At 64.5% G+C, this 57,671-nt stretch carries 46 protein-coding genes (1 of these 46 running past the window's edge); 21 read left to right on the top strand and 25 right to left on the bottom strand.

Annotated elements, in window-relative coordinates; all coding sequences use genetic code 11:
• Window positions 1-153: the 3' portion of a CidA/LrgA family protein gene (locus tag B2246_RS05805; protein ID WP_008649634.1), read on the top strand. 258 nt of this gene lie to the left of the window's left edge; the window shows 153 of its 411 coding nt (coding positions 259-411); the start codon falls outside the window, past its left edge; its stop codon occupies window positions 151-153.
• A gap of 1 nt (window position 154) precedes the next feature.
• Complete coding sequence (locus B2246_RS05800; RefSeq protein ID WP_051705339.1) at window positions 155-880, top strand: LrgB family protein; 726 nt, start codon at window positions 155-157, stop codon at window positions 878-880.
• Window positions 881-927: 47 nt separating this feature from the next.
• Here B2246_RS05800 and B2246_RS05795 read toward each other — a convergent pair whose 3' ends face one another.
• Window positions 928-2,334 carry an FAD-binding oxidoreductase gene (locus B2246_RS05795; RefSeq protein ID WP_286880759.1) on the bottom strand — a complete coding sequence of 469 codons (1,407 nt, stop codon included), beginning with the start codon at window positions 2,332-2,334 and terminating at the stop codon, window positions 928-930.
• A 111-nt stretch (window positions 2,335-2,445) separates the two neighbouring features.
• Window positions 2,446-4,041 carry a PLP-dependent aminotransferase family protein gene (locus tag B2246_RS05790; RefSeq protein ID WP_008649629.1) on the bottom strand — a complete coding sequence of 532 codons (1,596 nt, stop codon included), beginning with the start codon at window positions 4,039-4,041 and terminating at the stop codon, window positions 2,446-2,448.
• Between the two features lie 112 nt (window positions 4,042-4,153).
• On the opposite strand from B2246_RS05790, the gene B2246_RS05785 reads away from it, so the two are divergent.
• From B2246_RS05785 to B2246_RS05735, 11 genes are all read left to right on the top strand, one after another.
• Complete coding sequence (locus B2246_RS05785) at window positions 4,154-5,497, top strand: ArgE/DapE family deacylase (protein WP_286880758.1); 1,344 nt, start codon at window positions 4,154-4,156, stop codon at window positions 5,495-5,497.
• Window positions 5,498-5,599: 102 nt separating this feature from the next.
• A complete protein-coding gene (locus B2246_RS05780; RefSeq protein WP_286880757.1) occupies window positions 5,600-7,204 on the top strand; it encodes an ABC transporter substrate-binding protein in 1,605 nt (534 codons plus the stop codon).
• Window positions 7,205-7,271: 67 nt separating this feature from the next.
• A complete protein-coding gene (locus tag B2246_RS05775; RefSeq protein ID WP_286880756.1) occupies window positions 7,272-8,276 on the top strand; it encodes an ABC transporter permease in 1,005 nt (334 codons plus the stop codon).
• Complete coding sequence (locus B2246_RS05770) at window positions 8,273-9,112, top strand: ABC transporter permease (protein WP_008649614.1); 840 nt, start codon at window positions 8,273-8,275, stop codon at window positions 9,110-9,112. Before B2246_RS05775 ends, B2246_RS05770 begins: the two co-directional genes overlap by 4 nt.
• Window positions 9,113-9,123: 11 nt before the next feature.
• Window positions 9,124-10,767, top strand: coding sequence for an ABC transporter ATP-binding protein (locus B2246_RS05765; protein WP_008649612.1), 1,644 nt, complete (start codon window positions 9,124-9,126; stop codon window positions 10,765-10,767).
• A gap of 42 nt (window positions 10,768-10,809) precedes the next feature.
• Entirely contained in the window at window positions 10,810-12,072 is a 1,263-nt protein-coding gene (gabT, locus tag B2246_RS05760; protein WP_017513026.1) for a 4-aminobutyrate--2-oxoglutarate transaminase, read from the top strand.
• Window positions 12,073-12,094: 22 nt separating this feature from the next.
• A complete protein-coding gene (locus tag B2246_RS05755; protein WP_008649608.1) occupies window positions 12,095-12,394 on the top strand; it encodes a cupin domain-containing protein in 300 nt (99 codons plus the stop codon).
• A complete protein-coding gene (locus tag B2246_RS05750) occupies window positions 12,391-14,094 on the top strand; it encodes a thiamine pyrophosphate-binding protein (protein WP_008649607.1) in 1,704 nt (567 codons plus the stop codon). Before B2246_RS05755 ends, B2246_RS05750 begins: the two co-directional genes overlap by 4 nt.
• Window positions 14,095-14,141: 47 nt before the next feature.
• Window positions 14,142-15,215 carry a histone deacetylase family protein gene (locus B2246_RS05745; protein ID WP_035882111.1) on the top strand — a complete coding sequence of 358 codons (1,074 nt, stop codon included), beginning with the start codon at window positions 14,142-14,144 and terminating at the stop codon, window positions 15,213-15,215.
• Between the two features lie 13 nt (window positions 15,216-15,228).
• Window positions 15,229-16,485, top strand: a complete 1,257-nt coding sequence (locus B2246_RS05740) for a Zn-dependent hydrolase (RefSeq protein ID WP_286880755.1) — start codon at window positions 15,229-15,231, stop codon at window positions 16,483-16,485.
• Window positions 16,482-17,981: an aldehyde dehydrogenase gene (locus B2246_RS05735; protein ID WP_286880754.1), complete on the top strand. Its 1,500-nt coding sequence runs from the start codon at window positions 16,482-16,484 to the stop codon at window positions 17,979-17,981. The genes B2246_RS05740 and B2246_RS05735 overlap by 4 nt, the downstream gene beginning before the upstream one ends.
• Before the next feature lie 33 nt (window positions 17,982-18,014).
• Here the strand turns inward: B2246_RS05735 and B2246_RS05730 are convergent, their stop codons facing one another.
• The gene (locus tag B2246_RS05730) at window positions 18,015-19,559 is read right to left on the bottom strand and encodes a DHA2 family efflux MFS transporter permease subunit (RefSeq protein WP_008649602.1); all 1,545 of its coding nucleotides are present in this window, start codon (window positions 19,557-19,559) and stop codon (window positions 18,015-18,017) included.
• A gap of 137 nt (window positions 19,560-19,696) precedes the next feature.
• Here B2246_RS05730 and B2246_RS05725 point away from each other — a divergent pair, with 137 nt between their 5' ends.
• Window positions 19,697-20,167 (top strand): MarR family winged helix-turn-helix transcriptional regulator, encoded by a 471-nt coding sequence (locus B2246_RS05725; RefSeq protein WP_008649600.1) that lies wholly within the window; start codon window positions 19,697-19,699, stop codon window positions 20,165-20,167.
• On the opposite strand, the gene B2246_RS05720 is transcribed toward B2246_RS05725, so the two are convergent.
• Window positions 20,085-21,521 carry a sensor histidine kinase gene (locus tag B2246_RS05720; protein ID WP_286880752.1) on the bottom strand — a complete coding sequence of 479 codons (1,437 nt, stop codon included), beginning with the start codon at window positions 21,519-21,521 and terminating at the stop codon, window positions 20,085-20,087. The two genes, B2246_RS05725 and B2246_RS05720, sit on opposite strands and share 83 nt — an antisense overlap.
• Entirely contained in the window at window positions 21,518-22,210 is a 693-nt protein-coding gene (locus tag B2246_RS05715) for a response regulator (RefSeq protein ID WP_008649597.1), read from the bottom strand. The genes B2246_RS05720 and B2246_RS05715 overlap by 4 nt, the downstream gene beginning before the upstream one ends.
• Before the next feature lie 218 nt (window positions 22,211-22,428).
• Between B2246_RS05715 and B2246_RS05710 the strand changes: the two genes are divergently transcribed.
• Window positions 22,429-23,493 (top strand): porin, encoded by a 1,065-nt coding sequence (locus tag B2246_RS05710; protein WP_008649596.1) that lies wholly within the window; start codon window positions 22,429-22,431, stop codon window positions 23,491-23,493.
• Window positions 23,494-23,621: 128 nt separating this feature from the next.
• On the opposite strand, the gene B2246_RS05705 is transcribed toward B2246_RS05710, so the two are convergent.
• Window positions 23,622-24,107: a GFA family protein gene (locus B2246_RS05705; protein ID WP_035882119.1), complete on the bottom strand. Its 486-nt coding sequence runs from the start codon at window positions 24,105-24,107 to the stop codon at window positions 23,622-23,624.
• Between the two features lie 272 nt (window positions 24,108-24,379).
• Here B2246_RS05705 and B2246_RS05700 point away from each other — a divergent pair, with 272 nt between their 5' ends.
• Entirely contained in the window at window positions 24,380-25,594 is a 1,215-nt protein-coding gene (locus tag B2246_RS05700; protein WP_286880751.1) for a monovalent cation:proton antiporter-2 (CPA2) family protein, read from the top strand.
• A gap of 57 nt (window positions 25,595-25,651) precedes the next feature.
• Here the strand turns inward: B2246_RS05700 and B2246_RS05695 are convergent, their stop codons facing one another.
• From B2246_RS05695 to B2246_RS05675, 5 genes are read right to left on the bottom strand one after another with little or no spacing between them, the layout of a single operon-like run.
• Window positions 25,652-26,587 (bottom strand): LysR family transcriptional regulator, encoded by a 936-nt coding sequence (locus B2246_RS05695; protein ID WP_011516359.1) that lies wholly within the window; start codon window positions 26,585-26,587, stop codon window positions 25,652-25,654.
• The gene (locus tag B2246_RS05690; RefSeq protein ID WP_227874092.1) at window positions 26,587-27,525 is read right to left on the bottom strand and encodes a 2-hydroxy-3-oxopropionate reductase; all 939 of its coding nucleotides are present in this window, start codon (window positions 27,523-27,525) and stop codon (window positions 26,587-26,589) included. Before B2246_RS05690 ends, B2246_RS05695 begins: the two co-directional genes overlap by 1 nt.
• Window positions 27,522-28,307, bottom strand: a complete 786-nt coding sequence (gene garL, locus B2246_RS05685; protein WP_008650739.1) for a 2-dehydro-3-deoxyglucarate aldolase — start codon at window positions 28,305-28,307, stop codon at window positions 27,522-27,524. Before garL ends, B2246_RS05690 begins: the two co-directional genes overlap by 4 nt.
• Before the next feature lie 15 nt (window positions 28,308-28,322).
• Window positions 28,323-29,417 carry a malate/lactate/ureidoglycolate dehydrogenase gene (locus B2246_RS05680; RefSeq protein WP_286880749.1) on the bottom strand — a complete coding sequence of 365 codons (1,095 nt, stop codon included), beginning with the start codon at window positions 29,415-29,417 and terminating at the stop codon, window positions 28,323-28,325.
• 2 nt (window positions 29,418-29,419) lie between these two features.
• Complete coding sequence (locus B2246_RS05675) at window positions 29,420-30,421, bottom strand: Bug family tripartite tricarboxylate transporter substrate binding protein (protein ID WP_286880748.1); 1,002 nt, start codon at window positions 30,419-30,421, stop codon at window positions 29,420-29,422.
• A gap of 249 nt (window positions 30,422-30,670) precedes the next feature.
• Between B2246_RS05675 and B2246_RS05670 the strand changes: the two genes are divergently transcribed.
• Entirely contained in the window at window positions 30,671-32,350 is a 1,680-nt protein-coding gene (locus B2246_RS05670; RefSeq protein ID WP_035882125.1) for a thiamine pyrophosphate-binding protein, read from the top strand.
• 58 nt (window positions 32,351-32,408) lie between these two features.
• Here B2246_RS05670 and B2246_RS05665 read toward each other — a convergent pair whose 3' ends face one another.
• On the bottom strand, window positions 32,409-32,726 hold the full coding sequence (locus tag B2246_RS05665; protein ID WP_008650745.1) for a hypothetical protein: 318 nt from the start codon (window positions 32,724-32,726) through the stop codon (window positions 32,409-32,411).
• 542 nt (window positions 32,727-33,268) lie between these two features.
• Here B2246_RS05665 and B2246_RS05660 point away from each other — a divergent pair.
• Window positions 33,269-36,772 (top strand): pyruvate carboxylase, encoded by a 3,504-nt coding sequence (locus B2246_RS05660; protein ID WP_286880747.1) that lies wholly within the window; start codon window positions 33,269-33,271, stop codon window positions 36,770-36,772.
• A gap of 123 nt (window positions 36,773-36,895) precedes the next feature.
• On the opposite strand, the gene B2246_RS05655 is transcribed toward B2246_RS05660, so the two are convergent.
• From B2246_RS05655 to B2246_RS05625, 7 genes are all read right to left on the bottom strand, one after another.
• Window positions 36,896-37,999, bottom strand: coding sequence for a porin (locus B2246_RS05655; RefSeq protein ID WP_035882127.1), 1,104 nt, complete (start codon window positions 37,997-37,999; stop codon window positions 36,896-36,898).
• Window positions 38,000-38,400: 401 nt separating this feature from the next.
• Window positions 38,401-39,639 (bottom strand): ABC transporter substrate-binding protein, encoded by a 1,239-nt coding sequence (locus tag B2246_RS05650; RefSeq protein ID WP_286880745.1) that lies wholly within the window; start codon window positions 39,637-39,639, stop codon window positions 38,401-38,403.
• A gap of 80 nt (window positions 39,640-39,719) precedes the next feature.
• Window positions 39,720-40,778 (bottom strand): cyclase family protein, encoded by a 1,059-nt coding sequence (locus B2246_RS05645; protein WP_008650752.1) that lies wholly within the window; start codon window positions 40,776-40,778, stop codon window positions 39,720-39,722.
• Window positions 40,779-41,008: 230 nt separating this feature from the next.
• Entirely contained in the window at window positions 41,009-41,164 is a 156-nt protein-coding gene (locus B2246_RS05640; protein WP_223277318.1) for a hypothetical protein, read from the bottom strand.
• A 245-nt stretch (window positions 41,165-41,409) separates the two neighbouring features.
• Window positions 41,410-41,859: a hypothetical protein gene (locus B2246_RS05635; protein WP_286880743.1), complete on the bottom strand. Its 450-nt coding sequence runs from the start codon at window positions 41,857-41,859 to the stop codon at window positions 41,410-41,412.
• 136 nt (window positions 41,860-41,995) lie between these two features.
• On the bottom strand, window positions 41,996-43,696 hold the full coding sequence (locus tag B2246_RS05630) for an MBL fold metallo-hydrolase (protein ID WP_060784233.1): 1,701 nt from the start codon (window positions 43,694-43,696) through the stop codon (window positions 41,996-41,998).
• 91 nt (window positions 43,697-43,787) lie between these two features.
• Window positions 43,788-46,157: a DNA polymerase II gene (locus B2246_RS05625; protein WP_286880742.1), complete on the bottom strand. Its 2,370-nt coding sequence runs from the start codon at window positions 46,155-46,157 to the stop codon at window positions 43,788-43,790.
• 204 nt (window positions 46,158-46,361) lie between these two features.
• On the opposite strand from B2246_RS05625, the gene B2246_RS05620 reads away from it, so the two are divergent.
• Window positions 46,362-47,969 carry a mechanosensitive ion channel family protein gene (locus tag B2246_RS05620; protein WP_286880741.1) on the top strand — a complete coding sequence of 536 codons (1,608 nt, stop codon included), beginning with the start codon at window positions 46,362-46,364 and terminating at the stop codon, window positions 47,967-47,969.
• Window positions 47,970-47,987: 18 nt separating this feature from the next.
• Here B2246_RS05620 and B2246_RS05615 read toward each other — a convergent pair whose 3' ends face one another.
• Together B2246_RS05615 and B2246_RS05610 are read right to left on the bottom strand one after the other, a co-directional pair.
• The gene (locus B2246_RS05615) at window positions 47,988-48,716 is read right to left on the bottom strand and encodes an anti-sigma factor (protein ID WP_286880740.1); all 729 of its coding nucleotides are present in this window, start codon (window positions 48,714-48,716) and stop codon (window positions 47,988-47,990) included.
• Window positions 48,713-49,312: an RNA polymerase sigma factor gene (locus B2246_RS05610; RefSeq protein WP_286880739.1), complete on the bottom strand. Its 600-nt coding sequence runs from the start codon at window positions 49,310-49,312 to the stop codon at window positions 48,713-48,715. The genes B2246_RS05615 and B2246_RS05610 overlap by 4 nt, the downstream gene beginning before the upstream one ends.
• A gap of 151 nt (window positions 49,313-49,463) precedes the next feature.
• On the opposite strand from B2246_RS05610, the gene B2246_RS05605 reads away from it, so the two are divergent.
• The gene (locus B2246_RS05605) at window positions 49,464-50,093 is read left to right on the top strand and encodes a ferritin-like domain-containing protein (protein ID WP_035882136.1); all 630 of its coding nucleotides are present in this window, start codon (window positions 49,464-49,466) and stop codon (window positions 50,091-50,093) included.
• Window positions 50,094-50,249: 156 nt separating this feature from the next.
• On the opposite strand, the gene creD is transcribed toward B2246_RS05605, so the two are convergent.
• The 4 genes from creD to B2246_RS05585 form a co-directional block, all read right to left on the bottom strand.
• Window positions 50,250-51,665 carry a cell envelope integrity protein CreD gene (gene creD, locus B2246_RS05600; protein WP_035882137.1) on the bottom strand — a complete coding sequence of 472 codons (1,416 nt, stop codon included), beginning with the start codon at window positions 51,663-51,665 and terminating at the stop codon, window positions 50,250-50,252.
• Between the two features lie 121 nt (window positions 51,666-51,786).
• The gene (gene creC / locus B2246_RS05595; protein ID WP_286880738.1) at window positions 51,787-53,232 is read right to left on the bottom strand and encodes a two-component system sensor histidine kinase CreC; all 1,446 of its coding nucleotides are present in this window, start codon (window positions 53,230-53,232) and stop codon (window positions 51,787-51,789) included.
• Between the two features lie 18 nt (window positions 53,233-53,250).
• Complete coding sequence (gene creB, locus B2246_RS05590; protein ID WP_286880737.1) at window positions 53,251-53,949, bottom strand: two-component system response regulator CreB; 699 nt, start codon at window positions 53,947-53,949, stop codon at window positions 53,251-53,253.
• A 22-nt stretch (window positions 53,950-53,971) separates the two neighbouring features.
• A complete protein-coding gene (locus B2246_RS05585; RefSeq protein WP_186425368.1) occupies window positions 53,972-55,084 on the bottom strand; it encodes an NAD(P)/FAD-dependent oxidoreductase in 1,113 nt (370 codons plus the stop codon).
• Window positions 55,085-55,416: 332 nt separating this feature from the next.
• On the opposite strand from B2246_RS05585, the gene B2246_RS05580 reads away from it, so the two are divergent.
• The gene (locus B2246_RS05580) at window positions 55,417-56,403 is read left to right on the top strand and encodes a glutathione S-transferase family protein (protein ID WP_286880736.1); all 987 of its coding nucleotides are present in this window, start codon (window positions 55,417-55,419) and stop codon (window positions 56,401-56,403) included.
• Window positions 56,404-57,671 lie beyond the last annotated feature (1,268 nt).

Below are 57,671 nucleotides of genomic sequence, written 5' to 3'. Positions count from 1 at the left end.
TATATGCCGCTGTTCCGGCGCGAGGGCGTCCAGCTGGTCATCGCCGTGACGGCAGGCACGGTGCTCGTTATGGCCGCCACGGCGCTGGCGGTCCATGCCGGCTGCCGGCTGGAGGCGCGGCTGGTGCGGGCGCGCTCGAACGGAGAACAGTGAGATGCCTGCGCTCTCCGGCTTGCATCTGGCCCCGCCCGTGGCGTCGTTTCTCTGCCTGGCATGGACCGTCGCGCTGTACTTCGCTGTCAAGCCGTTGTACCAGCGCCTGCCACGGATCTGGCTGTCGCCGGCAATCGTCGTGCCGGCGCTGACCATTGCGCTGCTGCTGATCACCGGCATTCCCTACGCCGAGTACGTTGCCGATACCCGGTGGATGGTCTGGCTGCTCGGACCGGCCACGATCGCGTTCGCCGTGCCGATCTATGAGCACCGCGAGATCGTGCGCCGTCACTGGATCGCGCTGGCGCTTGGCGTGATCGCCGGGATGCTGGTGGCGATACTCAGCGCGCGGCTGCTGGCCGATGCATTTCATTTCAGCAGCGAGGTGTCGAGCAGCCTGATGGCGCGCTCCGTATCCACGCCATTCGCTGTGGCCGTCGTCGCCCATACGGGCGGGTCCGCCGAACTGGTGTCGCTATTCACCGTAATGACCGGGCTCGCCGGCATGATCGTCGGGGACACGGTGCTTGGCCTGCTGCGCCTGCGCTCGCCCGTGGCGCAGGGTGCATCGCTTGGCACGGCCGCGCATGGTTTCGGCACCGCGCGCGCCCGGCAGCGTCACGCCGAAGAGGGTGTGGTCGCCAGCCTGACGATGGTGCTGGCCGGGGTGCTAATGGTCATCGCCGGCCCAACCTTGACGGGCTGGGTCACGGCGTTGGTGGGCTGAGGCTCCCTGGTTTCAGGTTGACGGCGACAGTCGACCCGTAGTCCATCTCAGGCCGGATCGAATACCCGCCCGGGGTTCAGGGTGCCCTTCGGGTCGAGAGCTGCCTTGATCGTGCGCATCAGCGCGAGCTCCTCAGGTGTGCGCGAGTTGCCGAGGTAGGGCTTCTTGTGGATGCCGATGCCGTGCTCCGCCGACACGCTCCCGGCGAACTCGCGAACGATGGCATAGGCTACCGCGTCGATCTCGGTTTCCGGGAACGCCGCCGCGTCGACCCCAGGCAGGTGCACGCTGAAGTGCAGATTGCTGTCGCCGACGTGTCCGAAGTTCACCAGTTCGGCGGTCGGCCATCGTTCCAGGATGGCGCTACGCAGTGCGTCGGCGAACCGCCCGATGCTGCCAATCGGCAGGCTGACGTCGAAGGCCGCGTTGGGTGCCCACATTTGTGGAAACTCGGCCACCGCATCGCGCAACTTCCAAAAACTCTCTGCTTCCTTACCACTCGCGGCCACCGCAGCATCGACAATCAGGCCGTCTTCCATCGCACCTTCCAGCATCCGTTCGAACGCGGCGGCATCGGCATCGGCGTCGCTGCCTTGCAGGTCGAGCAGCACATAGAACGGATGCCCTGCCGCAAGCGGTGCGCGTACGCCCGGAACGCGCGTGGTGACTAGCGTGTAGTAGTCGGCCCACATCGCTTCGAAGGCGGAGACACGGCCGGAAAGCGCGCGCTGCGCATGGCGCAGCAGACGCACCACATCGTCGAAACTGTTCAGCGCGCAGAGCGCCGTTTGCGTGGCTGACGGCAGCGGTGCGAGCCGCAGGACCGCGCGCGTGATCACGCCGAGCGTGCCTTCGCTGCCCACGAAAACCTGGCGCAGGTCGTAGCCAGCGTTGTTCTTGAGCATCTTGTTCAGTGATGTCAGCACGGTGCCATCGGCCAGCACGACTTCAAGCCCGAGTACCTGGTCGCGCATCATGCCGTAGCGGATCACGCGATTGCCGCCCGCATTGGTGGCGATATTGCCGCCGATCTGGCAGCTGCCGCGTGCGCCGAGATCCACCGCCAGCAACCATCCGGCCGCGCGAGCGGCTTCCTGTGCTGCCTGCAGCGTGGTGCCCGCCCAGACCGTCATCGTGCCAGCCTGCTCGTCGATCTCTTCGACGCCACGAATCCGTTCGAGGGATAGCACGATCTCGCCTTGCCCGGGCGTCGCGGCAGACGCCAGGCCAGTCAGGCCTCCCTGGGGAACGACTGGCTGGCCATGCCTGTGGCATGCGGCAAGGATGGCCGCGACGTCCGCCGTCGTACGCGGCCGCACGACGGCCAGAGGCGGGTTACCCAGCGGCGCGTACCAGTCCTTGCGGAAGCGTGTGTCGATGGCGTCGCCGGTTTGCAGGCCGGCAGGGTCGAGGATCGCGGCGAGTTCGGAGAGGAGGGCGGGTGTATTGGACATCGAGTAGCAGAATGGAAAGGGTCAGCGTATGCCGCGCGACAAAACCTGATCGTAGGAATCCATCACGTCAACGTAAAGTGCCATTCGTCGCCGTCGTGATGGCACCAGAAATCAAGCGCCGCTCCACGCCTCTGCGTTGATCCTTGCGGCAATCGGCTTTGGCGGCTCCTGGGTGCGCGCCAGATGCTCCAGGGCGGGCTCGATGACTTCGGCCAGTTTGCGAAAGGCAGGACCGATCTCGGCTTCGGGCACGCACGCGTAGCCGAGCAGCAGCCCCTGTTGCGTCGCCGCCCCCTCGCTGTAGTAGCGCGATAGCGGCCGGGCCGACAGCCCCTGCGTGCGCGCGGCCATGCTGATGCCGAGATCATCGGCGCCACGCGGCAGATGCATCACCATGTGCAGGCCGGCCTCATGCGTGGATGTGGGCCAGTCGGCGCCGAAGCGGTCGGCGATGGCTTCGCGTAACAGCGCCTGCCGCTGCGCGTACCGCTGACGCATCCGGCGGATATGCGTGGCGTAGTGGCCTTCCTCGATGAAGTCCGCCAGCACCGCCTGCTGCACGAGCTGGCCTTCGCGATAGAGCTCGGAAAGCCCAGTGGCGAAGTGGGGCGCCAGCGGCTTGGGCAACACCATGAAGCCCATGCGTATGCCCGGGAAGAGCGTCTTCGAGAACGTGCCCATGTAGATCACGCGATCGTTGTCGTCGAGCCCCTGCAACGACGCCACCGGCCTGCCTTCGAAGCGGAACTCGCTGTCGTAGTCGTCCTCGATGATCCACGCACCGCGCTGCCGCGCGTATTCGAGCAACATGCGTCGGCGCGAGAGGCTCATCATCATGCCAAGCGGATACTGGTGCGAAGGCGTGACGAAGATGAAGCGTGGCGGATTCTGTAGCGTCGCGGGGCTTGGCGCGATCCCTTCGTCGTCGACCGGTACCGGGATTGGCTCCACGCCCGCGCTTGCCAGCAGGCTGCGTGTGCCCCAGTAGCCGGGATCCTCCATCCATGCCTTGTCGCCGGGGTCGGCCAGCAGCCGGGTGGTCAGGTCCACGGCCTGGTGAATGCCGGTGGTCAGGATGATCTGGTCTGGCTCGCAGCGCACGGAACGCACTAGACGCAGGTGTTCGGCCAGCAGCTTCTTCAGCGGCAGGTAGCCGCCGTGATGCGCGTACGTCAGCAACTGCGGGCTTGGATTGCGCCAGTGCTTGTTCAGCAGGCGCGCCCAGACCGCGTGCGGAAACAGCGAGACATCAGGCACGCCCGCGACGAACGCGCCCCATTGGCGATCCGACGCGCTGGCGTGGGACACCAGATGCTGCCCCCGTCGCGACAGCGCGAATCGGTTTGGGTGTTGCTGCACTGCGGGCACAGTGATGGTGCCATTCGTCGCACTCCCGTTGTGCAATGCACGATGGTCGGGAACCGTATGCGACACGAAGGTGCCACTTCCGGTGGATGCGGTTACATAGCCTTCGGCCAATAACTGCTCGTACGCATACAGGACGGTGTTGCGCGAGACGCCGATTTCCTTGGCCAGCAGGCGCGACGCCGGCAGCTTGCTGCCCGCTGGCACAGCACCTGCAAGGATCTCCTGACGGATGATGGCGTAGAGCTGTCGGTTCATATGCTCGCCCGATTTGCCGGTGACTGCACCAGCGGGGCGCTCAAGTCGCTGAAGCAGCAGGTCGGAAAGAATGGTCTCTTTCAAAGTGGCTCCGGGCAAAAAACAGGATATGGACCTACCGATGGTACCAACCATCGGATAATTTTCCATCCGTGCTGATGCTGTTTTTTTTCGATGTCCCCATCGCGGAGCCCCCATGCCGAATGCAGCCACCGTTGCGTCTCCTGAATCGACAACGCTCACCACGCAGGCGATTGCCGATGCCGTGCGCGCACTCACGCCGTACATGGTGAAAACCCTGAGTGACTTCGTGGCGGCTGAGAGCCCGTCGGGTGCGGAGCAGCCCGCGGTGGACTTCATGGACGGTGCGCTGCGCGAGCTTGGACTGGAGTCGGAACGCATCGTCCTGAACACGGCGCAGCTGAAGGACATGCCGTTGTTCTCCACGCCGTGCTGTCCCGATGGTGGACGCTACAACCTGCTGGCCACCCATCGTCCGCGCGAACGCGGTGGCCGCTCGGTACTGTTCAATGGTCACCTCGACGTGGTGCCAACCGGCCCCGATTCGATGTGGCGCGAGTCACCGTTCAAGTCGTATGTCGAGGATGGCTGGCTCTATGGCCGCGGCGCAGGTGACATGAAGGCGGGCATCGTCTGCGCGCTGGCCGCGTTCAAGGCACTGAAGGAACTGGGTGTGCAGCCTGCCGGCAACGTCGGATTCAACGGCGTGCTGGAAGAAGAGAGCACCGGCAACGGCGCGCTGGCCACAGTGGCTTCGCTGCGTAGCGCGGTGGGCGCTGGCAAGCTCGCTTCGTTCGACACCGTGTTGATCCCCGAGCCGCTGGGCGAAGCCCTGATGAGCGCGCAGATGGGTGTGTTCTGGATGTATGTGGAATTGACGGGCCGCCCCGCCCACGCCGCGTACATGACCACCGGCATCAATCCCGTGGAGGCTGGCATCGCGGTGATGGAGGACCTGCGTTGTCTCGAAACCGAATGGAACCTGCCGGAGAACCGGCCCGCCGCCTATCGCGACCACGCGCATCCGATCAACTTCAACCTGGGCCAGATCCACGGTGGCGAATGGAACTCATCCGTGCCGTGTACCTGCACGCTTGGTATCCGCATCGGCTTCTATCCGCAGATGGATGTCAACGATGCCAAGGCCATCGTTGCCCAGCGCGTTCGTGATTCGCTGGCGCGTCTGGGTAGCACGCTTGACCTGAATATCCGCTACGAAGGCTTTCACGCGCCGGGCTGCGAGTTCGATCTCGATAACGCGCCGATGCTGGCGCTGGCCGAGGCGCACCGCAAGGCCCACGGCAATGTGCTGAAGCGTCAGGCCACCACGGCTACCACCGACGCCCGTCACTTCCGCATCACGCTCGATACACCCGTCACCTGCTACGGCCCCGAAGCTCGCAACATCCACGGCATCGACGAATCGGTGTCGATCGAAAGCATGGTGCGCGTGGCGACCACGTTCGCACAGTTCATGCACGACTGGTGCGGTGTAGAGCCAGCCGCCGACCAGACCTAGAAACCGGTTTTCCCTCGTTGCTGTACCGCCTGGGCAAATGCGCCACCACGTGGTGGGGCGTTGCCCGTTGCCCTCGCTTGTCCCAAGAAAAGGAAACGACCGATGAAACGCATCACTGCCAGCGTCCAGTCGCGCATCAGGGGGAGCCTGATGTCGATGGCCTTTGTTGCCGCCGCCAGCCTCATGGCTGGCACCGCGCTTGCCCAGACCACGGGCGGCACGCTGTCCGGCATCGTGCAACCCGAGCCGCCGATCCTGGTCAGCGCGCTGAACTCGCAGGCACCCACGCAGTACATCGCCGGCAAGATCTATCAAGGTCTGCTGACCTATGGTCCCGACCTGAAACCGCGCCCCGAACTGGCGAAGTCGTGGCAGATCTCGCCTGATGGCCTGACCTACACGTTTGAACTCCAGCAGGGCGTGAAGTGGCACGACGGCAAACCTTTCACCTCTGCCGACGTGGTGTTCTCGATCGACAAGATGCTGCGCGAGGTACACGTGCGCACACGCGCCGTGATCAACAAGTACATGGCGTCGATCCGCGCGGTCAACGACAGTACCGTCGAGATCAAGCTCAAGCTCAAGGAGCCGTTCCCGCCGTTTATCTCGATGTTCGAAACCGGCACCATGCCGATGATGCCGAAGCACATCTACGACGGCACCGACTACCGCAACAACCCGGCCAACCAGAAGCCGGTGGGCACCGGCCCGTTCATGCTCAAGGAGTGGAAGAAGGGCGCCTATATCAAGCTGGCCAAGAACCCGAACTACTGGAAGAAGGGCAAGCCGTACCTGGACGAGCTGGTGTTCTACGTGATCCCGGACTCGGCGTCGCGCGCGGTGGCGTTCGAGAAGGGTGACGTGCAAGTGCTGCGCGGTGGCGACGTTGACAACGTCGACGTCAAGCGCCTGCGCGCGCTGCCCAACGTCGAGTACACGACCAAGGGCTGGGAAATGTTCGCGCCGATGACGAGCCTGCTGCTCAACGAGCGCAAGCCGCCGTTCAACAATGTGAACGTGCGCCGCGCCGTGATGCACGCGCTGAACCGCAAGCTGATTGTCGACAACATTTTCTTCGGCATGGGCAAGCCGGCCGTGAGCCCGTTCTCGTCGAGCACGCTGTTCTTCGACAAGAACATGCCCACCTTCGACTTCAGCATCAAGAAGGCGCGCGAGGAACTCAAGGCATCTGGCGTGGACGTCAGCAAGTATCCGGTGAAGATCCTCTCCACGTCCTACGGCGCCAACTGGGACCGTCTGGACGAGTACATCAAGCAGATGCTGGAGCAGATCGGCTTCAAGGTCAGCATCGAGTCTGCCGACGCCGGTACGTGGTCGTCGCGGGTCAGCAACTGGGACTACGACATGACGGTGACCTACACGTACCAGTACGGGGATCCGGCACTGGGCGTGGAACGTCTGTACGTGACGCGCAACATGGTCAAGGGCACGCCGTTCGCGAACGTTCAGGGCTACAGCAACCCGAAGGCGGACGATCTGTGGGCCAAGGGCGGCAACACCATGGACCCGGTGGAACGCCAGAAGCTCTACAGCGAGCTGCAGCAGATCCTTGTGAGCGAGGTGGCCAATGCCAACCTGTTCGAGATCGAGTTCCCGACGTTGTATCGCAAGAACATCAAGAACCTCGTGACCACGGCCATTGGCCTGAACGAGTCGTTCGACAACGTCTCGATCGAGAAGAACTGATCGCGCCGCCAGGCTCCCCGGTGACAAGTCGCCGGGGAGCGGCGGGGATGTGCACGCGGAGGTTATCGTGAATTTTCTGTCTTTCTTTCTATCCCGGCTGATCAAGGCACTGGTGGTGGTGATCGGCGTGGTCGTCATCAACTTCTTCCTGATCCGCATGGCGCCCGGCGATCCGGCCACGGTGATGGCTGGCGAAGCTGGCGCTGGCGATGCCACCTATGTGACGCAGTTGCGCGAGCAGTTCGGGCTGGACCAGCCTGTGCTGACGCAACTGGGCATTTATCTCAAGGGGGTGGCGAAGCTCGACCTTGGCTACTCGTATCGCAACCACCTGCCGGTGCTGGACCTGATCCTCGATCGTCTGCCAGCCACCTTCTTGCTGATGAGCGGGGCATTCCTGTTCTCGATTGTGGTGGGGGTGCTGCTGGGCGTGATTGCGGCGCGGACGCGCTACGAAAACCGCCGGCGCTGGATCGACAGCGCAGTGATGTCCGGCGCGTTGCTGCTGTACGCCACGCCGCTGTTCTGGCTCTCGCTGATGGCCATCATCCTGTTCTCCGTAGTGCTCGGCTGGTTGCCTGCTTTCGGCATGGAGAGCGTCGGGGCCGGATACACGGGACTGGCCCGCGTGCAGGATATCGCGCTCCATCTGGTGCTGCCGACGATTTCGCTGGGCTGCTTCTTCATGGCTGTCTATGTGCGACTGACGCGGGCTTCGATGCTCGAGGTCATGGGCATGGACTTCGTCAAGACGGCGCGCGCCAAGGGTGTGCCGGCCCGCCGTGTGATCCGCGTGCATGTGCTGCGTAACGCGCTGCTGCCCGTGATCACGTTCGCTGGCATCCAACTCGGTCAGATGGCCGGTGGCGCGGTGCTGACCGAAACCGTGTTCTCGTGGCCTGGTATTGGCCGGCTGATGTTCGATGCGCTGCTGCAACGCGACTACCAGTTGCTGCTCGGCATCTTCTTCGTGACCTCGGCGCTGGTGGTGTTCTTCAACCTGGTGACCGATGTGATCTACCGCTTCATCGACCCCCGCATCGCCATCGGCGGCAAGGAGGCCACGGCATGAAATCGTTCTTCAAGCGCTATTGCCGCAACTACGGCGCCATGATCGGCCTGATCGTGCTGCTGGCGGTGGTTGTGGTGTCCTTCGTCGCGCCGATGCTTTACGAAGAGTCGCCCTGGATGATGGTGGCGGAACCGCTGATGAAGCCGTTCGCGGACATGGCCTATCCATTCGGCACGGATATGCTGGGCCGGGACATCACCGCTGGGCTGCTGTACGGCGCGCGCGTATCGCTGCTGGTCGGCGTGATCTCCACGGCGGTGGCGCTGGTCGTCGGCGTGCTCGTGGGGTCCGTCGCGGGGTACTGCGGCGGCCGGATCGACGACGCGTTGATGCGGGTGACCGAGTTCTTCCAGACCATTCCTCAGTTGGCCATGGCAGTGGTGATCGTGGCCATCTTCAATCCGTCGATCTATTCGATCGTCGGCGCGATCTCGGTCGTATCGTGGCCGCCAGTGGCACGCCTGGTGCGCGGCGAATTCCTGTCGCTGAAGCAGCGCGAGTTCGTGCAGGCCGCAATCGTGATCGGCCAGCGTCCACTGCGCATCATCCTGACGCAGATCCTGCCCAATGCGATGTCGCCGATCATCGTTTCGGCGTCGTTCATGGTGGCCACCGCCATCCTGACCGAGTCGGCGCTGTCGTTCCTGGGGCTTGGTGACCGCAACATGATGAGCTGGGGCTTCATGATCGGCGCCGCGCGCACCATGATCCGCGAAGCCTGGTGGATGAGCGTCTGGCCCGGCGTGGCAATCCTGCTGACGGTGCTGGCGATCAACCTGATCGGGGAGGGGCTCAACGATGCCCTGAACCCGCAACTGCGCCGCCGCGGCGAGTAAGGAGCGCTACGATGACGCAGACCAATTCCTCCCGACAACCGTTGTTGTCGATCCGCGATCTTTCCATCGCGCTACCGGCGGGTGGCGACCGGGCGCACGCGGTCAAGGACATCTCGTATGACCTGCACGCGGGCGAAATCCTCTGCATCGTAGGGGAGTCCGGCTCGGGAAAATCGATGAGCGCCAACGCGATCATGGGCCTGCTGCCGAGCTACCTGAAGCCTGAACGTGGCGAGATCCTGTTCCAGGGGCGCGATCTGCTGAAGCTGGACGAAACCACGCTGCTCGGCATGCGTGGCAAGGACATGGCAATGGTGTTCCAGGAGCCGTTGTCCGCGCTGAATCCCGTGATGACCGTTGGTGACCAGATCGCCGAAGTCATGCGCGTGCACCGCGCTTATCCGGGCGAAGCCTGCCAGCGGCGCGTGATGGAACTGCTCGAGTTCGTCGGGTTGCCCGATCCGGCCACGCTGGTGCATAGCTATCCGTTCCGGCTGTCCGGCGGGCAGCGTCAGCGGGTGGTGATCGCGATGGCGCTGGCACTGGAGCCGACGTTGCTGATCGCGGACGAGCCCACCACGGCGCTGGACGTGACCACGCAGGCGCAGATTCTGGCCCTGATCCGGCGCATCCAGGCAGAGAAAGGCATGGGCGTGATGTTCGTTACCCACGACTTCGGGGTCGTGGCCGAGATCGCCGACCGCGTGGCTGTGATGGAGAAGGGCGTGCTGGTCGAGATCGGCACGGCGCAGCAGGTGCTCAATCACCCGCAGCATCCCTATACCCGGCGGCTGATCAGCGCCGTGCCACATGGCCGCGCGCGCGATGGCGGCCATGCGGACGACCGCACCGTGCTCGACGTGCGAAACCTGCGCAAGACCTACGTTTCCGGTGGCGGGCTGTTCTCGAAGAAGCGCGTGACGCACGCCGTGGATGACGTGTCGTTCAGCGTCAAGCGCGGCGAGACGCTCGGTATCGTGGGCGAGTCGGGCTCGGGCAAGTCGACCATCGGCAAGTGCCTGCTGCGCCTGACCGGCGTCGACGGTGGCCAGATGCTGTTCGACGGCCAGGACATTGCGCGCCTCTCCGAGCGCCAGTTCCGTCCGATGCGGCGCGACGTGCAGATGATCTTTCAGGACCCGTTTGCGTCGCTCAATCCGCGCCATACGGTTGGCCGCATCATCACCGATGGCCCTGTCGCCACAGGCGTGCCACTGGCCGATGCCCAGGCGCGGGCGCGCGAACTGCTGCAACTGGTTGGACTGGAAGCCTCCGCGTTCGACCGCTATCCGAACCAGTTTTCGGGCGGCCAGCGTCAGCGCATCGGTATCGCCCGGGCCCTGGCGCTGGAGCCGAAGCTGCTGGTAGCCGACGAATCGGTTTCGGCGCTCGATGTCTCCGTGCAGGCGCAGGTGCTGCAACTGCTGGCAGACCTGCAGAAGCGGCTCGATATCGCGCTGATCTTCATCACGCACGACCTGCGCGTGGCTGCGCAGATCTGCCATCAGGTCATCGTTATGCACCGGGGCCGGGTCGTCGAAGCAGGCCCGCCCTCGCAGATTTTTGATGATCCGCAGCATGACTACACCCGTCGCCTGATCGACGCCATTCCGGGCAAGACCTGGGACCCGACGCTGATTCGCGTCGCGGCCTGAGGTCTGCCGCACACAGCACCACGAATTCACTGGAGCCAATCAATGAAGAACGCCGAACTGGTCCGTCGCAAGGATGCCGCTACCCCGCGTGGGGTAGGTGTGATGTGCAATTTCTACGCCGACCGCGCCGAGAACAGCGAAATCTGGGATGTCGAGGGCAAGCGCTATATCGACTTCGCTGCCGGCATCGCCGTGCTCAATACGGGCCATCGCCACCCGCGGCTGGTGGCCGCGCTGCAGGCGCAACTGAATCGCTTCACCCATACGGCGTACCAGATCGTGCCGTACGCCAGCTATGTGGAGCTGGCCGAGAAGATCAACCAGCGCGCGCCGGGGCGCTCGGCTCGCAAGACCGCCTTCTTCACGACCGGCGCGGAAGCCGTAGAGAACGCCGTCAAGATCGCGCGCGCCGCCACCGGCCGGCCCGGTGTTATCGCGTTCTCTGGTGGGTTCCATGGCCGCACGATGATGGGCATGGCGCTGACTGGCAAGGTGGCCCCGTACAAGACCGGCTTCGGGCCGTTCCCCGGCGAGGTCTTCCACGCGCCTTACCCGTCTGCGTTGCATGGCGTGACGGTGGAGGATTCGCGCCGCGCGCTCGAACACCTGTTCAAGGCCGATATCGACCCGCGCCGCGTGGCAGCCATCATCTTCGAACCGGTGCAGGGCGAGGGCGGTTTCAACGTGGCGCCGCCGGAGTTCGTGCGGATGCTGCGCGCCGTGTGCGACGAACACGGCATCCTGTTGGTGGCCGATGAGGTTCAGACCGGTTTCGGCCGCACGGGCAAGCTGTTCGCGATGGAGCACTACGACGTCGCGCCGGACCTGACCACGATGGCCAAGAGCCTGGCCGGCGGGATGCCGCTTTCCGCCGTGTGTGGCCGTGCCGAGATCATGGATGCGCCCGCGCCGGGCGGCCTCGGCGGGACCTACGCCGGCAATCCGTTGGCCGTGGCGTCCGCGCTGGCCGTGCTCGACGTGCTCGAGTCCGAGAACCTGATCGCGCGAGGCGCGGCGCTTGGCGAACGACTGACGGCCCGCCTGAACAGCCTCAAGCCGCGCGTGCCGCAAATCGCCGAAGTCCGTGGCATCGGCGCAATGGTGGCCGTGGAGTTCCGTCGCGCCGATGGCAGCCCGGATGCGGAGTTCACCCGCGAAGTGCAGAACCGCGCGCTGGAGAAGGGCCTGTTGCTGCTGTCGTGCGGCGTGTACGGCAACGTGATTCGCTTCCTGTTCCCGCTGACCATCCAGGACGCCGTGATGAACGAGGGCCTCGACATCCTGGCAGACGTACTGACCCGCTGACCCGCCGAACGGAGCCACTGACATGACCCGACCCCAGGCAGTACCGACCGTCCAGGTCGACAACGAACGTGTGGCCGTGACCGAATGGCGCTTCGCCAAGGGCGCCGAAACCGGGCATCACCGCCATGGCTATGACTATGTGGTGGTGCCGATGACCACCGGGCCGCTGCTGCTGCAGACGCCGGAGGGCGAGGTCACGAGCCAGCTCGTGGCCGGGCGCGCCTATTACCGGGCAGCCGGCGTCGAGCACAACGTGATCAACGCCCATGACGGTGAATGCGTGTTCGTCGAAATCGAAATCAAGCGTGGAGACCAGGCATGAGTGCGCCACGCGAACGGAATGGCGGCCAGATTCTGGTCGAACAACTGCGCATCCAGGGCACGAAGCGCGTGTTCCTGGTGCCGGGCGAGAGCTATCTGCCGTGCATCGACGCGCTCTACGACCATCAGGACGCAATCACACCGATCGTCTGCCGGCAGGAAAGCGGCGCCGGATACATGGCGGAGGCCTACGGCAAGCTGACCGGCGAGCCCGGCGTTTGCTTTGTCACGCGCGGCCCGGGCGCGACCAATGCGAGCATCGCGGTGCATACGGCGTTTCAGGACTCCACACCGATGATCCTGTTCGTCGGTCAGGTTGGTAATGACTTCTACGAGCGCGAGGCATTCCAGGAGATCGACTACCGCCGCATGTTCGGCCAGATGGCCAAGTGGGTGGCCCAGATCGACCGCACCGACCGGATCCCCGAGTTCGTGGCGCGAGCCTACGCGGTGGCCACCAGCGGGCGTCCCGGTCCGGTGGTGCTGGCGCTGCCCGAGGACACGCTCTGGGGCCGCGCCACGGTCGCCGACATGCCACGTTATGAGCGCGTCCACGGCGCCCCGACGCCGGCGGCGCTCGACAAGCTTTCCACCTTGCTGGCGGGCGCGAAGCGGCCGTTCCTGCTGGTCGGGGGCTCGGGCTGGACGCCCACGGCCATGCGGCAGATCGAAGGCTTCGCCGAACGCTTCGGCCTGCCCGTGGGCGTGGCATGGCGGCGTCTGGAATGCTTCGACAACGGACATCCGAACTTCGCCGGCCACGTTGGCTGGGGGATGGGCGATGCGCTGCGCCAGCGGATTCACGAAGCGGATCTGGTGATCGCCGTGGGCACGCGCATGGGCGAGGCCACCACGGAAGGCTACACGCTGGTGGAAAGCCCGCAGCCACGGCAGAAGCTGGTGCACGTGTATCCCGATCCGGACGAACTCGGCCGGGTATTCCGCCCGACGTTGCCGATTGCCGCCGATGTGGTGTCGTTCGCGGCGGCCGTGGCGCAGCTATCTCCGGCGCAGACGGTGTCCCGAGAGGCGATGACGGCGGTGACGGCGGCCAATGCCAACTTCCTTGCGGAGCAGGCGCCCAAGGACGCGCCCGGCACGTTGAACCTGAACCGGGTGGCCTGCCATGTGCGTGACCACGTGCCGGACGATGCCTGCATCACTGTCGGCGCGGGCAACTATGCGTTGTTCGCGCACGCCTATCACCGCTTCCATGGCGTGGGCACGAGCCTGGCGCCGACGGTAGGGTCGATGGGTTACGGCTTGCCGGCCGCAATCTCGGCCAAGCTCGAGGATCCGTCGCGTACCGTGGTCTGCTACGCGGGCGATGGCTGCTTCCAGATGAACCTGCAGGAACTCGGCGTGGCCATGCAGTATCGGCTGGGCATCGTGATCCTGGTTTTCAACAACGGCATGTGGGGCACCATCCGCGCGCATCAGGAACGCGAGTTCCCGGGCCGGACGATTGCGCTCGGCTTCGACAATCCCGAGTTCAGCCAGTTGGTCAGGGCGTATCACGGCCACGGCGAAGTGGTGGATCGTGATGAGGACTTCGCGCCCGCTTTTGCCCGGGCGCTGGAGTTCGCCAATCGCGAGCAACTCCCCGCGCTGATCGAGCTGCGCTACGAACCCGATGGCATCGCGCCCGGCGTCACGCTCTCCGGCATTCGTGCCGCAGCGCTGGCGCGGCAATCCGCCTGAGCGACGCAACACCACGACAACCGACGGAACCACCCGTAATTCCCACCATGCGCGCCTTTTTTTCGGATGACCAGTTGCTGCACCAGCCTCGGCAGTTCATGCGCGCAGGCCGGCTGTGCGAGCCGACCGACGTACCGGCCCGCGCCGCCGTGCTCCAGCGGGCGCTCGACGCCCGTGGCATCGAACTCGTCGCGCCGCCTGACTACGGCCGCGCGCCGCTGGAAACGGTGCATAGCCCGGCTTACCTCGATTTCCTCGCCAGCGCGTTCGAGCGCTGGATGGCGCTGGCAACGCCAACGCTCGAACCGGGCATCGAGGTGCTGCCGAACCTTTCGCCGTATCACAGCGGCAAGATCGACAAGACGCGGCGTGGCCCGTGCCCATCGGGCAGTGTGATTGCCGAAGCGGGCTACTACCTCGGCGACCTGAGCTGTCCGCTCGGGCCCCATAGCTGGCAGTCGATCCTGCGCTCCGCGCATAGTGCGGTGGCGGCGGCGCGGCATGTGTGCGCGCCGCACGACGGCAATGGCATGGCCTATGCGCTGTGCCGGCCGTCCGGCCACCACGCCCACGCCGACCGCGCAGGCGGGTTCTGCTACGTCAACAACTCGGCGATCGCCGCGCAGACACTGCTGGAGCGCTTCGACAAGGTCGCCGTGCTCGACGTGGACGCCCATCATGGCGACGGCACGCAGCAGATCTTCTACCAGCGTTCCGACGTGATGACGATTTCGCTGCACGCGGACCCCGGCAGCTACTACCCGTTCTACACGGGCTACGCCACCGAACGCGGTCATGGCGCGGGCTACGGCTACAACCTCAATTTCCCGCTGCCACACGGCACCGGCGATGCTGGATTCCTGTCGGCGCTGGACAGCGCGCTCGATGCGCTGCGCGACTACCGTCCGCAGGCGCTGGTGCTGGCGCTCGGCTTCGACACGTACAAGCACGACCCGATCAGCGTGCTGCAGGTGGGACTGGAAGCCTATCGGGGCGTGGGCGAGCGTATCCACGCGCTGGGCGTGCCGACGGTGGTGGTGCAGGAGGGCGGTTACGAAGTGGATGCGATCGGCATCGCGCTGGAAGCATTTCTCGCGGGCTTCGTGCCTGCGATGGCATGAATCAGGAGTACACATGACGACTTTGAACATCGACGGCAAGCGGCTCTGGCAGTCACTGATGGATCTGGCCGCCATCGGGGCGACGCCAAAGGGTGGCAACGCGCGGCTGGCACTGACCGCGCTGGACGGACAGGGGCGCGATCTCGTGACAGGCTGGATGCGCGATGCCGGCCTGACGGTGACCGTGGACCAGGTGGGCAACATCTTTGGCCGTCGCGCGGGCCGCAACAATGACCTGCCGCCTGTCATGACCGGTAGCCACATCGACACGCAGCCCACCGGCGGCAAGTTCGACGGGTGCTTTGGCGTGCTGGCGGGCCTGGAGGTGATGCGCACGCTCAACGACCACGGCGTGCAGACGGAGGCGCCGCTGGAGCTTGCCATCTGGACCAACGAGGAAGGCACGCGTTTCGTGCCCGTGATGATGGGCTCGGGCGTGTTCGCTGGCGTGTTCCCGCTGGAAGTGGCCCTGAACGCCACGGATACGGCGGGCAAGCGCGTGGCGGACGAACTGGAGTCGATCGGCTATGCCGGCAAGCTGCCGGTTGGCGGGCGTCCCGTGGGCGCGTACTTCGAGGCCCACATCGAGCAGGGTCCGATCCTGGAGGCTGCCGACAACGTGATCGGCGTGGTCACAGGCTCGCTGGGGCTGCGCTGGTATGACGTGACCGTGACCGGCATGGAGGCTCACGCAGGCCCCACGCCGATGCCGCTGCGGCGCGACGCGCTGTACGGCGCCACGCACGTGATGCAGGAGGTGATCCGCATTGCCAACGATTTCGCGCCGCATGGGCGCGGCACGGTGGGCGTGGTCAACGTTCATCCCGCCTCGCGCAACGTGATTCCCGGTGCGGTGACGTTCACGGTGGACCTGCGTCACCAGGACGCGGAGCAACTCAAGGTGATGGATGCGCGTTTCCGCGCGGCCTGTGCGGCGCTGGCCGAAGGCAAGACCACGGGCACGGCGCTCGATGTGAAGATCGAGGACGTGCAGTACTTCGCGCCAACGCCGTTCGCGCCGGAGCTGGTTGGCCACGTCCGGGCAGAGGCGCAGGCACGCGGTTTCAGCTATCAGGACATCGTGACGGGCGCGGGTCACGACGCGGTGTATATCGCCGGCGTGGCGCCGACCGCGATGATCTTCGTGCCGTGCAAGGACGGCATCAGCCACAACGAGGTGGAAGACGCCAGGCCCGAGCATCTGGAGGCTGGCGCAAACGTACTGCTTGGCGCCATGGTGGCGCAGGCGGGCAAGGGGCGTGACCAATGAGCGAACTCAAGGATCTCGAATACTGGCGGAGCCGGGCGCGGGCATTGTTGATTCCGGCGAACGCCTACATCGACGGCCAGTGGACCGGCGCGGCCGATGGTGCGACGCTCGACTGCATCAACCCGGCCACCGGCGAACAACTGGCGCGTGTGGCGGCCTGCGGCGCAGCGGACGTCGACCGTGCCGTGGCTGCGGCCCGGCGCGCGTTCGAGGCCGGGGTCTGGTCGGCGATGCCCCGGCGCGAGCGCAAGGCCGTGCTATTGCGTCTGGCGGCCCTGATCGAGATGCACCGGGAAGAGCTGGCGCTGCTGGAGACGCTGGACATGGGCAAGCCGATCGGCGACACCATGCTCTATGACATCCCCGAAGCGGCACGCACCTATGCGTGGTATGCCGAGGCGATCGACAAGGTCTATGACGAGATCGCGCCGACCGATGCGGGTGTGCTGGCCACGATCACGCGCGAGCCGCTTGGCGTGGTGGCGGCCGTGGTGCCGTGGAACTATCCGCTGCTGATGGCGAGCTGGAAGGTGGCGCCAGCGCTGGCCGCGGGCAACAGCGTGGTGCTGAAGCCGGCCGAGCAATCGCCGCTGACCGCGATCCGCCTGGCCGCGCTGGCGGAAGAGGCTGGCGTGCCGCCCGGGGTCTTCAACGTGGTGCCCGGGTTGGGCGCTGAGGCAGGGCAGGCGTTGGGCCGCCATCCCGATGTCGACTGCCTGGCTTTCACGGGCTCCACGGCTACCGGCAAGCGGTTCATGGAATATAGCGGCCAGTCGAATCTCAAGCGCGTCTGGCTCGAATGCGGTGGCAAGTCACCGCATATCGTGTTCGACGACTGCCCGGACCTCGACCGCGCCGCGCTGGCCGCCGCCATCGGTATCTTCAACAACCAGGGGGAGATTTGCATCGCGGGCTCGCGGCTCTACGTGCAGCGCGGCATCTACGAGACGTTCATGGCGAAGCTGGAGGCGCATGCGGCGGCCATGCAGCCGGGGGATCCGCTCGACCCGCGCTCCGCAATGGGCGCGATCGTCGACGGGCGGCAGTTCGACCGCGTGATGTCGTATGTGGAAGCCGGCCAGAGGGAGGGCGCAAGGCTGCGTGCGGGCGGTCAGGCCGCGCGCGCCGAATCCGGGGGCTGGTTCGTCCAGCCGACGATCTTCGAGTGCCCGACGCAGTCGCTGTCGATCGTCAAGGAGGAGATCTTCGGCCCGGTGCTGGCCGTGACCGTGTTCGACACCGAGGTCGAAGCCGTGGCGATGGCCAACGACTCGGCGTACGGGCTAGGCGCGGGGCTGTGGACGTCGGACCTGTCGCGCGCGCATCGTGTCTCGCGCCGGCTGCGTAGCGGGCTGGTCTGGGTCAACTGCTACATGGACGGCGATATCACGGTGCCGTTCGGCGGCGTCAAGCAGTCGGGGTTCGGCCGCGACAAGTCGTTGCACGCGCTGGAGAAGTACCAGGACCTGAAGACGACCTGGATCCGGCTCGAGTAGTTGCTGCGGCCTGTCGGCGCACCGGCGACCTCATCAATCCATCGCCGCGTGCGCCAGGCTGTCGTCTGCGTGCTTCGCGCCGGGGCGGATCATCAGGATCAGCGGCACCACCACCAGCGTGGCGATGAACATCGCCTTGAAGTCGTTCAGATAGGCGATCATCGCCGCCTGCTGGTTGATGGTCTGGTTCAGCACCGCGATGTCGATCCGCGAGCCATGCGTGAGCATCGACTGCAGCGCGGGGTTGTACGGGTTGATATGCGTAACCAGGTCGCTGTGCGCCACCTGCGCGTTGCGGGTCATCATGGTCTGGATCAGCGAGATGCCGATGCTGCTGCCGATATTGCGCATCAGGCTGTATGTGGCCGTGCCATCGGCGCGCAGGGACGGCTCCAGTGTGGAGAACGTCAGCGCCGACAGCGGCACGAACACGAGCCCCAGGCCGAAGCCCTGGATGATGCCCGGTACGACGATATCCGACATCGACAGCACCACGGTGTAGCCCATCATCTGCCACAGTGCGAAGGCGGAGATCAGGAAGCCGGAGAGCAGGAGCAGCCGCGCATCCACGCGCCGCAGCAGGCGGCCTGCCAGCATCATCGCGATCATCGTGCCCAGCCCGCTTGGCGCGGTAACCAGCCCGGTGGTGGCCACCGGATAGCCCATCAGGTTCTGCAGCATCGGCGGCAGCAGCGCGCGGGTGGCATACATGACCGCGCCGATCACGAAGATGAAACAGGCCCCGGTGACGAAATTACGGTCCTTGAGCAGCGCGGAACGGAAGAACGACTTTTCGCCGGCTGTGGCCGTATGGATCAGGAAGTAGGCGAAGGCGATCACGCAGATCAGCGCCTCGATGCGGATTTCGAGCGAGCCGAACCAGTCAAGTTGTTCGCCGCGGTCCAGCATGGCCTGCAACGCCCCGATAGCGAGACTCAGCGTGGCGAAGCCGAACGCGTCGAACCTCATGCTGCGCGCCGGGGTGCGGTTCGGTAGCGAGGCCAGCACGCCGAACAACGCGAACAGGCCGATCGGCACGTTGATGAAGAACACCCAGCGCCAGTTGTAGCTGTCGGTCAGCCAGCCGCCCAGCGTGGGCCCGAGAATCGGCCCGACCATCACGCCCATGCCCCACACGGCCATGGCCTGCCCCTGGCGCGACGGTGGATTGATATCGAGCAGGATCGACTGGGACAGCGGCACCAGCGCCGCCCCAAAAACCCCTTGCAGCAGCCGCGCGGCCACGATCTGGGTGAGGGAGTCCGCCATCCCGCACAGCGCCGAAGCCACGGTAAATCCGCCGATGGAGATTGCCAGCAGCCGCTTGACGCCGAGCTGGTCGGACAGCCAGCCGGTCAGCGGCGTGGCGATGGCTGCGGCGACGATGTAGGACGTCAGCACCCACGTGATTTCGTCCTGCGAGGCCGAAAGCGTACCCTGCATGTGCGGCAGGGCCACGTTGGCGATGGTGCTGTCGAGCGTCTGGATCAGCGTGGCCAGCATGATCGAAAGGGTGATCATCGGCCGGTTGAGCGGGGCAGCGGCGGGCTGTGCCGAGGCGGAAACCACGGAGGACATTGGGGGAAGGCTGGAAGGGCTGGTGCAGATTAATAAGCGTGCTTATTATAGTCATGGACTGGCGTTTTTGGGCGATCACGCGAGTCACGGACGGCCAGAAAAGCGGATCGAGCGCCCCGACTCCCTATAATCGCGCGATGGAAACAAATCTTGAAAGGCGCTTCGGCTTTCTCGTGGCGGACGTTGGCCGGCTGACCGGCAGGCGATTTGACGAGTTGTCCCGCGCGGCGCTAGACCTGACGCGTGCGCAGTACCGTGCGCTTGCGTGTCTGACGCACTATGGGGAAATCAATCAGGCCTGCCTGGCGGACCTGATGGAAGTGGCGCCGATTTCGGCCGGGCGGTTGCTGGACCGTATGGAGGAGGGTGGCTGGATCGTTCGCCGGCCCAATCCGGCGGACCGCCGCGAGCGCATGGTCAGCGTGACGGAAAAGGCGGAGCAGGCACTGCACGCCGCGCGCGAGGTGGGGGATGTGGTGACATCGGAGGCGCTCAACGGCTTCAACGCCGAAGAGGCGGAGCAGTTCATCGGCTTTCTGCAGCGCGCCCGGTCAAATCTGTCGAAACCGGCCCTGGCCCAGACGCAAGCGCAGGCGCAGGGAAAGTAACCACCACGGTCAGGCCGCCGCCCGGCGTGCTTTCCAGCGCGACGGCGGCGCCATGAATGCGGGCGATCTCCCGCACGATCGACAGCCCCAGGCCGCTGCCATCGCGGCTGGCGCTCGACTCTCCACGATAGAAGCGCTTGAAGATCGACTCGCGCTCGAATGCGGGCACGCCGGGACCGTTGTCCTCCACGGCCAGCCGATGCCCGTCGACGCGCACCGTGACCATCGCGCCGGCGCCCGCATAGCGGATAGCGTTGTCGATCAGATTCCCGAGCAGTTCCTGCAGCAGTTCGGTCTGGCCGTCGATGTCGGCCGGGCCGCGACCCTCGAAACCCAGATCCACCCCCGCGCGCCGGGCCAGCGGCGCCCATTCAAGCGCCACGTTCTGCGCCAGCGTATCCAATCGCAGGCGCCGCAGCGTGGGTGCGTAGCCGCTGTCTGGCTCGAGCCGCGACAGCGACAGCAACTGGGCGACTTCCTTGGCGGCCTGCTGCACGGATCCATGCAGCCGCTCGACGTGCGCGCGCACGCTCGGCAGGTCCTTCTCGCGCAGCGCGAGTTCCGATTCGGCCTGGATGATGGCCAGTGGCGTCTTGATCTGGTGCGCGGCATCGGCAAAGAAGCGCTTGCGGCCTTCGATCATGCGGTGCAGCCGGGCCACGTACTGGTTCACTGCGGCCACCAGTGGTTTCATTTCGACCGGCAGCGCGGTGTCTTCCAAAGGTTCCAGATCGTCGGGGCCGCGTGCGGACATGGCGTCGGACAGCCGTTGCAGCGGCAGCAGGCCCCGTCGCACGCCAAGCCAGACGATGCCCAGCGCCAGGCTGATCAGCATCAGTTCCTGCAGCAGCGAGCCGATCAGGATGTCGCTGGCAAGCTGCTCGCGCGGCTCGGTCGATTCAGCCAGCAGCACCCAGACCATTTGCGTGCGGGCCGAGCGGACGTCGTGCAGCGGCAATGGCATGGCCGCCATGCGGACGGGCACGCCAAGGTACACGGCGTCGTAGAACTGGGTGCGATAGAGCGAATTCACCGGTCCTTCCGGCATCGGCAGCCCTTCATAGCCGGTGATCGTGGTGCCACGCTCGTCGCGGATCTGGTAGTAGACGCGCGAGCCATCCTCGGCGTCGAAGACTTCCAGGGCCAGATTGGGGATTTCCACTTCGACGCGCCCGTCGCGCAGCGAAATCCCTTCGCGCATGGACTTGAGCGACGCGGCCAGCGTGCGGTCGAATGCCTGGTGGGCCGCGGACATCGCGCGCCGATCGGTCAGCCACGCGTCGAACGCCAGCAGCCCCAGCAGCGGTATCAGCAGCCAGAGCGTGATCTGCAGCCTCAGGCTGCCCGTCTTCATTGGTGCGCGTCCGTCGTGGCGGTGTCGCGTGATTCCAGCAGATAACCAAGCCCGCGAAGCGTGACGATGCTCACGCCGCTGCCTTCCAGCTTCTTGCGCAGGCGGTAGACGTAGATTTCGATGGCGTCGGCATTGACCGACTCATCGATGCCGAAGATCTTCTCCGACAGCGCGGCCTTGTTGACGGCACGGCCATCGCGCATCAGCAGCACTTCCAGCACGGCGCGTTCACGTCCTGTGAGTTGCAGCAGTTCACCGTTGAGCGTGAAGGCGCGGCTCACGCTGTCATAGCGCAGCGGGCCGCATTCGAGCGCGGTGCGGTCATGGCCGTGGCTGCGACGGATCAGCGCGCGCGCCCGGGCTTCCAGTTCGTTCAGCGCGAACGGCTTGGCCAGGTAGTCGTCGGCACCCAGGTCCAGCCCGCGCACGCGGTCTTCCACCGAGCCATGCGCGGTCAGGATTAGCACAGGTACCGGATTGCGCCGCTGACGCAGCCGACGCAGTACTTCCAGGCCGTCCAGACGGGGCATGCCGATGTCGAGGATGGCCAGGGCGTAGTCCTGCGTGGTCAGCAGATGGTCGGCGCTGGCGCCGTCATGCATGCAGTCGACGGCAAAGCCACTCTGGCTCAGGGAATCCACCAGTGATTCGGCCAGTTTGAGATTGTCTTCGGCAAGCAGGATACGCATGGGAGGGATACAGCAGGCAGGTCTAAGTCTTGTCTCGGGCGAACCAGTGTCGCGCGACGAGTGATACCTGTATTGGGTCCGGTATGCCTAGTTAGGGAAATCCCGATCGTGGTGTGTAACCCACGCCTCAGATACCCACGAATCGAAAGCGAACTGAAAGTGAGGCCCAAATACCATCCGTGCCGTTCCACAACTACAAGCAGACAAAGGAGACTTGTATGAAACGGAAGGCATTGGCCCTGGCTACGTTGGGTTGCGTGGCATCGGGTGGCGCAGCAGCTCAGTCGAGCGTGACCCTGTACGGTCTGGTCGATTCGGGTATCGAGTACGTGAGCCACGCAGGGCCAACCGGCAGCTCGGTGGTCAAGATGACGTCGGGCGGCAAGAACACGTCGCGTTGGGGTCTGCGCGGCACTGAAGACCTTGGCGGCGGGCTGAAGGCAATCTTCACGCTGGAATCCGGCATTGCCCTCGACACCGGCAAGCTCGACACGGACAACACGCTGTTCGATCGTCGCGCCTGGGTGGGCCTGCAGGACAAGACGCTGGGCAGCATCCGCATGGGCCGTGATTTCACCACGACCTATGACTTCATGCTCCCGTTCGACCCGATGGGTTACGCGCCGAACTATTCGTGGGCCACGTCGGCCACCGCCACGGGCGGCCGCAAGGACGGCATGTTCTCCCGCTCCACGAACGTGCTGCGCTACGACGGCAAGTTCGGTCCGGTCAAGGTGGGCGGCACGATGGCAATGGGCGAAGTGCCTGGCAGCTTCAAGAGCTCATCCAAGTACGACCTGGGCGTGGGCTATGAAGCTGGCAAGTTTGCCGCGGCACTGACCTGGGATCGCCAGAACGGCGCGGGCACCAGCACCACGCCGGCTGACAGCGTCGACTACATCCAGGGCATCCACGCTGGCGCCAGCTACGACTTCGGTTCGCTGTCTGTCTACGCGGGCTACCGGAACTACCGCAAGACGTTCACGACGTCGGCCGCCAAGCAGCTCAGCGACATGTACTGGCTGGGCGCCGCGTACGACTTCACGCCGGCCTTCACGCTGTACGGCGCGATCTACAAGCAGAACATCAAGGGCGACACCGACGCAGATCCGATCCTGTTCTCGCTGCGTGCCCAGTACAATCTTTCCAAACGCACCATGGCCTATCTGTCCGCCGGCTATGCCAAGGCGCGCAATGGTCAGAACGTGAGTGTCTCGCGTGACAATATTGGCTATGCCAATAACCAGGTCGGCGTGACGGCGGGTCTGCAGCACCGCTTCTGATCTCGCTTTCTGATCGTTGTTTTCGACCGTCGTGGTGGACGGTCGCCCGGCGGTGCGAGGGGCTCGCGCCGCCGGTTTTTGCGTTTTTTTGCGTTTTCTTTGCGTTTGCGGCCCAGCCGAATTCCTTTTCAGCCGAGCAGGCCATGCCGTTCGTGCCATTCCCGCAGAGACTCGGCCGGCCATGTGCGGGCGTGCCGGTGTCCCTTGCCGCGTGGCACGTCGACCCAGGGGGCCGCGTAATCGAGCGCTGCTTCGACGACTTCGGGGGGCTTCGGTAGCGGCGTGTCGATGGCGCTCGCGTTCGGGTGCACCAGTTCCGGCCAGCGCGGATCCCACAGCCATAGCGGGCTGCCGCATTTCACGCAGAAATGCCGGAACGCCTTCGATCGCACCGGCCGCTTGCCGGGCTCGCGTATTACCGCGTGAAACCGTCCCACATGCGTCTTGCCGCGCACGCGCAGCGTGCTGGCATCGCCCCCGAGATTGATCCCGTATCCGCCACCACCGCCGGTCTTGCGGCAGATCGAACAATGGCAATGCATAAACGGGTAGGGCGAATCCGATTCCAGGCTGAACCGCACGGCGCCGCACTGGCATGAGCCTTCGAGATGCATGTAGCCTCCGGGGATAGGGTGTCGATGTGATCCAGTGTGGGTGAGGCGATGCGGGGATTCAAGGCGGAACGACCGCCCTTCGGGTCACGTTCAAGGCTCGCCCTCTATCCAGAGAGGCATTGTCAGTGGATGCCGGCGTGAATATGATGGGGCGTTCATCGCCACGAAGCGAATGCAACGACGCGGCTCCAGTGGTGCGCCGACCGGGCGACTATTTCTCCCACTGAAATGATCAGACCTGGCCGATTGACCTGACATGGAAGACGGCAACCATGGAATTGTTACTCCAGGCAGTGCTATTCCTCGCATCGGCCCTTGTGGTGGTGCCACTCTCCATCAGGCTCGGGTTCGGTTCCGTCCTCGGCTATCTGGTCGCTGGGATGCTCATCGGTCCCTCCGCGCTCGGGTTCGTCACGGATGTCAATGCCGTGCTGCATATCGCCGAACTCGGCATCATGCTGATGATGTTCATCATCGGCATCGAGATGGACGTTCGAAAACTCTGGAACCTGCGGCGATCGATCTTTGGTCATGGCGGTGCCCAGGTCCTGCTTTGCGCGGTACTGCTGGCTCTCGCTTTCATCGCCTTCGGGGTGAACTGGCGCGTCGGGGTTGCCGCCGGCTTCGCGCTGTCCCTGTCGTCGACGGCGATGGTGATCGCGATTCTGGAGCAGCGCGGGCTGATGCAGGCGCCGATTGGCCGGGCGAGCTTTGGCATCCTGCTGTTCCAGGACATGGCCGCCATCCCGATGATTGCGCTGTTGCCGCTGCTTTCCCCCGCACCGGCCACTACCAACACGATCGCGGGGTGGATTGTCGCGCTCGAGGCGCTGGGCATGCTGGCTGCCGTGGTGTTTGGCGGAACCCTTCTGCTGCGGTATCTGTTGCCGATCATCCGGCGCAGCGGCACGCGGGACATGGTGACCGTATTCGCGTTGCTCTGGGTGATCGGCATCGCGTTGCTGATGCAAAGCGTGCATCTGTCGATGTCCCTGGGCGCGTTCGTGGCGGGGGTGTTGCTGGCGGGCTCCGACTGCCGCGAGGAAATCGAGGCGGACATCAGCCCCATCAAGGGCGTATTGCTCGGCCTTTTCTTTATGGCCGTGGGCATGTCGATCAAGTTCGATGTCCTGGCAAGCAAGCCGTTCCTCGTTGCCGTACTGCTCCTGGTGCTGCTGGTCGCCAAGATATCAGGCCTGCTTTTCCTCGCAAGGCAGATTCAGTTGCCGCGTGGGGACCGGGTCTACTTTGCGGTGCTTCTTTCACAGGGTGGTGAGTTCGCGTTCGTCGTGATGGCCGTGGCCGAGGCAGCACGCCTGTTGAATGGCGAGCAGGCGTCCATCGTGACCGCGGTGGTGGCGCTATCCATGGCCGCTACGCCGCTGTTGCTGATGGCGTTGCGCAAGAAGGAAGTCGCGAGGGAGGTGGAGCGTCCGCTGCCGGCCGCCAATCGCCATGCCGACGCGCCAGATGCCGACCTGCATTGACACTGGCTGAACGCGGGATTTCCGCACGATGACGGTACGACGACGCTCAGATCTGGCTCAGATCAGCCGCGCCCCCGGCCAGGCCCCCGACATCACGATATTCCGGACCGAAAGGCGCACCGTCTGCATGATGTCCCAGAGTTCCGGCACAGGTGGCCGGTTCCGTGCTGTGGCCAGCGCTACTTGGCGGGTGACCACCGGATCGACCAGCCGCGCGGAATGCAGGCGGCCTTGCGCGACGCGGTCCGCCACTGCGGCGAATGGCAACAGCGTCGCGCCACAACCGTCTTCGACAAGCCGCATCGACACCGTGTTCGACGCATCGCATTCCAGCGCCATGTTCAGCGTGGTGCCGACCCGTGCGGCCAGCGATTCGGCCAGCACGCGCAGGCCGTGCCCGGTGCTGGGCAGGATCATCGGCACTTCGCCCAGGCGGCGGGCCTGGAACGTCGGCCCGAGATGGCTCCACGACGTGGGCGTGACCAGTGTCAGGTCTTCTTCGAGCAGGATGTCGACCTTGAGCGCGCCTTGCTGCTCAGGCAGGTAGAGCAGGGCGACGTCGATCTCTCCGGCGGCCAGCCACGCCAGGATCGGGCTGGCCAGCCCTTCCACGAAACGCAGCTTTGTTGCCGGAAAGCGTGTCTTCAGTGCGGTGCCGATGGCCGCGAAGGCGGTGTTGGCGATGGTTGGCTGAGCTGCGATCACGAGCTGTGCCGGACCCTGGGCGGTCGAGGCGCGCACGGCGGCGCGCGCCTCGGTCAGCGTGGCGGCCACCTGCCGCGCGTAGCCCAGCAGCGTATTGCCCGCCTCGGTCAGCACCACGCCGCGGCCGCTGCGGTGAAACAGGCGCGTGTCCAGCGACGCCTCGAGCCGCGCGATCTGCCGGCTTACGGTCGACTGGTCCGCGCCCAGTTCCAGCGCAGCGCGCGAAATGCTCTGCGTGTTGGCCACGCAGATAAAGCACGCGAGATCGTCGGAGTTCAGTGCCGACATCAGCCTTTGGTCGGAGCGTTGGTCGGCTTGTCACCGATCGCGAACGACGACATGTGCTCGATCGCCTTGACCAGTCCCGAGTGATCCCAGCCCGCGCCGCCCTGCGCCACGCACACGTTGAACAGTTGCTGGCACGATGCGGTGTTAGGCAGGCCCAAACCGAGCGCCTTGGCAGTGGACAGCGCGAGATTCAGGTCCTTCTGATGTAGCTCGATGCGGAACCCCGGTTCGAAGGTGCGCTTGATCATGCGCTCGCCGTGTACTTCCAGAATGCGCGAACTCGCAAAGCCGCCCATCAGCGCCTGCCGCACGCGTGCCGGATCGGCGCCGGCCTTGGCAGCCAGCACCAGCGCCTCGCTGACAGCTTCGATCGTCAGCGCGACGATGACCTGATTCGCCACCTTGGCCACCTGTCCGTCGCCGGCATTGCCGACCAGCGTGATGTTCTTGCCCATCAGTTGCAGCAGCGGCAGCACCTTGTCGAAAACATCCTGCTTGCCACCGGCCATGATCGACAGCGTGGCGGCCTTCGCGCCAACCTCGCCGCCGGAAACTGGCGCGTCGACGTAGTCGCAGCCGAGCTTCTCGATGCGTGCCGCGAATTCGCGCGTCTCGATTGGCGAGATCGAGCTCATGTCCACCACGATCTTGCCCGGGGACAGGCCCTCGGCCACGCCCTGTTCGCCGAACAGCACGCGGGCGACGTCGGGGGTGTCCGGCAGCATCAGGAAGATGACGTCGGCCTGCCGCGCCACATCGGCCGCACTGGCGCACGACTGGACGCCCGCATCCAGCAACGCCTGCGGCACACCGCTGCGTGTATGAGCATGGACGGCGTGACCGCCCGTTTGCAGATGCAGCGCCATGGGCTTGCCCATTACGCCGAGTCCGATAAATCCGATCTTGCTCATGTCGATATCCGGTTGAAGGGGAGTCACACGGTAAAGCGCTCGCGCAACGCGCGTGCCGCGTCGCGCAGCAGTGCGTTGTCGATGCCCACCGCGACAAAATGCGCGCCCATGTCCAGGTAGCGCCTGGCGTCGGCTTCCACGGGCGTCAGCGTGCCGATGGCCTTGCCGGCGCGGTTGGCTGCATCATAGATCTGCCGCACGGCTGCCTGCACCTCAGGATGGTTCGGGTTGCCCAGATGCCCGTAGGCCGCGGCCAGGTCGTTGGGGCCGATGAAGATGCCGTCGACGCCGGATTCTGCGCAGATTTCGTCGGCCGCTTCCACGCCTTTGCGGCTTTCGATCTGTACCAGCACGCAGATATTGTCGTTGATGGTCTTGAAGAAGTCCGGCAGCGTGCCATAGCGGTTCTGGCGCTGCGCGCCGGAGACGCCACGGATGCCGTCGGGTGGGTAGCGCGTGGCGCGCACGGCACGACGGGCTTCTTCCGCCGATTCCACGAACGGAATCAGGAAGTTGTAGAAGCCGATATCGAGCAGCCGCTTGAGCATCACCGGGTCGTTCCACGGCGGGCGAACCACCGGTGCGCTGGTGCTGTCCTTGAGCGCCATGAGCTGCGGCATGAACGTCAGCACGTCATTGGGCGAGTGTTCGCCGTCGAGCAGCAGCCAGTCAAATCCGGCCAGACCGATGATCTCGGTGGTCACGGGCTGGCCCAGCGAACTCCACAGGCCAATCAGGCGCTTGCGCGCGAGCACGTCGGCCCGGAAACGGTTTGGCAGGGGGGTGATCTGCGGCAGATGTTGGGTCATGCGGTTACTCCTGGTTCAATCGGCCGCCAGCGCGGAGACCGGCCCCGGCGACTTGCCACGCGCCTGCAGCACGCGAGCGGCGGCATCGTCTAGCTGGGCCAGCGTGCTGCTGTCCACGGGGATGAAATCGGCGCGGGCGCGGCGCCATTCGCGTTCCGTGTCGCCGGGCAGGCGGATTTGGTCATTGCCCGGCTGCAGCCGTGACGCCTTGACCCATTCGACAAACGCCTCGACCTCGTGGCCGAACGTGGTGCTGCTGCCCAGCCGTGCCGGATCGAAGATGATCGCCAGCATGTTGTTCCACACCGCATGTTCGTGCGTGAGTGTCTCCGGACGGATCGTATGGCCACCGGTCACCGCCGCACCGAGCAGCTCGCACATCACGGCCAGCACGTAGCCCTTGTGTTCGCCGAACGTGCGCAGCGCGCCCTGCGTGCCGCCGGCGCCGGGGAACATGACCGAGGGGTCGTCGGTGGGGTGACCGTTCGGGTCCATCAAGGAGCCCGGCGGCACCGGCACGCCCTTGTTGTGGGCCACGCGCACCTTGCCAAGCGCGATGGCGCTGGTGGCGAAGTCGAGCACCAGCGGCGGCTGCGCGGGTAGCGGCACGCCGATCGTGAACGGATTGGTGCCGAAGCGCGCGTCGTAGCCGCCGTGTGGCGCGACGATTGGCTTGGAGAGGACGTTGACGAAATGGATCGAGATCATGCCGGCTGCCGTGGCCTGCTCGGCCCAGTGGCCGACCCGGCCCAGATGGTGCGAGCGGCGCAGGCCGAGCACGCAGACACCATGCTCGCGGGCGCGCTCGATGCCCATCCCCATGGCCTGTTCGGTCACCGCCTGGCCCATGCCGCGATTGCCATCCAGGCTCAGGATGCCGCCCGATTCGTGCACCACGCTGACCTGCTGGTTGAGCTGGAGCTGGTCGCCTTGCCACGACATCACGTACTTCGGGATCATCCCCACGCCGTGAGAGTCGTGGCCCGACAGGTTGGCGCCCACGAGGTGATCGGCGGTCAGCCGGGCCTCGCGGGCATCGGAGCCTGCCGCCAGCCAAAGATCGACCACCCACTGATGCAGGCCGGCGGTCGGAATACGGTGTTCACTCATGCTTACTCCAGGTGAATATTGGCCACCTTGATCAGGTTTGCCCATTTGGCAACTTCGCTTTTCTGGAAGTTGCCCAGTTCGGTGGGGCCGGCGCCCGAGGGTTCGATGCCCATTCCGGCCAGCTTGCTGCGCACATCGGGCTGGCGAATGATCTTGCCGATCTCGCCGGAGAGCTTGTTGATGATCGGCATCGGTGTGCCAGCCGGCGCGAAGATCGCCTGCCATGACACGATTTCATAGCCAGACAGGCCGGGGGCGGACTCGGCCATGGTCGGCACATCGGGCAGTTCCGGCGCGCGCTTCGCGCCCGTCGTGGCCAGTGCGCGGAACTTGCCGGCCTGGATCATCGGCATCGCCGCCACGCTGTTCTCGAACACGATGTCCACCTGGTTGCCCAGCAGCGCCTGCACAGCCTGGCTGCTGCCCTTGTAGGGCACATGCGTCATGCGCAACCCGGCCATGTTGGCGAACAGTTCGGCTGCCAGATGCTGCGACGTGCCATTGCCCGACGACCCGAAGTTGACCGAGCCCGGCTTGGCCTTGGCCGCGGCGATCACGTCCTGCACACTCTTCCACGGGCTGTTGGCATTGACCACCAGCACGTTCGGCAGGGTGCCGATCAGTGCCACAGGCTGGAAGTTCTTGACCGGGTCATACGGCATCTTCGGATACAGGCTGATATTGATCGCGTGGGAGCTGATCGTGCCGCCGAGCAGGGTATAGCCATCGGGGGCGGCCTTGGCCACGTAGTCCGAACCGATGTTGCCGCCCGCGCCAGCGCGGTTTTCCACCACGATCGACTGGCCCAGCGTCTGCGACAGGCGCTGCCCGATCAGGCGGCCCAGCAGATCGGTAGTGCCACCCGCCGCGAATGGCACCACGTAGGTGATGGGCTTGCTGGGCCAGTGATCGGCAGACTGCGCGCCGGCCTGCGTGGCGATGGTCATGCATCCGGCACAAAGCACGGCCAGCATGGGCTGCATCCGACGATGGGTGAAAAACATTGCGTTGTCTCCTGTTACGCGAACGGGTGGGTACGGCGTTGCGGTACGATATTCGCTGTGTTTTCTTCTTGTTCTGCCTGTCGGTTCCGTGGGCAGATCCGGGCGTCTTGTTCCGCGCCTCGCCAGCAAATCTACACGCGCGAGTGCCACGCTGACTTGCAGAATTCGCATAACAGAAATGCACGATAGACCGCGCGAGGGCGCGCGTCAAACGGAACAATCGCAGACATTCCATCGCAGGCTTTCGATATGACCGCTAACGCTTCTTCTCCTGTCGCCCGCACTGGCGGACGTGTCCTCGTCGATCAACTTCGCATCCACGGCACCGAGCGCATTTTCTGCGTGCCGGGGGAGAGCTTTCTGGATGTTCTGGACGCGCTGCATGACCAGCCGACGATCGACCTGATCGTCACCAAGCACGAAGGGGCGGCCGCCAACATGGCAGAGGCCGACGGCAAGCTGACCGGGCGTCCCGGCATCTGCTTCGTGACGCGCGGGCCGGGCGCCACGCACGCAAGCTGCGGCGTGCATATCGCCGCGCAGGATTCCACGCCGATGATCCTGTTCGTTGGCCAGATCGCGCGCGAGCACAAGGGGCGGGAAGCGTTCCAGGAAGTGGACTACGCTGCGGTCTTCGGCTCGATGGCCAAATGGGCGGCCGAGATCGACGATCCCGCGCGGATTCCGGAGATGGTGGCCCGTGCCTTCCAGGTAGCTACGTCGGGCCGTCCCGGCCCGGTGGTGCTGGCATTGCCGGAGGACGTGCTCGACAACATGGTGGAGTGCGTCGACGCGGCGCCGTATCGCGCGGTGGCAGCGGCCCCGCGTGCCGAAGATGCCCAGGCGCTGGCCTCGGCCCTGCGCGCGGCGGAGCGTCCGCTCGTGATCGCCGGTGGCGCCAACTGGACGGAAGCCACTGTGCGCGACTTCGCGGCCTTCGTGCACGCATGGGATTTGCCGGTGGCCTGCGCCTTCCGCCGCCAGGACGTGCTCGACAATCGTGATCCGCATTACGTCGGGCACCTGAGCCTGGGCGTCAACCCGAAGCTTGCCGAGCGCGTGGAAACCGCCGACCTGATCGTCGCATTCGGCACGCGCCTCGGGGACATCGCCACCGATGGCTACACGATGCTCGAGGTGCCGCGGCCGAAGCAGAAGCTCGTGCATATCCATGCCGACAGCTTCGAACTGGGCCGCGTCTACCAGGCCGCGCTGCCGATCCATGCCGGGGTGGAACCCGGCGCGGCGATGCTCGCATCGCTGCAGCCGCCGGCGCAGGTACCGTGGAAGTCGTGGACCGCGGGCGCGCGCGCGGATCACGAGGCCTTTGTCACACCGCCGAAGCCGCATTCAGAATTGAGCGGCGTGAATATGTCCGCCGCGATTTCGCATCTGAGCAGCGTGCTGCCCGAGGATTCGGTCGTGACCAACGGCGCAGGCAACTATGCCGTCTGGCTGCACCGCTTCTACGCCTACAAGCGCCCCCGTACCGAACTGGCGCCGACCTGTGGCGCAATGGGCTATGGCCTGCCGGCGGCGATCGCGGCCAAGCTGCGTCATCCGGAGAAGACCGTGGTCTGTCTGGCCGGTGACGGCTGCTTCCTGATGTACCCGCAGGAGATCGCCACCGCTGCGGCGCATGGCGTCAACCTGATCGTGGTGGTGGTCAACAACCGCATGTACGGCACGATCCGGATGCACCAGGAGCGCCGCTACCCGGGCCGTCAGAGCGGCACGACGATCGTCAACCCGGATTTCGTTGGCATGGCGCGTGCCTGTGGCGCCTGGGCCGAGCGCGTGGAGAAAACCGAGGATTTCGCGGCGGCCTTCGAGCGTGCCCGCAATGCCGGCAAGCCGGCCGTGCTGGAACTGCTGACCGACCCGCTTCAGATCACGCCCGCCATGCGGGTGACCGAAATGCCGACCTGAGATCGGATCGACCAAAAAGGCCGGAAGGGTCGGAAAGGTTGGGTTGCTCCGACTGATCCTAGAAGAGCGTTGCCTGCGGCCGGACTTCGTGTCCGGCCGTTTTCATTTGGGCAGCCGGCTGGTTCAGGATCTGGCGAATCTGCGCCAGATAGCGTTCGCCCACGGCGCGATGGGTCTTGCGCGCTTCCTCGGCGAAGCTCCGGCGCGATGGCGCCCGGATATTGAGCAGCCGGCAGATGGTGGAAAGATAGGGCTTCTTCCCATCCGCCGCGACACGCCGGGCGGCAGACATCAGGGCGGCATCGCCAATCCGGCCTCGCAGCCACACCAGTACCTGTCGGTCGTATTCGTTTTGCACACGGATCAGGTGTTCCATCTGATACCTCCGAGGATTCCTAGGACTGTTCATCCATACAGTTACTGTAAATATATACAGTACTCGGGAAATTTCAAGGGAGGCAATGGAGGGATCATGACCCTGGGGTGGCCGGCATCAGTCTTCGCGCCCCCTGCGTCCCAAATAGGGGAGATAGCGGCTGATGGTGCTCATTAGGCCCGGCAATCGGGTGCAATGAAGCTGGGGATCAATCGGTGTCGCTCAGAAATGGCGGGTTTCATGATTGAACTTATGAATTTCATTCCTGAAACCATCGCATCAAACCGCTGTGATTGATATTCCCTGACAAATCAACGAGATAGGCGCAGCGTTACCTTGTGGCCCGCTTTTTGCGTTTTCACCCCCCGCAGACGCACATGTGAATGTGCGCGCAAGTTGATCGTCAATCCCGCTCACCATGCAGTGCCGACGGGCTGATCTCCGACTTCTCCGGCGTGGGCAGGACCTGCCCACCGCCGTCTTCTGACTTCTGGCCATCGCGTGTCCCCACGCGTGGCCTGTTCGCTTAGGTTGCATGCCCCATGGACTTCGCCCCGATCAAGTCGTTGTTGATTGCCAACCGTTCCGAGATCGCGATTCGCGTGATGCGGGCCGCCGCCGAGATGAGCATCCGCACAGTCGCCATTTACTCGAAGGAGGACCGGCTCGCGCTTCATCGCTTCAAGGCCGATGAGAGCTATCTGGTTGGCGAAGGCAAGAAGCCCCTGGCGGCTTACCTCGATATCGACGACGTTCTGCGGATCGCGCGGCAGGCCAAGGTCGATGCGATTCACCCGGGGTATGGCTTTTTGTCCGAGAACCCGGATTTTGCCCAGGCGGTCATCGACGCCGGCATTCGCTGGATCGGGCCATCGCCTGAAGTCATGCGGATGCTCGGCAACAAGGTGGCGGCGCGTAATGCGGCCATTGCGGCGGGTGTGCCCGTCATGCCGGCGACCGATCCGCTGCCGCTCGATCTGGCCGAGTGCAAGCGCCTGGCGGCCGGCATTGGTTATCCGTTGATGCTCAAGGCAAGCTGGGGGGGTGGCGGCCGTGGCATGCGGGTGCTGGAGAGCGAACAGGACCTGGAGCCTTCGCTGGCGGCAGCCCGTCGCGAGGCGCTGGCCGCGTTTGGCAACGACGAGGTGTACCTGGAGAAGCTGGTACGCAATGCGCGCCACGTCGAGGTGCAGATCCTGGGCGACACGCACGGCAATCTCGTGCATCTGCACGAGCGTGACTGCACGGTGCAGCGGCGCAACCAGAAGGTTATCGAACGCGCGCCTGCGCCATACATGGACGCTGCCGGTCGCGCGTCACTGTGCGACGCGGCGCTGCGCCTGATGGGCGCGGTCGGCTATTCGCACGCAGGCACGGTGGAATTCCTGATGGATGCGGACACGAACAAGTTCTACTTCATCGAGGTCAATCCACGTATCCAGGTGGAACACACGGTCACCGAAATGATCACGGGGATCGACATCGTCAAGGCACAGATCCGCGTCACGGAAGGCGGCCGGATCGGCATGACCGAAGACACGCTCGACGAGAACGGCGATATCACGACGCGCGCGGCGGGCGTGCCCCCGCAGGCCCAGATTCCGCTCAATGGCCATGCGCTGCAATGCCGGATCACGTCCGAGGACCCTGAGAATGGCTTCCTGCCGGACTATGGCCGACTCACCGCGTATCGCAGCGCGGCCGGCTTCGGGGTGCGCCTGGATGCCGGCACCGCCTATGGCGGCGCGGTGATTACGCCGTACTACGATTCGCTGCTGGTCAAGGTCACCACCTGGGCGCCGACGGCCGCCGAGTCGATCCGCCGCATGGATCGCGCCTTGCGCGAGTTCCGCATTCGCGGGGTGTCCTCCAACCTGCAGTTTCTGGAGAACGTCATCAACCATCCCGCGTTCGGGAGCGGTGACGTCACCACGCGCTTTATCGACCTGACGCCGGAACTGCTGGCCTTCACCAAACGGCGTGATACCGCCACCAAGCTGCTGAGCTATCTGGGCGACGTCAGCATCAACGGTCATCAGGAAATGACGGGCCGCGCGGTGCCGCAGTTGCCGCTTCCGAGGCCTGTCCTACCGGCTATCGACACCACCAGACCGCTTCCGCTCGGCACGCGCGATCGACTGCGCGAGCTGGGCGCGGAGAAATTCGCAAGCTGGATGCTGGATCAGAAGCAGGTGCTGCTGACCGACACCACCATGCGCGATGCGCACCAGTCGTTGTTCGCTACGCGTATGCGCACGGCGGACATGCTGCCGATCGCGCCGTTCTACGCTAGCGAGCTGTCGCAACTGTTTTCGATGGAGTGCTGGGGCGGCGCCACGTTCGACGTGGCCTTGCGCTTCCTGAAGGAAGACCCGTGGCAGCGCCTGGCGCAACTGCGCGAGCGCGTGCCCAACATCCTGTTCCAGATGTTGCTGCGTGGCTCGAATGCCGTCGGTTACACGAACTACGCGGACAACGTGGTGCGTTTCTTCGTCAAGCAGGCCGCCAGTGCCGGCGTGGACGTCTTCCGCGTGTTCGATTCGTTGAACTGGGTGCGCAACATGCGCGTGGCGATCGACGCCGTAGGCGAAACCGGCGCGCTGTGCGAAGGCGCGATTTGCTATACGGGCGATCTGTTCGACGGCTCCCGTCCCAAGTACGACCTGAAGTACTACGTGGGCATTGCCCGCGAACTGCAACGCGCTGGCGTGCACGTGCTCGGCATCAAGGACATGGCGGGTATCTGCCGTCCCCAGGCCGCGGCGGCGCTGGTCAAGGCACTGAAGGAAGAGACCGGGCTGCCCGTGCATTTCCACACGCACGACACCAGCGGCATTTCCGCGGCATCGGCGCTGGCTGCCATCGAGGCGGGCTGCGATGCCGTCGACGGCGCGCTGGACGCGATGAGCGGACTCACGTCGCAACCGAACCTGTCGAGTATCGTCGCCGCGCTGGCCGGCAGCGAGCGCGATCCCGGGCTCAGCCTGGACCGCCTGCACGAGGCGTCGATGTATTGGGAAGGCGTGCGCCGCTACTACGCGCCGTTCGAGTCCGAAATTCGCGCTGGTACTGCCGACGTCTATCGCCACGAGATGCCGGGTGGCCAGTACACGAACCTGCGCGAGCAGGCTCGCTCGCTTGGTATCGAGCATCGCTGGACCGAGGTGTCGCGCGCCTACGCCGACGTCAACCGGATGTTCGGTGACATCGTGAAGGTGACGCCGACGTCGAAGGTGGTTGGCGATCTGGCGCTGATGATGGTGGCCAACGATATGACGGCAGCGGATGTGTGCGATCCGAACAAGGATGTGGCATTCCCCGAATCTGTAGTGTCGCTGTTCAAGGGCGAACTGGGCTTCCCGCCGGATGGCTTCCCCGCCGAGCTTTCGCGCAAGGTTCTCCGAGGTGAGCCGCCCGCGCCGTACCGTCCGGGCGACCTGATCCCGGCCGTCGATCTCGATGCCGTCCGCGCACAGGGTGAGGCCGCCTGCGAGCAGCCGCTCGATGACATGCAACTGGCGTCGTACCTGATGTATCCGAAGCAGACGGTCGAGTACCACGCGCATGTGCGCGCCTATAGCGATACTTCGGTGCTGCCGACTCCGGCCTATCTGTACGGCCTGCAGCCCCAGGAAGAAGTGGCCGTCGACATTGCGGCGGGCAAGACGCTCCTTGTCTCGCTGCAAGGCACCCACCCCGATGCCGAAGAGGGCGTGATCAAGGTCCAGTTCGAGCTGAACGGCCAGTCGCGCACGGCCCTGATCGAGCAGCGTAGTACCGTCAGCGTCGCCACGGCCCGACAGGGCCGCCAGGTTGCCGATCCCGAGAACCCGTTGCACATCGCCGCGCCGATGCCGGGCTCGATCGTGACTGTGGCGGTGCAGCCCGGACAGCGCGTGGCAGCCGGCACGACGCTGCTCGCGCTGGAGGCGATGAAGATGGAGACCCATATCGCGGCCGATCGCGACGGCGAGATCGCTGCCGTGCACGTCAAGCCGGGCGACCGCGTGGCAGCGAAGGATCTGCTGATCGAGTTGAAGGGTTAAACGGTCGAAGGGGGGCGTTAGAGGGAAGGGCGTTCGGCCAGACGCAAAAAAGGCCCGCCAAGGCGGGCCCGTAATGACGAAGGAAACCTCCGTCGTGGAGCGTGTCTGGTATGCGCTTGCCGATCAGAAGCGATGGCGGATGCCGATGATCGCGCCGAACTGGTTCTGGCCCGCACCGACCTGCTCGGTGGCGGCCGTCAGCGTGGTGGCGTTGGCGTTCAGCGACGGGCCGAAGCCGGAGAGTCCCATGGCCGATCCGTTGCTGTTCTGAGCGTAGGCGGCAATGGCGTAGAGGTCCGTACGCTTCGAGAATGCATAGGTACCCGAAAGCACGAAGCTGTACGGATCGCCGCTGCTGTTGCGCACGTCGGTGTAGTAGGCAGCGCCGGTCACGGTGACCGCAGGCGTCACCTGATAGCTCGCGCCAAGCCAGTACAGGTTGGTGCGCAGCGAACTGGTGGCGAAATCGCCGTAGTACCAGCGATAGCCGGCAAAAGCCCGGCCACGGCCGAAGTTGTAGCTGGCGCCGATGCTGGCGCGGCGCTCGCGGTTGTCATCGGTAGCAACGGTGCTGCCGCGCACTTCGTCGTAGACCACGCGCGCCGACAGCGGTCCCGCATCGTAGCCAGCCGCGGCCGACCAGTTGCGGCCAGCCTTGTAGTCGCCCGGAATCTCGCCGCCGGCCTTGCTGTCGTAGCCGGTGCTGTAGAACAGCCCGTAGTAGACCGCGCCAAGCTTGCCGGTCAGCTTCAGCGAGTTGTCGGCGCGCCCCGACATCCACTTGTCGTGCATCAGCACCGAATAGCGTGTGGCGATGGCCATCGGGTCATACGTGAGCGAGAAGTCATACAGCACGGTCTGATGACGACCCAGCGTCAGCGATCCGTACTGGTTCTGCAGGCCCACGAATGCCTGGCGGCCGAACAGCCGGCCGGCCTGGTTGGCGTTGCCGGTGTCCAGGTCGAATCCGTTCTCCAGCGTGAAGATGGCTTTCAGGCCACCGCCAAGATCTTCGCTGCCACGCAGGCCCCAACGCGAGGTCGACAGGTTGCCGGCCGACAGGCGGACAACGCTGCTGCTACCGCCGGCGGAGTTCGGTACGTGGGTCAGGTATTCCACGCCGGCATCGACTACGCCATAGAGCGTAATGCTGCCGTCGGCGTGGGCCGTGGCGGGCAGTATGGGCAGAATGGCCAGAGCGGCCAGGCAGGTTATACGGGTCTTCATGCTTCGTGATCCTTGTTATCAGACGCACGCACGCCTCCTTGCGGGCTCGGGCGCGGTGCGGCGTCAGGAATATAACGAGAGGAGGCGAAGCAAAGAAGAGTGGAATCGGTGACAGTTTGTTCGTGGCTGTGAACAATGCCGGGCCGCAGCCCAGTTGGGTTTCGAAACTAGTCGCCGACTGGCGGTTTCAAATTTCTCCCATGGACGCCTTGCGCGTCTTCCGTTAGAGGCGCTTCTTGCGCCCTCGCACGAGTCACCAAACCGTTTCAGTTTTCCGTTCAGGAGTAGCGCCAGGTCAGTAGGGCTACGTCAATCAGTCCTATCAGCGCATTGTCATACGACGTCGAGTCGCAGCGACATGCGCGGCGCTTCGACGCCACGCATGTCTCCAACGATGTCCGCTACTTCTTCAGCAACGGGCATTGCGACTTCGAAGGCGGAATGAAGGCCTGGTCTCCAGGCACCGTGGCCAGTAGCTTGTAGTAGTCCCACGGATACTTCGATTCCTCGGGCTTCTTCACTTCGAACAGGTACATGTCGTGCACCATGCGACCGTCCTCTCGGATGCGTCCGTTCTTTGCGAAGAAGTCGTTGATCGGCGTGGCTTTCATCTGCTTCATGACCGCCGCGGTCTCGTCGGTACCGGTTGCCTGTACAGCCTTCAGGTAGTGCGAGACCGATGAGTAGACGCCGGCCTGGCTCATGTTCGGCATCTTCTTGACCTTCTCGAAATACCGGCGTGACCACGCGCGCGTGGCGTCGTTCATGTCCCAGTAGAACGCCTCGGTCAGCACCAGCCCCTGCGCAGTCTTCAGGCCGATGGCGTGGATGTCGTTGATGTAAAGGAGCAGCCCGGCCAGCTTCTGATTGCCGTTACGTGTCAGGCCGAACTCGGATGCGGCCTTGATCGCGTTGACGGTGTCGCCACCGGCGTTGGCCAGTCCCACCACCTGTGCCTTGCTGGCCTGGGCCTGCAGCAGATACGAGGCGAAGTCGCTCGTGTTGAGCGGATGCCGTGCGGCGCCCAGCACGCGGCCGCCGGCCTCATTGACCACGGCGGTGGCCGATTGCTGCAGGGTATGGCCGAAGGCATAGTCAGCTGTCAGGAAGAACCATGTTTTGCCGCCACGCTCGACCATGGCGCGCGCGGTGGTGTTGGCCAGCGCGTAGGTGTCATACGCGTAGTGGACAGACACGGGCGTGCACAGGTCATTCGTGATGCGCTCCGTCCCGGGGCCCGAGAACACCACGATCTTGTTCTTCTGCTTGGCGACGTCCAGCACGGCCAGCGCGGGCGCCGATGCGGCCACGTCGAGGATCGCGTCCACGTGGTCCTGATCGAACCATTCGCGCGCCTTGTTGGCGGCGATATCGGCCTTGTTCTGGTGATCGACCACCACCAGTTCTATCTTCTTGCCAAGTACCTTGCCGCCGAAGTCGTCGATCGCCATCTGCGCGGCGGCGGCGCTACCGCGCCCGGTGACGTCCGAGTACAGGCCGCTCATGTCGAGCAGTAGTCCGATCTTGACGACATCGTCGGAGATACCGGGCTTGGGCTGCGCGTGGACGTGCGTGGTCACGCTGGTGAATGCCGCTGTGACCAGTACCGCGGCAGCGAGCTTTTGTGCTTTTGTTTTCATGCGTCTCCTCCTTGGTGTTCGGGTGTCCTTTCGGGTTCTTCTGGTTTTCCGCTCTCCCACGCGTGGGAGAGCGGAGCAAGTCAGACCGTCGCGATCGGCGTCGTCGGCGATCCCACAGCGCCTGGCAGCCTGAGTGGTGGCGCGGTCAGCATGAAGCGGGTGCGACGATGCGCGCGCAGCCAGTCGGCCAGTTCGCGCAGATACCAGAGTTCGCCAAGCGGCAATCCCAACTTGAATAGGCAGTGATGATGTAGCGGCAGCAGCGGGTGGGTTTTCGCGTCGGCCGGCGCCGGGCGTGCCGGATAGCGTTCGACGGCATAGTTGTCCGCGATCAGGGCGGCGATGCCGGCATCGGTGATCCAGTTGAGCAGGCGGTCGTCACGACCATCCAGGGCGCAGCAGCTGTGGTGCAGCACATTCTCGTCGGGCTCGCGTTGCATCGACAGCACCACCTCGGCAAAGCCGGTGCGCAGCAGGAGCATGTCGCCGCGTTCCACTTCCACCTGGTGTGTCTCCATCGCCCGCATCAGGTCTTCGTAGCCCACGTTGCGGTACCCGGTGCCGTAGACGTCGGCCAGATCGACCAGCACGCCTCGGCCTTGCATGCCCTTGACGGCGAAGTTCTCGATGCCGAGCGCATCGGCATGGCTGCCGTGGCCGTGGCCGCAATCGTGGGCTTCGAAGTGGTCATCCTCGGCGTAGTCCACGGGTCCAACGACATCGGCATTGGCTCGGTAGCCGTTGTAGTAGACCCGCTCCGGACGGCCGTCGCCGTCGGCGTCGAACAGCGCGCCAACGTGCGCCAATGAGTCCCACTGTGTCGAATACTGCAGACACAGCAATACCTGATCGTCGCTGATGACATCGGTGGCGGCAGGGTCCACCTTGGCCAGCGGGAAGTTCAGATAGGGGATGTCGTCGCGGAATGTCGGGCGCAACTGAGGTGGGTGGCGTCGCGGATTGAGCTTGTTGCCACCAGGGTAATCGAGCGGTAGCGAGAGGCAGAAACTGATGCCTGCCTGTATCTCTTTCGCCCCTCTGATCACCTGCTCGGGCCCGATCAGATTGACGCGGCCAAGTTGATCATCGGGCCCGAATTCGCCCCAGTTGGAGCCTTCTGGACGCTGCTTCCAACGCATGCTTCGTGTCTCCTCTTGTTGGATTGATGCTTCGCCTTGATAACCGGCAGGGTCTCGCCATGTTGCGCGTTTATAGACGAAAAGGCGACGCAAGATCATTTTGCGTCGCATCAAAACCATAAGGAGGCATGGCCGCGCAAGGCCGGATCCGGGAGGACCGGAAAGCAAAACGCCGGTCTCGTGGACCGGCGTTTCGACAAGGTGACGGTGCTTGCAGCGTCTGTGGCGCGTCAGGTGGGGTGATCTTCCGCGCGAGCGCCAGCAGCGGAGTCGAGTAGTTGTTGCTGCTTGAGCAGCGGGTCATTCTTGAGTACCCAGCGGGCACCGAAGGCCAATGCAACGATGCAGGCCAGCATATACGCAACTATCGCAGTGAGAGTAAGCATGATCTTCACAGGAAGCGGTTGCGACCGCAGTGCCAGCGTTCGGAACATGATTTGATCATGTAAACGTGGCGGGCCGGATGGGAACGGATTGTATGTGAGAGAAGACCTGAATCTGGCCGGAATCCGCCTGAAATTTTCTGTATGCCGATCTAAGCGCATTTAATATCGGCGAAATATACGGTGCGCCCGGGTCCGGAACCTCCACGGCGGGGCGGCGAGGTTACCGTCCCGCGACCCATCCGAAGTCAGAGGAAACATCCCATCTGGAACTGCGTCGCACGGGCGGCGTTCACCGCCTCACGGTAGCGGTCTGCCCGGCTCCAGTATTCGGTGTGCTCCATGGCCCATTCCGTGCCTCGGATCTGGTAATCGAGAACGCGGCACTGGTTCCAGAACGCATTCATCAAGCGCCAGTCCTGCTCGGCGTCGCGTTCGTCCCAAGCCTGGATCTGCTGCGAAATCTGCGCCTGATGTTGCAGGTAGGCCAGCTCAGCCTGTCGCGCCTTGGGGGTGGCGCGGGGGACGGTGACCACGTTGCCGCGCATGGTCCGGGTCGTGTTGGTGTAGCCGGCGGGGCATGAGGGCGTTGCCGTATAGAGCGTGTCCTGGCTGCTTTCACACTTGGTGACGGCAGTCGCGGCGCCCGCGCCTGTAGCGGTCAGCGTCAGCAGCATCACGGCAATGAGTCTGGACATGATGGCGCCTCCGTTGCATCTCAATGCCATCAATGTAGGCAGCGCGCCGGCGTACCGCCAAGACCGGCGTGGTATCCAGATATTTCAAGCGATGGTGGCGGTTGTGCGGCGCCGCAGCAAGATGCCTGCCCGGCCGTTACAGCCCGCCAGGCAACAGGTGCCAGATACCTTCCACCTCGCGTGCCAATCCGTCCGCCTCCAGCTTGCGCAGATGTGCCAGCAGCGAGCGTTGGGCGATCGGATGCTTGCCCGGAGGCACGTCGTCGTAGACGCTGGCGAGCAGCGTGGCGAGATCCGTCGGGGCCAGCGCGCGCAGCGCGTTCATGACCTTGGCTTCACGTTGCTGGCGGTGCCGGATCAACAGGCGGATCGCGTCATGCGGCCGGCCCATCAGGAAGCCATGACCGGGGGCAATCCACTCGATGTCTTCATCGAGCAGCGCCCGCAGGGACCCCAGGTATGCACGCATATCGCCATCGGGCGGGTTGATCACGACGGTCGAGCCCTGCATTACGTGGTCGCCCGTGAACAGCGTCTTCTCTTCCTCGAGCAGATAGCAGAGATGGTTCGAGGCATGGCCCGGGGTGTGGACCACGCGCAGCGTCGTCTGGGGCCCAAGGGCGATACGGTCGCCGTGACGTGGCATGTGGTCGGGCGCGAAGGTCGGGTCTTGCCGGTCGGTTGCGGCCGTGACCAGCCCGATGACCGGCGCGCCCGTGGCGGCCCGCAGTCGCACGGCGCCCGGCGAATGGTCCATATGCGTGTGCGTGGCGAAGATCCATTTGACGGGGCCTGGCGCGGCGGCCATGACGGCGTCGAAGTGGGCGGGATCGTCGGGACCCGGGTCGATCACGGCCCAGGTGTTGTCCGCACCGGCCACGAAGTACGTATTGGTGCCCGGCCCGGTCATGACGCTGCCGTTATTGGCCGTCACGCGCCAGACGCGATCGGACAGTTTTACGGCATGGCCCGGCTCCAGCGCATAGCGGCCGTGCCCGGCGCCATCGGGGTCGATGCGGGAGATTTCCGCATACGGTGCCTCTTCCGGCATCACCGGGCGCTGGCCCTTGGGTCCGCTCGCCAGACGTGGCATGACCAGGGGGATGTTGCGCTGCTGCTGCGCGAAATCGAAGCAAGTCTGTGCGTTCTGGAAATGCGCGATCGACTGCAGGATCCTGCGCGTGGCATTGACCAGCGTGAAATTGCTGGCCGGGTCGATAGCCTCGGCCGGACGCAGCCAGCGGTGCTCCACGGCTTCCACACCATCGTGGAGAGCGGTCTGGCCCGAGGGCAGCATGGCCATGAAGAAGCGCGTGTCGAAGCGCTTGGGCAGTCCGGGTGGCGTGAGCCAGTAGGCGCTGTACGCCAGTCGGTCGACGGCCAGCCGCAACCCAAGCATCTCGCAAACGTGCGCCAGCCCCTTGCCACCGTAGCCGGCCGCCTCGCGCAGTTGGCGACGCACGCTTTCCGCCAGGCTGTCGAGTTGCACCAACTGCCCGCGCGTGTCGTAGGCGAACAGCAGGTTGGCTTCCTCGAACGCTTCTCGCACCGCGCATAGGTAGTAGTCGAGCCCGTTCGCCGCGACACTGAGCCGCGCGCTGGCCGCTGAGTCCTCGAGTCCGCTGCACAGGCTGTGCAACGTGGCGTCCTGCGGGTCGAGCGTGCCGCCGGGAAACACGAAGGCGCCGGCGCTGCGATCGTCGTCGCGCTGCGGGCGGCGCATCATCAGCACCTCCATGCCGCGTGTTCCGTCACGCAGTACGAGCATGCTGGCGGCGGCGCGCATGGCCTTGGAACGGGCAACCGGGGAAGTGGGATCGGGGAGGGTGGTGGACATGATGGACTGCGCGGGAAGTCTCTGCGGATTCTTGTTCTAGGTCGCCAAGCATACCTCAGCGAATGTGCCCGGAACCGTGCAACTAGGGAAGTTACTGGGGAAACAGCGTCATTTGCCCGGTCAGCAATGTCTCGAAATCGTCGTCCAGGAACGGCAGGATCGCATCGGCAATCGGCTGCAACTGTCGTGTGACGTAGTGCTCATAGTCGATTGGCGATGCGCGTGTTTCCAGTGGTTCGGGGCCGGCCATCGTCATCAAGTAGCTGATCCAGCCACCGCGCTGGTACTGCCGCGGCCTGCCGTGCAGTACGTTGTACTCGTCGGCGATGCGTGCCGCCCGTACGTGCGGTGGCACGTTGCGCTGGTATTCGTCGAGCTGGCGGCGCAGGCGCTTACGGTAGATCAACTGCTCGTCGAGTTCGCCGGCTAGCGTGCGGCGCACGGTGTCGCGCACATAGTCCCGATAGGGCTCGCGGTTAAAGATCTTCGCGTAGAGCGTCTGCTGGAACTGCTGCGCCAGCGGTGACCAGTCGGTGCGCACGGTTTCCAGGCCCTTGAACACCATCTCGGCCGTGCCGTCGGCGCGCATCACCTGGCCCGCGTAGCGCTTCTTGCTGCCGAGATCGGCGCCACGGATGGTCGGCATCAGGAAGCGCCGGAAATGGGTCTCGAACTGCAGCTCGAGCGCGGACTCCAGGCTGTAGGTCTGCCACAGATGATCTCGCCACCAGTCGTTCACGTAGGCCACCAGGCTGCGGCCGATCTGCGCGGCGTCGGCCTCGGACCGCGCGCGACGCAGCCACACGAACGTGGAGTCGGTGTCGCCGTAGATCACCTCGTAGCCCCGGGCCTCGATAAGCGCGCGCGTCTGGCGCATGATCTCGTGGCCGCGCATCGTGATCGACGACGCCAGTCGTGGGTCGAAGAAGCGGCAGCCGCTGGAGCCCAGCACGCCGTAGAACGCATTCATGATGATCTTGAGCGCCTGCGAGAGCGGCTTGTTCTTGTCTCGCTTGGCGGCTTCGCGGCCTTGCCACACGCGCGCGACGACGGCCGGCAAGCAGTGCTTCGTGCGTGAAAACCGCGCGCCCCGGAAGCCGGGCACCGAGTCGGCGTCGTCTGGGTGGGCCAGACCCTCGACCAGCCCGATCGGGTCGATCAGGAACGTGCGGATGATCGACGGATACAGGCTCTTGTAGTCGAGCACGAGCACCGATTCATAGAGTCCGGGGCGGGAGTCCATGACAAAGCCGCCAGGGCTGGCTTCCGGCGCCTTCTCGCCAAGATTCGGCGCGACGTAGCCTTGCCGATGCATCAGCGGCATGTAGAGATGCGTGAAAGCCGCGACCGAACCGCCGCTGCGGTCCGCCGGCAGGCCGGTCACCGTCGCGCGTTCCAGCAGGAAGGAGAGCAGTTCCGTTCTCTCGAAAATGCGTGTGACCAGCTCGCAGTCTCGGAGGTTGTAGCGGGCCAAGGCCGGCTTGTCCTCGGCGAACATCCGGTCGATCGCATCCATGCGGTCGTACGGGTTGTCGATCGCCTTGCCTTCGCCCAGCAGCGTCCGGGCCACGGATTCGAGACTGAACGACGGGAAGTTCCAGGTGGCCGAGCGAAGGGCCTCGATGCCGTCGATGATCAGCCGGCCCGCCGCTGCCGCGAAGTAGTGCTGCTGCTGGTTGTGCTCGCGCCACTCCAGTTCCGCGCCGCCACGACCCAGGCGCAACGGAATCTGGTACTGGTGCGCGTGCTCACGCAGCACACGCAGGTCGAACTGCACCAGATTCCAGCCGATGATCGCGTCGGGATCGTGGCGAGCCAGCCAGTCATTGAGCGCCTCCAGCAGCAGAGGACGGGTTGCGCGGTATTCCAGCGCGAAGTCGATATCCGCTGCCGGTTGCGCGGGGGTGGGGCCCAGCATGTAGACCTGCCGCTCGCCACAGCCCTCCAGCGCGATGGAATAGAGTTCGCCGAAGGCATTGGTTTCGATGTCGAGCGAGACCAGGCGCAGCTTGGGCCGGTAGTCGGCCGCCGGCTTCATCTGGGCATCGCGCAGCACGCCATCCGCCCCGGGCTGGCCGTCGAACCAGACCGGGGCGGTAATGAACCGCTCCATCAGATAGCGCTCGGGCGGGCGGACGTCGGCCTCGTAGACGCTGACGCCTGCGTCGCGGAGCGCCTTTTCAATCCGCATGAGCTGGCGGTGCTGGTCGCAGTAGATCCCTATCACCGGGCGTCGCTGGAAGTCCTGCAAGTTCAGCGGGCGGAACTCGACATCGCGCTCGCCACGCAGCAGCGCCTCGGCCGTCTCGCGTTGCGCGGCCGGTATGAACGCCGTGGATGGCTGCCGGGGCAGGCGCAGTCGGCGCGGGCCCTCATCGGTGGCGAGCCAGAACTCGACTTCCGTGCCTGCGGGCGTGTCGCGCCAGTGTCGGGTCAGGAGAAAACCCTGCTGTAGTGCCAACTTCGAAACCTTCGGGGGCCTGTATCTGGCGGGAATTCTAGCGGACGGACCGAACTTAAATCACAACACGAATGATTTCACTTGCCTGAGGCGTCAAACGTGGGTGATATCGGCGATTGTGAACGGCTAGGCGGATGCATGGAGATGATGGATTCACTGATACCACGGGGAGCGAAGCGAAGCAGCCGCGGCAGGTCCGCCGCCGTGTCATGGATCGCGCTGCTGTGGTGGCTGACCATGCCTTTCGCCACGTGGGCTGCCGAGGCGCCCACGTCACCTGCGGCACCGCCCGCCGATCTGGTGCTGATGAACCTGCCGGTGGTGACGCTTCGCGCGGAACTTGGAGGCACGCCCCCCGCGGTGCGGGTCGCCCGCGCGCAGGAACGGTTCGACAAGCTTGACCGGCGCGAGCTTGGCGAACCCGTGACTCAATTGTCGGGCCGACTGGGCAACGTTTCGGGCGTGGCAGTGCAGGTCGGTAACCGCATCCTGTTCTCGGTCGTCGATGGCGATCTGGACCCCGAACAGCCAGGGCAGACCGTGGAGTCCGTGGCTGCCACGGCCGCCGCGCAACTCCAGACTGCGCTCGATGCCCGCCGCGACCAGTTGCACTGGCCCACCATCCTGCGTGGCACAGGCTACTCGCTGGCTGCGCTGCTGCTCCTGCTAGGCCTGTTGTGGTCCATCGCGCGCGGCCGCCGTCGGCTTGATCTGATGCTCCGCCGCGCGCTGGAGTCACGCTTGCGCACGCGGACGTCGGGTCGTTTCGACTGGTCCGGCGCACTGCTGCAGCTTGCCAACAGCATCGCGCAGATCGTCGGCGCGGCGCTGATCGCGCTACTCATCTTCCTGTGGCTCGATTTCGCGCTCGAACAGTTCCCGCTGACCCGACCGCTGGGCCAGCGCATGGGGGCGTTCCTGCTTGGCCTGCTGGGGCATGTCGGCACGTCGATGCTAGACGCCGTCCCGGGGTTGGTGACCGTGGCGGTCATCCTGCTTATCACACGCGCCGTGCACAAGCTGGTGGTCGCGATCTTTATTGCGGTGCAGCGAGGCCAGGTCACGGTGCCCGGCATGCACCCGGAGACCGCCGGCGCAACGCGGCGCATCGCGTCGACCGTGGTCTGGGCGCTGGGGCTGACGTTTGCGTATCCGTACATTCCGGGCTCGCAGAGCGATGTATTCAAGGGCCTGTCGGTACTGTTCGGGTTCATGGTGACGCTGGGATCGGCGAATATCGTCAACCAGATCATGAGCGGCATGGTGCTGGTGTATTCGCGCGCGCTCCGGCGCGGCGACATGGTCGATATCGGCGGCACGATCGGCACCGTGACGTCACTGGATTCGCTGTCGGTCAAGATCGTCAACGTGCGGCGCGAGGAAGTGACGCTGCCGAACGCGGTGGTGGTCGGCAGCGCGATCCACAATTACTCTCGCCGGGGTGGTTCGGAAGCGAATATGGGCGCGCTGGTCTCCACGTCGGTCACCATTGGCTATGACGCGCCTTGGCGCCAGATCCACGGCATGTTGATCCGCGCGGCCGCCACCGTGCCGGGGCTCGGCAACAATCCGCCCCCTTACGTGCTTCAGCGTGGTCTGCAGGACTTCTACGTCGAATACGAACTGTTCTGTTCGATTGACGACCCGCGGCGGCGCTTCGAGCTCCTATCGGTCCTGCACGCGGCGATCCAGGACGAGTTCAATCGCAACGGGGTACAGATCATGTCGCCGCACTACATGGACCAGCCCCCCGCGCCCGTGGTGGTATCGCCAGACAATCAGTACGCAGCGCCAGGCGTGGAGAAGACGTAACCGTAGTCCCTCAGCACGTCAGCGCGGGGATTTCAGCAAGGCGCCGTGGAACACGACTGGCCCGCTCGGTCCATCCGGATTGGTGGACCCCCCGAGTGGCTCGATGCTGACCGCCAGGGTCGGCACGTTGGCGGGCAGCGTGGCCAGCGGCAGGCGAACCTGGCGCGCGCGGCCAATCACGCCCAGCGATTGAGGCTTGCCATCCACGGGGAGCGCCCAAAGCTGGAGGACCTGCTGGTTTGTCAGCTTCAGGTCGTCGAGCCTGCGAACCACCAGGGCGGGGCCAGTTGGATCCCAACTGACCAGCATGGCAGCCCGGGATTGTTGCGACTGCAGCAAGGCAACCACTGTGGAGGGACTGGGCCGTCGCTCGGGCCCGAGGCCTATGGTGGCAATAACGGCGATCAGCGCGATGACCGTCATCGCCGCCGTGGCGCCACGCCAGAAGCTCGCGGCCTGCCAGACATGACGCCAGCCAGTCGTGCGTGTCGGCTGTGCCTCGGGGGGATCGGCCTTCCAGCCTAGCCGTCGCTCGATGCCGCACCAGACGGCTTCTACGGGAACGGCCCGCGCCTGCAGTTCGGCCACCCCAGCCAATCGTGCCTGCCAATGGGCAATCGCCACGCGCACGGCGGGTTCCTGGCGCGCCATTTGCTCCATGCGGCGGCGCGCGCCACCGCGCAGCACGCCCAATGCGTACTGGGCGGCCATGCGGTCGAGCAGGTCAGGGTGGCGCGCAAGATTCATGGCGTGGCCTCCAGGCAGGCGCGCAGCTTCTCCAGACCACGGCGGATCCACGATTTGATCGTGCCCAGCGGCACGCGCAGCCGCGCGGCCAGTTCGGCATGGCTGAGGTCCTGCAGGTAAGCCAGCACTACCGCCTCGCGTTGCGGGCCGTCCAGGCGCTGCAGGCAACGGTTCAGCGCGCGGGCCTGTTCGCTGGCCTGCGCCAGTTCGGCCGGGCCATCGTGTTCGTCTGCGAGATCGGCTTCCGGGGTGTCTTCCAGGGAAGCGGCCGATGCCAGCCGCGCCGTATGCGCCCGGCGCAGGCAGTCGAGCGCCCGGTTGCGCACAATCGTCGTCATCCACGTCATCGGGGCGGCCACTTGCGGTCGGTAATCGGCGGCGTGGTGCCAGATGCTGACAAAACTCTCCTGCACCACGTCCTCCGCCCAGTCACGCCTGCGAGTGATACGCAGCGCGAGCCCGAACAGTTTCGGCACGACTTGATCGTAAAGCGCGCGCAGCGCCAGCCGATCCCCCAACGCCACCCGGCCGAGCAATACATCAAGCCCCGTGGACGTATCGGGCGATGAAGAAGGAGGTTCCGGGGACAGGGCCACGCGGCGCTCCAGGCGGATGGGGTTGGCCGGATTATAGGCAGCGGGGAGTCAGCGGTGCATCCGCCGGGTGGATGGCTGCGTATAAGCCGATAACGCACGGGCAATGTGCTTCGCCCGCTAGCGCTCATCGCCCAAATCAAGGAGGGTTCCCATGAAAACCAAGCCTGACCTGTCTTTGCCGTTCGCCGGCGCCACCTGCGACGCCGGCGACGCCGACCTTGCTCCCGATCTGGTCCGCCGCGGCTGGCTCAAGGCACCGGGCGCATTCGCACTCGGGTCGCTGGCCGTGATGTCGCTTGGCGAGGCCATGCCCGCCTGGGGGCAAACGCATTCCACCAGCACAAAAGACGACATCAATATCCTCAACACGGCACTTGGCCTGGAATACCAAGCGATCGCTGCTTACCAGGTGGGCGCCGAAAGCGGGCTGCTGCAAAAGCCGGTGCTCGACACCGCCGTCAAGTTCCAGACGCACCACAAGGCCCATGCGGATGTGCTGGCCAACACGGTGATGAAGCTGGGCGGCACGCCGGTCAAGACCCGGAAGGCCAGCGAATACAACTTCCCGGCTGCGGATCTGAAAACCCAGGCCGATGTCCTGCGTTTCGCAGCCGGGCTGGAGAAGGGTGCTACTGCTGCCTACCTGGGCGTACTGCCGAGTTTCCACAACCGGGAACTTGCCAAATCCGCCGGCAGCATCCTTGGTGATGAGGCCATGCACTGGGCGGTTCTGCTGAGCGTGCTGGGCGAGGACCCGGTGCCGGGGGCGTTCGTGGGTTGACGAGGGAGCGGGAGTGAGTGGCCCGACCCAGCCATAGGCTGGGCGAGCCATCACACTTAATGGGGCGGAGGAACCGTCGCGGGGAATAGCGCGGTGCACCTCCTGATTGGGTACAGGCGGCCTGGACACTACTGAGCCACGCGCCTGTTATTACTTTTATCCTTCGCCCCCGTCTTTCTCCGAGATGGATTGCATATCCCCGTTGTACCAATCCACGCGACGTGTCACCGTCATAATGCTGGCCAGCACCAGGAAGAGCAGGGTCGAACCCAGCAGTAGCGCGTTGTCCTCGGAAACCAGAATGCCGTACAGCGCGCCATACAGCGCAGCAATCAACGCCGCGAAACTCGCGCCTCGGCGCCAGCTGTGGAGGACGAATGTCAGATAGAAGGCGAGCAGTCCGATGCAGGCGGCACTCGCGGCCAGATAGGCGAACAGGAATGTCACGTGCTCGGAAAGGCTGACGAGCATGAGGAAGAACAGGGTCAGCGCCAGTCCAACCAGCAGGTACTGGATCGGATGAATCCGCAGGCGCTTGATCTGCTCGAATACATAGAAGCCGGCGAAGGTCAGCAGTACGAACAACAGCCCATACTTGATGGCACGCTCGACGCGTACATAGCCGTTGACCGGGTCAATCAGCGTGACGGAGATGGACTCCGCCGCGTTCGCCGGGGCCGTCACGGATGGTTGTGTACGCTCGCCATTCTCTATGGGCAGAAGGCGTTCTCGCACGTGGGTGTTGAGCGCGCTGACCGACCATTCGGCGCGAAAGCCACTGGCGTCCACCGTGCGCTGGCGTGGCAGGAAGTCGCCATCGAAACTTGGGTGCGGCCATGCGGATCGCATACTGAACGTATTCATGTCCGCGACCGGCGCGAACGCGATGGAACGGCTTCCAAGCAAGGAAAGCGTGAGCGAGAACGGCACGACGCGCGCGTCGGCGGGCTTGCCGGCCGCACCGCGGAGGTCGAGGTCCGCATGGAGCCCCTGGCCCAACCCATTGAGTTGCGCGCCTTGCTCCATTTCCAGCGACTTTCCGGCGAGTTGCATGACCGGCGCCGCAGCAAGGCCACGCATGTCGGACACGCCCAGTGCCACGAACGGCTCGCCCAGTTCGAAGCGGACATGCCCGGCGGATTTCTCGAATGCAGTGGCCGCCTTCAGGTCAGGCAAGGCGAAGGTGCCCGTCCACTGGCTCGCCGCCTCATAAACAATCGCCTTGTGGATGCCTCGGTACCGTTCGCTGGGCTTGATCTCGGTTTGAACCTGGAGGGACTTCGGGAAGACCAGCAACTGTCGCGTGACCTCCCGGTACTGCGTCTGTGTTTTGCGGCCCTTGGCATCCTTTGCCTCGGATTCCACGAGGACTTCCTTGTAAGGCAGGACGATGATCGGGCCATTCAAGGTTTGCGGGCCGGCATAACTACGCCAGATGCTTTGCTCGGCGGACTCCTGGAGCTGGCTGCGCTCCTCCACTAGATTGAAGACCATCTGCAGGGCGGCCCACAGCACCAGGATCAGGCCCGCCGCGACCAGAATCTTGTAGGGATACGAGCGAAAGTTTTTCATGACTGTCTTGCGAGTGAAGATGCAGCAAGACTAGCGATCGCGGGTGAGGAGGGCGTGTGGTTGGCGTGAAGCCGTTGTGAAGGCTGCGCTCCGTCTTTCGCGTTACGTCATGTGTTGCGCGTCATGCGGAGATGGGCAGGACCATCACGGCGCTGGCGCCACCGCCCTCTCTGTTGGTAACGGTAGCGCTGCCGTGGTGCAGCAGGGCAACTTCGCGAACCAGACATAGGCCAAGCCCGGTGCTGCGCTCGCCGCCACCGGGGCGGGGCAGGGAATAGAAGCGCTCGAACAGCCGCGAAAGCGCGTACTCGGGGATGCCGGGCCCTCGGTCCTCGATCCTGAGCATGATCTGATCCTGATGGGGTCCGGGTTCCAGCACCACGTCGACGTCGGTCCCCGGCGGCGCGAAATCCAGGGCATTCTCGATCAGGTTGACGATTGCCTGCCGCAGCAGGAACACGTCGCCGGAGACGTCGAAGGATTGTCCCTGCGCCGCTGGCTGCCAATGCAGGCTTACGCCGCGTTGGCGCGCCCGTGGCTCAAGAGACGCAAGAATATGCTCGATCTCCTGCGCCAGCCGCACGGGTTCGCGCTTCTCCAGACGCTGGCGTTGTTCGACTTCGGCGAGTGCCAGAAGCTTGCGGATCAACAGATCGAGCCGTTGTGCCTGATTGCGGATATTGCCGAGAAAGCGCTGGCGGTCTGCCGTCGGCATGTCCTCCTGAAGCAGTTCCGCCGCGCCGCCGATGGCCGCGAGCGGGCTCTTCATTTCGTGCGTCAGCGTGTGGATATAGTGCTCAACGTACTGCTTGTCTTCCAGTCGCACACGCATGGTTTCCACCGCTCGGCCGAGTTCCGCGAGTTCGCTGGCGCCGCGCAAGGGCATCTCGGCGCGCTCGCCGGCCGCTACGGCCCGCGCATAGCGCTGCAGCTTGCGCAGCCCGTGCACGAGCCAGAGCGTGCAAACCAGGCCGATGACCGCGGCGCCGCCGATCAGCAACAGCCCGTACATCAGGATAGTGCGCTGACTGCGCGCGATGAACGGTGCCACGGTCTGGTTCGGCTTGGCCACGGTCAGCACGCCGATGATCCGTTCGCCGTCGCGGATCGGGGCCGCCACATACATGACCGTGCTGCTGTCATCGTTGGGGTCGGAGGGCGTGCTGCGAGCGCCATACTTGCCCTGCAGGGTCAGGTAGACATCGTTCCACCGGGAGTAGTCTTGCCCGACCGCCGCGCCGGACGAGTCGAAGCGGACGATGCCACGATCATCGGTGATGTAGATGCGGTAACCGACGGCACCCTTGTGCATCCCCCACACGCTGGCTTCGACGGGCTGCTCATGCAGCCGCGCCAGACGATTCGCCAAATTGCCGTCGGCGAGATGACCGCTCTTGAAATCGTCGGTGGCCAACACGGCGAGGACGTTGGCGGTGTCCACGAGGGTATCCTCCATGGCCTGACGCACGCCAGGTTTCACTTCCTGGACAAACACGCGCAAGGTCAGGAACGCTGCCAGCCCGACGATAAGGAAGAAGCCAAAGAAGATGCGCAGGCCGATATGCATGGAATGCCCTTATCTTCCTTATCGTGATTCGAGTGAATAGCCCATGCCGCGATGGGTCCGGATCGGGTCGCCAGCGGGGTCGATCTCGCGGAGCTTGGCTCGGAGCGTCTTGACGTGCGTGTCGACGGTACGATCGACCGTATCGAGCGAATCGTGCCAGACCAGATCCATGAGCTGTGAGCGGGCGAAGATGCGCCCTGGGTGTTGCACCAGAAGCGCCAGAAGGCGGTACTCATAACGGGTGAGGTCTAGCCAACGGCCTCGATAGGCCAGGCGGGCGCCGTCAGTGTCATGGACGAAATTGGCTTCCTCCTGGACCGTCAGCGATGGGTGGGGGGAGTCGCCGGCGCCCTTGGCGCGACGGAGGATCACACGGACACGAGCGGCAAGCTCACGCGGCGAAAATGGCTTTACCACGTAGTCATCCGCGCCAATTTCGAGCCCGACGATGCGATCGATCTCCTCGTGCCGGGCCGTCAGGAAGATGACGGGAACGTCCGAAAACGTCCGCATCGAGCGGCAGACCTCGAAGCCGCTGATATCGGGCAGCCCAACGTCGAGGATAACGAGATCGGGGCGTCGTGATCGCACGCGATCCAATGCTTCACTCCCCAGCGTGCAAGTCTCGACCTGCATACCTTCCGTGCGTAGGGCGTACAGAATCGTGTCCGCAATGGCTGATTCATCTTCCACCACAAGTACGGCTGGCTGTTTCATCACACAAGTCTCGCTATCAGGTTCAAATCTTTGCCGCGACGCCGCGTTTATGGAAATAGATGCGTTCCGCGGCCCATCGCAAAGGCGCCGAATGCAACAGGACATCGAACGCCCAATCCGACTGGAAATGGTCGAACGCCCAACGTAGCACCCGCTTGGTCCGAAAACGCGGCGCGCTCTGTTCGGCCACTTGCTCTGGCGTTGCGGCGCCGGTCTGAAGGTGCGCCGCGATGGCCCGCCCGACGGCTTCGCCATGCCGCCACGCCGCGTGAATGCCGCCGGCCGTCACCGGCGACACGATACCAGCCGCATCGCCCGTCAGCAGTACGCCATCCCGGGCCAACGGGTATACCGGCCCGCCACAGGGTATCAGGCCGGCACGGGTAGTGGTCGGCGCCGCGTCCTCCGGCACACCGAGCAGGTGCCGGACACGCCGAAGAAAACCGTCGATATCCGGCGCCGCCCGACGCCGTGGCGCATGGCGCAGCGCCAGGCCAGCTTGCACACCGGTGGGATTTTGGGCCACCCAACCGATATACCCAGGCGCGAAGTGCTTGCTGGCGAAGCAATGCAGGGCATCTGGATCGGAGAGTTGCAGGCCGGCAAACTCGTATTCGACGCCGTAGAGAAAGGCGTGACCTTGCCCGAGTCCGGCGATCTGGGCCACCCTTGACCTCGCGCCGTCGGCACCTACCAGGTACCGCGTGCGGCCGACGCCCGGCACGGACCATCCGGCACCGGATCGTGCCGCTTGACTGAAAGAGGTGTCGAGACGCAGGTCGACCCCGTGATCCACCAGTTCCGAGGCCAGCCAGCGCATCAGATTCGGTGTATCGGTGGTGAGAAAGTAGTAGCCGGGCGCCGCCAACGCGAGGCTGCGCAACGCCGGCGAATAGAGGCGAACCTTCTCGATGCGTCGCACGCAATCGGCAGGAGCGCGGCCGAGCCATGTCTGCTCGGCCGCCTCCTTGACCAGGATGCCAGTGGTGTGAAGCTTGCTCCCGGGGTCCGTCTTCCGCTCGAGCACCACCACGCGCAATCCCGCACGTGCCGCAGCCAGCGCGCAGGCGGCGCCTGCAAAGCTTGCGCCGACGACTACCACGTCATGGTCAAAATCCTGGGTTCGCGTCGCCATCTCGGTTCCTTCTTGGTGATTGGATGGCAGGGAGTATTTAGCGCGTGGGTGAAGGCAGGATGAGGTGAAGGTGAAGGGGGGAGGGTGCCGGGCACTTGGCACGAATTTGTAAGAGCGATTCGGTCAATGAGGCTTGGCAGGCCGATATCTGACTCTGTCGCGTTCAAATGAAGTAGTTGGGGCGGCTGGCCGGCCTCGTCCCGCACCCAGATGACTGCAGCCCTGATCGGCATACGCAAGACATGGCAGGTCGTCATGTGGAGCACAATGCAATCTCAACGCGATGCGTCAGGCAAAGCAAGGTGCGGCGGTAAAACGGCAAGGGGCGATCAATGGGACTCCTGGTGAATGGTGAATGGCAGGACAGGTGGTATGACACTACCTCCACCGGTGGCCGTTTCGTGCGTAAGGATGCGGCTTTCCGCAACTGGGTCACATGCGATGGCACGGCGGGACCCACTGGTATAGGTGGATTCCGCGCGGAGCCGGGCCGCTACCACCTCTATGTCAGTCTGGCTTGCCCTTGGGCACACCGGACACTGATCATGCGTCAACTCAAGGGGTTGGAGGACATGATCAGCCTTTCGGTCGTGCACTGGCTAATGCGCGAGGAGGGCTGGACCTTTGCCGACGGCCCTGGGGTGATACCAGACTCCGTCAGTGGCGCGCGCGTGCTGCATCAGGTCTACACATTGGCCAACCCAAAGTACACCGGCCGGGTGACCGTGCCTGTGCTGTGGGACAGGCAGCAGGCCACGATCGTCAGCAATGAATCGTCGGAAATCATCCGTATGATGAACAGCGCATTCGACGGGCTTGGGGCGAGGCCGGGGGATTACTACCCGCTTGATCTGCGCGCGCAGATCGATGCCGTCAACGCGCGGATCTACGACACCGTCAACAACGGTGTGTACAAGGCAGGTTTCGCCACCTCTCAGGCGGCCTACGAGGAAAGCGTGCGGTCGTTGTTCGATACGCTGGACTGGCTGGAGGCACATCTTTCCCAGCAGCGCTGGTTGGTCGGAAACCGCTTTACCGAAGCCGATATCCGGCTCTTCACCACACTGATCCGTTTCGACGCCGTGTACGTAGGGCACTTCAAGTGCAACCTGCGCCGAATCGTCGACTATCCGGCCTTGTCAGCCTATTTGCGGGATTTCTACCAACGGCCAGGCATTGCGGACACGGTCGATTTTCTGCACATCAAGGGCCACTACTATGAGAGCCATCGGATGCTGAACCCCACGGGGATCGTGCCGATGGGTCCAATGCTTGATTTGTCCTCGCCGCATGGGCGAGAGCGGTTGGGGCAGGACTGACCGTTTGCTTTTGGCCGGCGCTTGTTCGGGCATACGGCAGTGTGCGCGGGAACTTTGCGCATGCGCAAGCTCATTTCTGATGGCTCAGATTCGACGACCGACATTGGTAAGGGGGGGCGGCATGCTGGTCTCCCGCAATTGGTTTTCTGTGAGTTTCGTTTATCGTGTTGCTATTGCGATAAGAAAACTTATCGCAATGATGTCGCTAAGCGACAAACCAAAAGCCGACAAAGCTGGCGCAGGATCTGGGCGCCTCTCAGCCAATCGGTGTTGGTTCTTCGGCAGAAAGAGTGGTCTCCTACACGCCTGCGGAAACGCCGAAGTCGTATGGCCGCCCTTGGCCGGTACCCTTTTCCTTGCCGCCTGTGATAGTGGCGGTGGCGATCCTGGTAGCTACGTTGTTACAACGAACTCCTGTCTCCCGCCATGTCCGTCCAGCAGAGCACAATGGATGACCGTTGGCGTTGCGTACGGTATTCGAAGCAACTCATTAGATTCTTGTAACTCCGGTGTTACGGGTGACGAAGATGGGCTGGTTGCTCGCGCAGATGTACGAGGCGGTACTGGTGGGGGCGCCGGGGAGAGTTGCAGCGGGCCATGCTGCTGCAGGTGCTCTACAGCATTCGCTCTGAGCGCTAACTCATGGAGCAGATGCAGCAAAGCGGAGTAAGTCGATGCAGCGACGTCCGGTTTCCGGACTGTGAAATGCAGTACTCCCAGTCCTCATTGCCAACGCGATGAGGACCTTGGCAGCCATGTCAAGGAAGGTTTGCGCAACGCGAACTCACACAGATTTTGGGCGCATGGCGCCGGCCTGATCGTGCCCTACGCCTATTTTGCGATTGAGAGCTGTTCCCCTCCGCGTGTAACCGCATTTTTTCCATATAGCTGATATCGCGACGCTACGCGCCGGATCTCGTGGGGCTGCAATGCAACGCAATCTTGCTATCCACAAGTGAGCTGCCGAGACTGCCACGATGTGAATCGCGCCACTTTGACATCCAGGGGCGGAGTGGCCTGCTTCCGACGACTGGGCGAGGGCGCACGCCACTAGCAATAGCCGCTCCGCCCGCCTGGCTTAGGCTCGCCGCTTTTTATAGCGACAGAACCCGCTCAACTAAGCCATATCTACTGAGATTATTAGAAATTTAGGCAATGGCCTATAGAAGAAAATAGTAGATTGGCTACGATCACTCCATTCGAAACATTGTCATCTATTCGATGTGACATTTGTTTTTATAGCCAAATGACCTTGCCCCTGTTCCACG

This window comes from Cupriavidus sp. UBA2010, from assembly GCF_002335265.1.
GTDB lineage: Bacteria > Pseudomonadota > Gammaproteobacteria > Burkholderiales > Burkholderiaceae > Cupriavidus > Cupriavidus metallidurans.
This window is presented reverse-complemented; position numbering and strand designations above follow the sequence as displayed.

Coding starts and splice junctions, on each gene's coding strand:
- B2246_RS05800 (WP_051705339.1), top strand. CDS start 155: ATGCCTGCGCTCTCCGGCTTGCATCTGGCCCCGCCCGTGGCGTCGTTT.
- B2246_RS05795 (WP_286880759.1), bottom strand. CDS start 2,334: ATGTCCAATACACCCGCCCTCCTCTCCGAACTCGCCGCGATCCTCGAC.
- B2246_RS05785 (WP_286880758.1), top strand. CDS start 4,154: ATGCCGAATGCAGCCACCGTTGCGTCTCCTGAATCGACAACGCTCACC.
- B2246_RS05780 (WP_286880757.1), top strand. CDS start 5,600: ATGAAACGCATCACTGCCAGCGTCCAGTCGCGCATCAGGGGGAGCCTG.
- B2246_RS05770 (WP_008649614.1), top strand. CDS start 8,273: ATGAAATCGTTCTTCAAGCGCTATTGCCGCAACTACGGCGCCATGATC.
- B2246_RS05765 (WP_008649612.1), top strand. CDS start 9,124: ATGACGCAGACCAATTCCTCCCGACAACCGTTGTTGTCGATCCGCGAT.
- gabT (WP_017513026.1), top strand. CDS start 10,810: ATGAAGAACGCCGAACTGGTCCGTCGCAAGGATGCCGCTACCCCGCGT.
- B2246_RS05755 (WP_008649608.1), top strand. CDS start 12,095: ATGACCCGACCCCAGGCAGTACCGACCGTCCAGGTCGACAACGAACGT.
- B2246_RS05750 (WP_008649607.1), top strand. CDS start 12,391: ATGAGTGCGCCACGCGAACGGAATGGCGGCCAGATTCTGGTCGAACAA.
- B2246_RS05745 (WP_035882111.1), top strand. CDS start 14,142: ATGCGCGCCTTTTTTTCGGATGACCAGTTGCTGCACCAGCCTCGGCAG.
- B2246_RS05740 (WP_286880755.1), top strand. CDS start 15,229: ATGACGACTTTGAACATCGACGGCAAGCGGCTCTGGCAGTCACTGATG.
- B2246_RS05735 (WP_286880754.1), top strand. CDS start 16,482: ATGAGCGAACTCAAGGATCTCGAATACTGGCGGAGCCGGGCGCGGGCA.
- B2246_RS05730 (WP_008649602.1), bottom strand. CDS start 19,559: ATGTCCTCCGTGGTTTCCGCCTCGGCACAGCCCGCCGCTGCCCCGCTC.
- B2246_RS05725 (WP_008649600.1), top strand. CDS start 19,697: ATGGAAACAAATCTTGAAAGGCGCTTCGGCTTTCTCGTGGCGGACGTT.
- B2246_RS05720 (WP_286880752.1), bottom strand. CDS start 21,521: ATGAAGACGGGCAGCCTGAGGCTGCAGATCACGCTCTGGCTGCTGATA.
- B2246_RS05715 (WP_008649597.1), bottom strand. CDS start 22,210: ATGCGTATCCTGCTTGCCGAAGACAATCTCAAACTGGCCGAATCACTG.
- B2246_RS05710 (WP_008649596.1), top strand. CDS start 22,429: ATGAAACGGAAGGCATTGGCCCTGGCTACGTTGGGTTGCGTGGCATCG.
- B2246_RS05705 (WP_035882119.1), bottom strand. CDS start 24,107: ATGCATCTCGAAGGCTCATGCCAGTGCGGCGCCGTGCGGTTCAGCCTG.
- B2246_RS05700 (WP_286880751.1), top strand. CDS start 24,380: ATGGAATTGTTACTCCAGGCAGTGCTATTCCTCGCATCGGCCCTTGTG.
- B2246_RS05695 (WP_011516359.1), bottom strand. CDS start 26,587: ATGTCGGCACTGAACTCCGACGATCTCGCGTGCTTTATCTGCGTGGCC.
- garL (WP_008650739.1), bottom strand. CDS start 28,307: ATGACCCAACATCTGCCGCAGATCACCCCCCTGCCAAACCGTTTCCGG.
- B2246_RS05680 (WP_286880749.1), bottom strand. CDS start 29,417: ATGAGTGAACACCGTATTCCGACCGCCGGCCTGCATCAGTGGGTGGTC.
- B2246_RS05675 (WP_286880748.1), bottom strand. CDS start 30,421: ATGTTTTTCACCCATCGTCGGATGCAGCCCATGCTGGCCGTGCTTTGT.
- B2246_RS05670 (WP_035882125.1), top strand. CDS start 30,671: ATGACCGCTAACGCTTCTTCTCCTGTCGCCCGCACTGGCGGACGTGTC.
- B2246_RS05665 (WP_008650745.1), bottom strand. CDS start 32,726: ATGGAACACCTGATCCGTGTGCAAAACGAATACGACCGACAGGTACTG.
- B2246_RS05660 (WP_286880747.1), top strand. CDS start 33,269: ATGGACTTCGCCCCGATCAAGTCGTTGTTGATTGCCAACCGTTCCGAG.
- B2246_RS05655 (WP_035882127.1), bottom strand. CDS start 37,999: ATGAAGACCCGTATAACCTGCCTGGCCGCTCTGGCCATTCTGCCCATA.
- B2246_RS05650 (WP_286880745.1), bottom strand. CDS start 39,639: ATGAAAACAAAAGCACAAAAGCTCGCTGCCGCGGTACTGGTCACAGCG.
- B2246_RS05645 (WP_008650752.1), bottom strand. CDS start 40,778: ATGCGTTGGAAGCAGCGTCCAGAAGGCTCCAACTGGGGCGAATTCGGG.
- B2246_RS05640 (WP_223277318.1), bottom strand. CDS start 41,164: ATGCTTACTCTCACTGCGATAGTTGCGTATATGCTGGCCTGCATCGTT.
- B2246_RS05635 (WP_286880743.1), bottom strand. CDS start 41,859: ATGTCCAGACTCATTGCCGTGATGCTGCTGACGCTGACCGCTACAGGC.
- B2246_RS05630 (WP_060784233.1), bottom strand. CDS start 43,696: ATGTCCACCACCCTCCCCGATCCCACTTCCCCGGTTGCCCGTTCCAAG.
- B2246_RS05615 (WP_286880740.1), bottom strand. CDS start 48,716: ATGAATCTTGCGCGCCACCCTGACCTGCTCGACCGCATGGCCGCCCAG.
- B2246_RS05605 (WP_035882136.1), top strand. CDS start 49,464: ATGAAAACCAAGCCTGACCTGTCTTTGCCGTTCGCCGGCGCCACCTGC.
- creD (WP_035882137.1), bottom strand. CDS start 51,665: ATGAAAAACTTTCGCTCGTATCCCTACAAGATTCTGGTCGCGGCGGGC.
- creC (WP_286880738.1), bottom strand. CDS start 53,232: ATGCATATCGGCCTGCGCATCTTCTTTGGCTTCTTCCTTATCGTCGGG.
- creB (WP_286880737.1), bottom strand. CDS start 53,949: ATGAAACAGCCAGCCGTACTTGTGGTGGAAGATGAATCAGCCATTGCG.
- B2246_RS05585 (WP_186425368.1), bottom strand. CDS start 55,084: ATGGCGACGCGAACCCAGGATTTTGACCATGACGTGGTAGTCGTCGGC.
- B2246_RS05580 (WP_286880736.1), top strand. CDS start 55,417: ATGGGACTCCTGGTGAATGGTGAATGGCAGGACAGGTGGTATGACACT.